This is a genomic window from Jiella endophytica (assembly GCF_004519335.1).
In the GTDB taxonomy this organism is placed as follows: Bacteria; Pseudomonadota; Alphaproteobacteria; order Rhizobiales; family Rhizobiaceae; genus Jiella; species Jiella endophytica.
The window spans coordinates 1-52,656 of record NZ_SOZD01000001.1 but is presented as its reverse complement, the minus strand read 5'-3'; the positions used below and the strand labels follow the sequence as shown (position 1 = coordinate 52,656).

The window sequence follows — 52,656 nt, the reverse complement described above, 5'->3', positions numbered from 1 at the left end:
CCTCAGCGCATGCTGGATGCGGTTGCCGAGCTGCGCGAGCACGCCTTCCGGAACGTCGAGGGGATTCTGGGTGACGAAATAGACGCCGACGCCCTTGGAGCGGATCAGCTTCACCACCTGCTCGACGCGCTCGACGAGGATCGAAGGCGCGCCGTCGAACAAAAGATGCGCCTCGTCGAAGAAGAAGACGAGCTTGGGCTTTTCCGGATCGCCGATCTCCGGCAGTTCCTCGAAGAGCTCCGACAGGAGCCAGAGCAGGAAGGTGGCATAGAGCCGCGGATTCATCATCAGCCGGTCGGCGGCCAGCACGTTGACGAAGCCGCGCCCGTCCCGGTCGGTGCGCATCAGATCGTCGATCTTCAGCGCCGGCTCGCCGAAGAAGCTCTCCGCCCCCTGCTGCTCGAGCACGAGCAGCGAGCGCTGGATCGCCCCGACCGAGGCCTTGGAGACGTTGCCGTAGAGCTTGGAGATCTCGGAGGACTGCTCGGCGACATGCGCCAGCATCGCCTGCAGGTCCTTCAGGTCGAGCAGCAGCAGGCCCTCGTCGTCGGCGATCTTGAAGGCGATGTTGAGAACGCCTTCCTGGGCCTCCGAAAGGCTCATCAGGCGGGACAGGAGCAGCGGGCCCATCTCGGAGATGGTGGCGCGGATCGGATGGCCCTTCTCGCCGAAGATGTCCCAGAACACCGCCGGATAGAGGTCGTTGTAATAGGGTTCGAGGCCGATCTCGGCGGCCCGCTTGACGAGGAAGTCCTTCGCCTCGCCCCGCTGCGACAGGCCGGAGAGATCGCCCTTGATGTCGGCGCAGAACACCGGCACGCCGGCGTCGGAAAACCCTTCGGCCAGAACCTGCAGCGTCACCGTCTTGCCGGTGCCGGTAGCGCCGGTGACGAGCCCGTGTCGGTTGGCGAGCTTCAGGTCGAGATATTCGCCCTGCCCGACGGTGCCGTCGTCGTTGCGGCTTGCGCCGAGGTAGATCCGGTCTGTTTCAGCCATGGTCGACCGCCTCCCGCGCGGCGCTGCGAAAGTATATTCTTACGGCGGCTTCGAACAAGCCGCGGCACGATGGCGCTGCCAGAGCGCTGTGCGTCCGAGTGGACGCATATAGGACGCAGCTAACTGATTGAATCGACGCATCGGGCCCTTCAGGAAATCGGTTCCGATTTTCGCGCCGATGCGAGCAAATCGACCGCTCCGATGTCCTTCGCCATGTGGTAAATTGCCCTTGGCTCGCGTAAGGTTGCCCCGAGTGGGGAAAAATCCGAATCCAGACGAGGCGCCAGCTCCGGACGACGGGGCTGCACAAGCTCGGGAAAATGCGGCGGTGAGCGTTCAGACGCGATCAGACGGGCAGCCCGCCGGGGGGGCGCGACGCCCACCCATGGCGGCGCTGCTGCCGCGCTGGCGCAGGCTCGTCCTGTCGCGGCTGTGGCGCCGGCCGACGCTGTTCGTCCATCTGGTGACCTTCGCGCTGATCGTCCTCGTCCCGGCGCTGCTGTTCAGCGCCTTCCTGATCATCCAGTTCTCCCAGCAGCAGCAGGAGATCGCGGCGGCGCAGGTCAACGACACCGCCGAGATCGTCTCCAACGCCATCGACCGCGAGATCTACGGCCTGTTGACCTCGGGACGGGTGCTGGCCGCCTCGCCGACGCTCCTCAACGACCGGCTGCAGCAGTTCCACGACCGGACGGCGGCGGCGCTGGCCGGCACCGCGACCACCGCCGAGCTGGTCGACCGCAACATGAACGTCCTCGTCGACACCCAGAGCGGATTTCCGCCGGTCGTCCCGCCCTTTCCCGAACGCTCCCTCGTTGATCGGGTCTTCGGCACCTTCCAGCCGACGGTCTCCGGCGTCAGCTTCCGCAAGTCGCGGGGAGAGTTCGTCTATCATGTGGCGATCCCGGTGAAGCAGGGCGCCAAGGTCAAATACGCGCTGATCCTGACCAAGGCGACGACCTCGTTCGAATCGGTGATCGCCGACCGCAACCTGCCGACCAAATGGTCGGCGATCATCAAGGATGCGCTCGGCAAGCGCGTTTTCGCCGCGGTGACCAGCGACGGGAGGATGCGGCCGCGCCAGAGCATCTCCTACGACAATCCGTCGATCGTCGAGACCGTCGGCAATGCCCGCATGGCGGCCGACCTGATCGAGGCCTCGACCGTGTCTTCGCTGTCCGGCTGGACGACGACGGTCGCGGTCCCCAGCGCCGTCATCGGCCGGCCGGTGATGCGCTCCTGGCTGCTTCTCGTCGCCGCGGGGGCGTTACTGCTCGCCTTCTGCGTCGCTCTCGGTATCACCGTCGGCCGCCGCCTCGCCGAGCCGATCTCCCAGCTCGCCAGACAGGCCGAACAGATCGGGCGCGGCGAGCCGGCGACGGTGATCTCCACCGACATCGCCGAGATCGGCCAGGTCTCGCGGGTGCTCGCCCAGGCTTCGCGCGAGCGCCGTGAGGCGGAGGAGCAGAACCGCTTCCTGATGCGCGAGATGAGCCACCGCGCCAAGAACCAGTATGCGCTGATCGCTGCCATCGCCCGCCGCGCCGCCAATGAGAGCTCCGACACGACGCAGTTTCTGGCAACGCTCTCCGAGGCCCTGAACTCGCTCGCCCGCTCGGCCGACCTCCTCTCCTCCGGCGGCTGGGAGAGCGTCTCGATGGCCGAACTCGTGAAGAACCAGCTGCAGGCCTTCGGATCGAACAGCGAGCAGATCGTCATCGAGGGACCGGAGCTGCCGCTGAACGCCACCGCCGCCCAGACGATCGGCCTCGCTCTCCACGAACTTGCGACCAATGCGGCGAAATACGGCGCCCTGTCGCGCCCGGAGGGGCATGTGACGATCACCTGGACGGCGGAGGAGACGGTCACGCTCTCCTGGCGCGAAAGCGGCGGCCCGCCGGTGACGCCGCCGCGCCATTCGGGCTTCGGCACGCTGGTCACCCAGAAGATGACGGCGCGCGGTCTCGGCGGCTCGGTGGCGATGGACTATGCCGCTACCGGTGTCGTCTGGACGCTCACCGTGCCGCGGGAATCGGTCAGGAGCTGCCCGGAAGCGAACGGCGTCGCGCGTGGAAGGTGATGGAGCGACAGCGATGGCAACCGTCATTCGGAAATTCGGCAGCGAAGCGGGCGTAATCATCCCGAAGGACGTTCTCGACGCCCTGCATCTGAAGGCAGGAGACGAGATCGAGATTATCAGTCACGCCGACGGCATGACCCTGGTGCCGAAACATGGATCCTTCGAAGAGCAGATGACTTCTGCGCGAAAGGCCATGGCCAAATACCGGGCTGCCCTGAAAGAGCTTTCGAAATGAGCTTTGCGTGGCTCAGTCGCGCCGCGATTGAGGCAATGCACGATGAGCAGATCGCCGAGCATGGCGGTCTGGCGGGATTGAGAGACGAAAACGCCCTCGAAGCCGCGCTTGCCCGCCCACAAAACAAGTTCGCCTACGGCGAGGCGGATATTTTCGAGCTTGCCGCAAGCCAACTGTTCGCGCTTGCCTGAAGCCATCCCTTCCATGACGGCAACAAGCGGACCGCGTTTCTTGCCTGCTATGTGTTTCTCGACATCAACGGGATCGAAATCGTGGCCAGCAACGCCGGCGTATACGAGTTGGTGATGGGTGTGGCTGCAGGCATCATCGAAGAGCCGGCGATCGGCGACTGGCTGAGACAGCATTCGAAAGTGAGCGGATGATCGAGACCTACAGCTTCGACGGGACGAAGGTCGTCCACGACACGGCCGGCCCGGGCGACCTGCCATCGAATGCGATCTGGGTGGATCTCGCATCGCCGACGCCGGACGAGGTCGCCGCCGTCGAGGCACTCTGCGCCATCGCCATCCCGACCCGCGAGGAGATGAGCGAAATCGAGGTGTCGAGCCGGCTCTATTCGGAGGACGGCGCCGACGTGATGACCGCGAGCGTCGTCCACGGCGTCCAGAACGGCGCGCCGGCCTTCGCCCCGGTGACCTTCATGCTCGCCCGCGGCCGGCTCGTCACCGTGCGCTACAGCGAGCCGAAGAGCTTCAAGATCTTCGTCGCGAAACTCTGCCGCGATCCGGCCGTGCTGCCGCCGCATCAGGAGAACGCCGAGCCGGGCGAGATCGCCCGCGCGGCCGGCAAGCCGCCGACGGCGGAGCAGCTTTTGGTCGGCCTTTTGGAGACGGTGGTCGACCGCGTCGCCGACCTTCTGGAGCTGATCTCCGCCGATCTCGACCGCATCGGCGACGACATCTTCTCCTCCTCGGCGAAGAAGAAGCCGACCGGCACGGCGGACTTCAAGAAGCTCTTGCAGCGGATCGGCGCGGCCGGCGACCTGACCTCGCGAGTCCGCGAGAGTCTCGCGACGCTCGACCGGCTCCTTCCCTTCCTGCAACTGGCCCTCGACCGCAAGAAGGGCAACGGCATGAAGGACGGCAAGGCGCGGGTGAAGGTGATGGCCCGCGACATCCATTCGCTCAACGATTTCGTCTCGTTTCTCTCCAACAAGACCACCTTCCTGCTCGACACGACGGTCGGCATGATCTCGATCGAGCAGAACGCCATCATCAAGATCTTCTCGGTCGCCGCCGTCGCCTTCCTACCGCCGACGCTGGTCGCCTCCGTCTACGGCATGAACTTCCAGAACATGCCGGAGCTCGGCTGGTCCTTCGGCTATCCTTACGCGCTGGCGCTGATGGTGATCTCGGCCGTCGTTCCCCTGGTCTATTTCCGCTACAAGAACTGGCTCTGAACGCCTTTGGCCGGCCTCGCCCGGCGGGGTGGCGAGGCATTCGTCTTCGTGAACGCAGCGGTCAGCCTCGCTGACGGGGCTTTTCACCGACCCCGACCGGGACCATGTCAGAAAGCCTGACCGTTCATCGGACACCGGAGCCACACAATGCCCGCCTTTTCCGTCCTCGACCTGTCGCCCGTCCCGGACGGCTTTACCGCAGCCGACGCCCTGAAGAACTCCGGCGAGCTCGCCCGCCATGCCGAGGAACTCGGCTACAAGCGGTTCTGGATGGCCGAGCACCACAACATGCCCGGCATCGCCAGTGCCGCGACGGCGGTGGCCCTCGCCTATGTCGCGGGCCTGACGAGGACGATCCGCGTCGGCGCCGGTGGCGTGATGCTGCCGAACCATGCGCCACTGGTCATCGCCGAGCAGTTCGGCACGCTGGCGACGCTCTATCCGGATCGGATCGATCTCGGCCTCGGCCGGGCGCCGGGAACCGACATGATGACCACAAGAGCGCTGCGGCGCAGCCTCGAATCCAGCGACAGCTTCCCTCAGGATGTCCTCGAACTGATGGTCTATTTCGAGCCGGCGGAAGACGGCCAGAAGCTTCGGGCGATCCCCGGCGAAGGCACCCGCGTTCCGGTGTTCATCCTTGGATCGAGCCTCTACGGCGCGCAGCTCGCCGCCCATCTCGGGCTTCCCTATGCCTTTGCCTCGCATTTCGCGCCGGCCGCGCTCGACCAGGCGGTCGAGGTCTATCGCGAGACCTACCGACCGTCGGAGCGCCATCCGCACCCCTATTTCGTCCTGGCGGCCAATGTCTTTGCCGCGGATACGGACGCCGAAGGCGCCTATCTCAAGAGCTCGATGGAACAGGCCTTCGTCAAGCTGCGCACCGGCCAGCCCGGCAAGCTGCCCCGGCCCGTCGAGGGCTATCTCGAGAACCTCGATCCGGCCGGGCGGTCGATGCTCGACCAGGCGCTGGCGGTGTCAGCCGTCGGTTCGCCGGAAAAGGTCCGGCGGGAGTTGCAGGCCCTCGTCGAGCACTATCAGCCGGACGAGATGATCCTCACCGGGCAGATCCACGACCACGCCGCGCGGCTGAAGTCCTTCGCCATCGCCGCCGAAGCGATGCGACGGGTCAACGAGGCGCGGCAGGCCGCCTGACGCGGCATCGCCGCCAAACGCCGGAAAAATCACGCGGATGCCGCAGGCGATCGCCGGCCGATGGCTTTTGCTCGCCGCCCGACTGCGCTACAGCCTCCTCCCCGAAGCATGAATGCGCTTGAAAGGGAGGAAGCATGATCACGCGCCGGCTCGTCTGCCTCTTTCCCGGTTTCGAGCCGATGCGCGCCGACGCCCATATCCGGCGCTTTCGCCGGGGCGCGGAAAGCGCGGCGGCGCTTTGGGACCTCGCCATCGCGGTCGAGGAGCCGGACAGCAGCAGCGGGCCGGACGGGCTGTTTCCGCGCCTGAAACTGCGGCTCGGCGGGGCAGCGGCGGGCAACCGGCCCTGGCGCACCGACACCGAGATCGTCTTCTTCGACTGGGGCGACCTGATCCTCGCCTATGCGGCGCGGCCGTTCTACCGGCGCTTTCTTACCGGCTATCTCGCCCTTGCCGACTTTCTCTTTTCCGGCACGGTGTTCCGCTATTTCCGTGTCAGCTGGCGCTATGGCCTCTTCTACCTCTTCCCGATCGCCATTCTCGTCGCCGCCCTGCTGTTCGGATCGTTCGCCGGGGTCTTGCTGGCCGGTCTCGCAGGAGGGCTCGGCAGCCTCGCCGCGACGCTCGTTGGCCTTACCGCGGGCCTTGCGGTCTTTGCCGGACTGATCTTCCTCGCCGCTCGCCGTCTGCACATCTTTACCGCCCTCGACGACTGGGCAATGGCGCGGGACATCTGCCGTGACCGCAACCCGGCGATCCGCAGCCGCATCCTGCTGCAGGCCGAACAACTGGCCGCGCACCTCGGCGAAGGGGCATCGGACAAGGGCACCGAACTCGTCGTCGCCGCCCACAGCCTTGGTGCGGTCATGGCCGTCCTCGCCCTCGACGAGGCGCTGCAGCGCCCCGCCCTCGCCGGACTGCAGCCGCATGTCCTCACCGTCGGCTCCAGCTTGATGAAGACAGCACTGCATCCGGCCGCGAGCGACGAACGGAGAGCCGTGCGGCGGCTTGTCACCGAGAGGCTCGTGCCCTGGACGGACTGCCAGGGCCTTTCCGACCCGATCAACTTCTACAAGTCGAACCCCGCCACCTCCCTCGGCATCGAGACGGGCCGGACGCCCCGTGTCGTCCGGGTGCATTTCCGCAAGCTGGTGAAGCCCGAGACCTACAAGCGCATCAAGCGCGACTTCTTCCGCCTGCACAGGCAGTTCGTCCTGCCGGTCGAGAGACGGGCGCCCTATTCCTTCCACATGCTTCTGACGGGACCGCATCCGATTGGCGACCTCGCCTATGAGGCGAGCATCGACCGGCCGCCGCTGAAGGCGCTTCCCGAACCGCCGAAGGATATCTCAGTCACCGCGCCGGCAGAGGGAAGCCCGGCATGAGCACGGTCCTCGTCGGCAAGATCTGCTGGGTGCTGTTGATCGTCGGCTGGTACGTCATCCGCTACCCGTTCGAGCGTCGCGCAAAACGCCGCCGCGTCGCGGCGACACGGCGCGGCCGGGCCGAGACGGTGCGCATGCTGATCTCGCTCTCAGGCCTCGGCATCATTCCCGGCATCTTCGTCGCGACCGGCTTGCCGCGCTTTGCGAGCTACGTCCCCTCGCCTTTCCAGACCGGCCTCGGCATGATCGCCCTGATCGTCGCGCTCGTCCTCTTCCGCCTCACCCACAAGGCGCTCGGCAGGATGTGGTCGGTCTCTCTCGACATCCGCGAGAAGCACGAACTCGTCACCAGTGGCATCTACCGGCACGTCCGCCACCCGATGTACTCCGCGTTCTGGACGATGGCTCTCGCACAGGCGCTGCTTCTGCCCAATCTCGTCGCCGGGCTGGCCGGGCTCGTCGGCTTCGGCACGCTGTTCTTCCTGCGCATCGGGCCGGAAGAGGCGATGATGGAAGAGACCTTCGGCGAAGCCTGGCGCGACTACCGCAGCCGCACGGCGCGGCTGATCCCCGGCATCTACTGAGGCAGCCTTGAGCCCACCCGTCGCCGTCGCCGCAACGGGCGTCATTTCCACCCTTGCCGTCGGCGGCGTCATCCTGCGGCCCTTCGGCTGGTCGGAATGGGTCTTCGCGACTGCCGGTGCGGCGCTCCTTGTGGCGCTGCAGCTGCTTTCGCCGGCAGACGCCCTGCAAGGCATCGCGGCCGGCACAGACGTCTACCTCTTTCTCGCCGGGATGATGCTGCTGGCCGAAATCGCCCGGCGCGAGGGCCTGTTCGACTATCTCGCCGCCCGCGCGGCAGGAGCGGCAAAAGGCTCGCCGCAGAGGCTCTTCGCGCTGGTCTATCTGGTCGGAACGGCGGTGACGGTGTTCCTCTCCAACGACGCGACGGCGGTCGTCCTGACGCCCGCGGTCATCGCTGTTGCCCGCGCTGCCAAGGTGAAGGATCCGATCCCCTATCTCCTCGCCTGCGCCTTCGTCGCCAACGCCGCCTCCTTCGTCCTGCCGATCTCCAATCCTGCGAACATCGTCGTCTTCGGCGAGGCGATCCCGCCGCTCGGCGCGTGGCTCGCCCGTTTCGCCCTGCCCTCGCTCGCGGCGATCCTCGCCACCTATGGCGCGCTGTTCCTGATCACGCGGAAATCTCTCGGCACTGCGATCGTGCAGCCGGCCGCAACGCCGCGGCTTTCGCGCGGCGGGCGGATCGCCGCGATCGGGCTGATCCTGGCGGTCGCTGCGCTACTGACCGCCTCGGCGCTCGGCACCGAACTCGGCCTGCCGACGGCGATGGCGGGCGCCGCTACGCTCGCCTTCGTGACGCTCGCCGAAAGGCGCAGCCCGTTTCCCGCGCTTTCGGGCGTCTCCTGGTCGACCCTCGTCCTCGTCGCAGGGCTTTTCGTCATCGTCCGGGCACTCGATGGGATCGGACTCGAAGCCGCGCTCGTTGCGGCTCTGCAGGCCACCGTTCAGGAGACGGGGGCGCTCGCCGCGCCGGTCGTCGGAGGTGTCGTCGCGGTGCTGACCAACCTTACCAACAACCTGCCGCTCGGCCTCGTTTCCGGCGGCGTCGTGGCGGCGGCCGATGCGCCGCCGCATGTGACCGACGCGATCCTGATCGGCATCGACCTCGGCCCGAACATTTCGGTCACCGGCTCGCTGGCGACGATCCTGTGGCTCATCGCCCTGCGGCGCGAGGGCATCGCCTACGGCGCGCTGCCGTTTCTCAAGGTCGGCATCATTGTCACGCTGCCGGCGCTGGCGCTGGCCTTGCTCGCGACGATGCTGTGAGGCTCAGCCCTTCGGCCGGCGCTCCTTGCGCGGTTTGCCCTGTGGCGCTCCGGCCGGTGACGAGGTCCCGGCGCTTCCTGGCTTGGCACCCTTGCGGTGTGCCGGCTTCTTGCCGCGCGGCTGGTCGAAATTCTCCGGCCTGCCGCCGCCCGCAAACGGCTTGCCGCCCTTTCCGCCCGGTTTCCCCCCCGGCTTTCCCTTGCCGAACTTGCCACGCGGCGGCGCGTCGCCGGCCGGCCCGTCGGCAAGGCTGATGGTGATGTCGTCGCCGTCGCTGACCTCGGCAGTGCTCGCGAACTTCTTCGCAACGCTCTCGGCGATTTCGAACTTCGTCTCGCGATCGTAGATCTTGATCGCCCCGATCTCCTGGCGGGTGATCTTGCCGCGCCGGCAGATCAGCGGCAGCAGCCACTTCGGATCGGCATTGTTGCGCCGGCCGACATCCATGTGGAACCAGACCACCGGGCCGCCGCGCACATGCTCCCTCGCCGCCCGCTCGCCCTCGCCGCCCTTCCGGCCCTTGCCGGCGAAGTCCTTGCCGGCCTTCGGGTCCGGCCCGAAGCCCGGGTCGAAGACGTCCTCGGGCGCCGGCAGCCGGGCGCGGTAAAGCCGCGCCAGCGCCGCCGCGAGATCCTCGGCGCTGCGGTTTTCCAGAAGTCGCCGCGCCACGGCGAGATCCTCGTCTCCGGCCGGCTCGGTGAGAAGCGGATCCGACAGGAGCCGATCCTCGTCGAGCCGGCGGATCGTCTCGGCCGACGGCGCTCCGGACCAGACGGCGCGAAGATTGGCTTCGGCAAGCAGACGCTCGGCCTTGCGGCGCCGGGAGATTGGCACCAGCAGCGCCGAGACGCCCTTCCTGCCCGCCCGGCCGGTGCGGCCCGACCGGTGCTGCAGGGTTTCGGCGTCGCTCGGCAGTTCCGCATGGATGACGAGGCCGAGGCTCGGCAGGTCGATGCCCCGCGCCGCGACGTCGGTCGCGACGCACACCCGCGCCCGGCCGTCGCGCAGCGCCTGCATCGCCTGGTTCCGTTCCGCCTGGCCGAGCTCGCCGGACAGCGTCACGGCGGCAAAGCCCCGCTCGATCAGGCCGGAGGAGAGATGGCGGACCGACTCGCGGGTGTTGCAGAAGACGATGGCGCTCGGCGACTCGGCCTCGCGCAGGACGTTGACGATGGCGTGCTCGACCTCGTTCGGCGCGATGCGGATCGCCCGGTATTCGATGTCGGCATGGCCGGCCGTGCCCTTGGCGACCTCGATGCGCAGGGCGCCGCGCTGATACTGGCGCGCCATCGCCATGATGGTCTTCGGCAATGTGGCGGAGAACAGCAGCGTACGCCGTTCCGCCGGCGTCGCCTCGAGCAGGAACTCCAGATCCTCGCGGAAACCGAGATTGAGCATCTCGTCGGCCTCGTCGAGAACCAGCGCCTTCAGCGCGCCGATCTTCAGCGCCCCGCGCTCCAGGTGATCGCGCAGCCGTCCCGGCGTTCCGACGACGATGTGGGCGCCGCGGTCGAGCCTGCGGCGCTCGGCGCGGGGGTCCATCCCGCCGACACAGGTGACGATCTCGGCCCCGGTCTGGGCGTAGAGCCAGGAAAGCTCGCTCGTCACCTGGATCGCCAGTTCGCGGGTCGGCGCGACGATCAGCGCCGCCGGCATGGCCTCAGGCGCAAACCTTTCGCTTTCACCGAGCAGCGTCGTCGCGATCGCGAGCCCGTAGGCGATGGTCTTGCCCGAGCCGGTCTGGGCCGAAACCAGCAGGTCGCGGCTCTCCGTGCCTTCCTCCAGGACCGCGTCCTGAACAGGCGTCGGCTCCTCGTAGCCACGCTCTAAGAGAGCCCGGACGAGCGGGGCGATGGTCGTGCGAAACGGCATGAATATCCTCGGAAAGGGCGGCGAGCCAGTGCGGCTACCCTCTCATCGGGATGCCCGCCCGCCGCTCCTATGCCACAGCGGGGCGCCAGCTTCAAATTGCATCGCATCACGGCAGCAGCCGGCCACGGTACGGCCGGCGGCGCCCTCTCGCCCCGATGGCGCCCTGCCGAAAAGAAATGCGTCCTGCGGCCGCAGGACGATGGCTCAAACAGCCTTCGAATAGCGCGCCTCGGCGCTGAAGAGATGAGCGTCGAACCAGGAGGCGACGACGCGTGTGAGCGAGCGCGCCTCCGGCTTGATGACGAAGCGGCGACCGGAAATGCGGGTCATGCCGTGCGTATCGCTCGCGGCCAGTCGCTGCGCATCGCGGACATAGGGCGCGGCGGCAAGGCCGAAACGCGCCGTGAGATCGTCGAAGCCGATCGCAAAGTCGCACATCAGCCGCTCGATCATCGCGCCGCGGATGCGGTCGTCGAGGGTCAGCCGATAGCCGCGGGCGGCCGGCACCTCGCCGCGATCGACCTGGTCGCGGTAGAGCCCGGTCGGCACGGTGTTCTGGATATAGCCGCCGGGAAAACTCGATATCGCCGAGGCGCCGAAGCCGATCAGCGTTTCGTGCGGATCGGCGGTATAGCCCTGAAAATTCCGGTGCAGCCCGCCGGAGCGGGCTGCCTTGGCGAGGGGATCGCCGTGCCGGGCGAAATGGTCGATGCCGATCGCCTCGTATCCCGCGAGACGGAAGCTGCTCGACGCGCGCTCGGCATCGGCCAGCCGCGCCTTGCGGCACGGCAGGTCCTCCTCGCGGATCATCGTCTGGTGCTTCCTGGCGTGCGGCACATGGGCATAGCCGAACAGCGCCACGCGCTCCGGCTGCAGCGCGATCACCTGATCGACCGTCGCGTCCAGCCGTTCCGGCGTCTGCAGCGGCAGGCCGTAGAGCACGTCGACATTGACGGAGACGAGCCCGGACGAGCGCAGCTCGGCGATGACGTCGCGGGTCTGCTCGAAGCTCTGCGGCCGGTTGATCGCCGCCTGCACGGCGGGATCGAAGTCCTGGACGCCGATCGAGGCTCTGGTCATTTCGAGTTGCCTGAGGCCGGCCAGGGTCTCGGCGGTGACGTCGGACGGGTCGATCTCGACGCTGATCTCGGCGCCGGACACAAAGTCGAACGCCTCGTGCAGCGCCTCGGAAATCCGCGCCAGATCCTCCCCCGTCAGGAAGCTTGGCGAACCGCCGCCGAGATGCAGCGCGCCGAGCCGCGGCGCAAAGCCCAGGCTGCGGCGGAAGGCGGCGATCTCAAGAACCAGCGAACCGACATAGGCGGCGACGGGGTCGTAGCGGCGGGTCTGCTTGGTGTGGCAGCCGCAGAACCAGCAGAGCCGGTCGCAGAACGGAATGTGCAGATAGACCGAAGCCGGCATCTGCGGATCGAGGCCGCCTTGAAGTTCGGCGGCGAGCGACCCGGCGCTGTCAGCGGCAAAATGCGGCGCCGTCGGGTAGCTCGTATAACGGGGCACCTCCGCCCCGTATCGCGCGAGGACGGCGTCGTGGTCGATCGTCGCGGCGTTGATGGCGGTCATGGTCTCACCCGATCTCTCCGAGAAGCGGAAGGAGATGCTCCTCCTCGAAGGCGATGTGCCGGCGCAGCCCCTCGAAGAAACCGCGCAGCATGTAGCCGAGGGCCTCGGCGACCGGATCGGCCGAGATCGACAGCGGGCCGCTCACGATCGTTCCGAAGACTCCGACCCGCGGCACCGAGGCCGCGCAGCGGGGCGCCAGCGGCCCGGGCCTTGCGGCGGCGGCCTTGACGTAGTCGATGAGCTTTTCGGCCAGCTCCTCGGCGAAGCTCTCGTCCTCCCAGTGCTCGAAATGCAGCCGTTCGAGCGTCGCCGCGAGCTGCGGCCGGTTCCTGAAGCTGCGGTCGAGCAGCGGAAAGATCGTCGTCTCCTCGAAGGCGTGGGCACGCCGCACGATCGATCCGATCGAGCGGGCGACATGCAGCGTATGCTGGTGGTCGAGATTGTCCGGCAGGGCGTCGGCAATTGCCTCGAGCGAATCGCAGAGCCGGCGCTGGACGGCGAGCTCCCGGCGAAGCTCGGCCAGGACTGCCGGCTGCATGACGGCTTTGATACGGCCGAGAGCCGCGCCGAGGCGCTCGGCGCGCTCCACCGCAGCCGACGCGCCGCGCTCCACCGCCACGGGCAGAGGCAGCATGACGACGACGTGTTCGCCTTTGTCGTCCATGGCTCGACGTCGGGAAGAACGCGGCGACGGGAATCTCGGCTCAAACATCGCGGAACGGCTCCGATAGCGAGGATGCGTACCGTCATTTGTCGCCACGCCGGCGACCGGACGCCTTGACCTATGTCAAAGCGCCTCGCCCGACGAACTGGCAGTTGAACCCTCGTCCAGGGCGCGTCCGGCACAGCCGCGGGGCGCCGGGGCCCGACCGACGGAGGGTGGCAAATCCATGAAATATACGACCGAGACGATGCTCGTCGGTCTGGCCGCGTTTCTGGCGCTTCTTGGCGCCGGCTTTGCCGCCGACGAGCCATTCCGCCAGCACGCCTATGTGCTGTTCATCGTGCTGGCGCTGGCGACGATCGTCCTGATGCGCCGGATCGACTTTTCCGGCGACAAGATGATCCCGCTGAGGGCCGACGGCAGCGGCAAGGCCGCTGCCGGTGCCACCGCGGCGAGCGAGGGCACCACCGTCGCCTATCTGGACGAGGTGGTGCGCTACGGCGTCGTCGCCACGGTGTTCTGGGCCGTCGTCGGCCTGCTCGTTGGCGTCGTCATCGCCTCGCAGCTCGCCTGGCCGGACCTCAACATCCAGCCCTGGTTCAATTTCGGCCGGCTGCGGCCGCTGCACACCTCGGCGGTGATCTTCGCCTTCGGCGGCAACGCCCTTCTCGCCACCTCCTTCCATGTCGTGCAGCGCACCTGCCGGGCGCGGCTGTGGGGCGGCAACCTCGCCTGGTTCGTCTTCTGGGGCTACCAGCTGTTCATCGTCATGGCGGCGACCGGCTATCTCCTCGGCATCACCGAGGGGCGGGAATATGCCGAGCCGGAATGGTATGTCGACCTGTGGCTGACCGTCGTCTGGGTCGCCTATCTGGCGGTCTTCCTCGGTACGCTGGTGAAGCGCCGCGAACCGCACATCTACGTCGCCAACTGGTTCTATCTGAGCTTCATCGTGACCATCGCGATGCTGCACGTGGTCAACAACCTGTCGATGCCGGTGTCGTTTCTCGGCGCCAAGAGCTACTCGGCCTTCTCCGGTGTCCAGGATGCGCTGACCCAGTGGTGGTACGGCCATAACGCCGTCGGCTTCTTCCTGACCGCCGGCTTCCTCGGCATGATGTACTACTTCATCCCGAAGCAGGCGAACCGGCCGGTCTATTCCTACCGGCTGTCGATCATCCACTTCTGGGCGCTGATCTTCCTCTACATCTGGGCCGGCCCGCACCACCTCCACTACACCGCCCTGCCCGACTGGGCGCAGACCCTCGGCATGGTGTTCTCGATCATGCTGTGGATGCCCTCCTGGGGCGGCATGATCAACGGCCTGATGACGCTCTCCGGCGCCTGGGACAAGCTCAGGACCGATCCGGTGCTGCGGATGATGGTGATGTCGGTCGCCTTCTACGGCATGTCGACCTTCGAGGGTCCGATGATGTCGATCAAGTCGGTGAATTCGCTCAGCCACTACACCGACTGGACCATCGGCCACGTCCATTCCGGCGCGCTCGGCTGGGTCGGCATGATCTCCTTCGGGGCGGTCTACCACCTGACGCCGAAGCTCTGGCAGCGCGAGCGGCTCTACTCGCTGCGCCTCGTCAACTGGCACTTCTGGCTCGCGACGCTCGGCATCGTCGTCTACGCCGCGGTCATGTGGGTGTCGGGCATCATGCAGGGCCTGATGTGGCGGGAATACGGGGAGGACGGCTACCTCGTCTACTCCTTCGCCGAGACCGTCGCGGCCATGCATCCCTACTATGTGATGCGCATGCTGGGCGGGGTGATGTACCTCGCGGGCGCTCTGATCATGGCCTTCAACGTCTACAAGACCATCCGCGGCGAAATCCGCCGGGAGGTGCCGATGGGCAGCGCCCTGCAGCCGGCGGAGTGAGGATCGACCGATGACCCAATCCAGCAACTCCAATCCCGCCCTCGACGGCGCGCGGCCCGAATTGAAGGCCGACCCCGTCGCCCGCGGCATCCTCGCCCATCACGGCAAGATCGAGCGCAACGTCACATTGCTCCTCGTCCTGTCGTTCCTGGTGGTGACGATCGGCGGCATCGTCGAGATCGCCCCGCTCTTCTACCTGCAGAACACCATCGAGAAGGTGGAGGGGATGCGGCCCTACTCGCCGCTCGAGCTCGCCGGGCGCAACATCTACATCCGCGAAGGCTGCTACAACTGCCACAGCCAGATGATCCGCCCGTTCCGGGACGAGACCGAGCGCTACGGCCACTATTCGCTGGCGGCGGAATCGATGTTCGATCATCCGTTCCAGTGGGGCTCCAAGCGCACCGGCCCGGATCTCGCCAGGGTCGGCGGCCGCTACTCCGACGAATGGCAGGTGCAGCACCTGATCGAGCCGCGCTCTGTCGTGCCGGAATCGATCATGCCGTCCTACGGCTTCCTGATGCAGGCAGATCTCGACATGAAGGATCCGGCCGGCCACCTCGCGGCCAATCGCGACGTCGGCGTGCCCTACAGCGACGAGATGGTCGAGAACGCCGCCGCCGATCTGAGGGCGCAGGTCGATCCGGACGGCGACACTTCGGGGCTGCTCGCCCGCTATCCGAAGGCGGTGGTCGCCGATTTCGACGGCAATCCCCAGCGCCTGACCGAGATGGACGCCCTCGTCGCCTATCTGCAGATGCTCGGCACGCTGGTCGATTTCTCGGCCTACGAGCCGCAGGAAAACCAGCGCTAGGAGGCGACGCAGATGGACTTCGACTATCACGCCATGCGCGCATTCGCCGATTCCTGGGGGCTGCTTGCGATGGCCCTCTTCTTCCTCGGCGTAGTCGGCTTCGTGCTGCGCCCCGGCGCCCGCCAGGCGGCCGACGATGCCGCCGCCATCCCCCTCAAGGAGGACTGACCCATGGCCGAGACCAGGGACGTCGATCAGATCACCGGTGTCGAGACCACGGGCCACTCCTGGGACGGCATCAAGGAACTCAACAACCCGCTGCCGCGCTGGTGGCTGTGGACCTTCTACGGCTGTATCGCCTTCGCGCTGGTCTACACGGTGCTCTATCCGGCCTGGCCGATGATCAACTCGGCGACCGGCGGGCTTCTCGGCTGGTCGAGCCGCGGCCAGCTGGAGGCGTCGATCGAGGAGGCCAAGGCCGCGAATGCCGGCAAGCTGGATGAGATCGCTTCGCTCGGCGTCGAGGAAATCGCCGCGAACCCGGAGCTTCGGCCGACGGCCATTGCCGCCGGCAAGGCAGCCTTCAAGGTCAACTGCGTCCAGTGCCATGGCTCCGGCGCGGAAGGCGGGCCCGGCTACCCCAACCTCAACGACGATTCATGGCTGTGGGGCGGTTCGCTCGACGCCATCCACACGACGCTGGAACACGGCATCCGCTACGCCACCGACGACGACACGCGGATCTCGGAAATGCCGGCCTTCGGACGGGACGGCGTCCTCGACCGGACGCAGATCGGCGACGTCGCGGAATACGTCCTTTCGCTCGGCGGCAGGAGCGGCGACGAGGCGGCGGTCGAGAAGGGACAGGCGATCTTTGCCGACAACTGCGCGGCCTGCCACGGCGAGAAGGGCGAAGGCATGCACGAGATCGGCGCGCCGCGGCTCAACGATGCGATCTGGCTCTATGGCAGCTCGAAGGCCGACATCGTCGCCCAAGTCACCGCACCGCGCCACGGGGTGATGCCGGCCTGGGGCGAGCGGTTGGGCGAGACGACGGTGAAGGAGCTGACGGTCTACGTGCACAGCCTGGGCGGTGGCGAGTAGCGGCGCATCCGCGACGGCTCTCGCCTAGTCTCGCGAGAGCCGCGCTACCCCTTCAGGCGGCTTCGCGTGGGTCCTTTTGCCGAAGCAGCGCCAGCACGCTCTCCGGATCGCGCTCGATCAGGAACAGATAGGCGCGCACGCCCCCGATGGGGCGCGCTCGGCCCTGTTCCCATTCACGAATCTGATTGATTGTGAAGCCGAACGCCGATGCGAAATCGTCTTGGCTCATCGCAAGACGCATACGCAGGTTTCGAACGTCGATATCATCGGGGACGTAAAGCCTCGCCGGGTTCATCTCTCCCTTCGAAATCGCGATCGCCTCGCCGAGACCCTCTGCGATCTTGTCGAAAGCCTTCTTGCTCATCTCACCCCACCTGTCTTACGGGACCGTTCGCCATAATCATCTACCAACGCCGCGGATAGCGACTTGAGCGCGTTCCGCTCTTTTGCCGTCAGATTGGCCCGCTCGCCTTTCGAGAAGACGGTAATGAGGAAGACGGGCATGTCGTCACCAGAATAAAAGGTGATCGTCCGGTAGCCGCCGCTCTTGCCTTTGCCACGCCCCGCAACGCGCAGTTTGCGGCATCCGCCCGTACCCTGCATTTCAACCCCGGCGTCGGGATTTGCCGACAGGAAGACGACGAGCCTCTCGATCTCGGCTTCGCTCATTCCTGCGTCGCGTGCGGCCCGGTCAAATGCAGGAGTCTGGCAAACCGTATGCATCCGGTCCATGACTGCGTAAGTTGCATAGCCTGTCAAGGACGAACGACTCTCTGCCCTGGCTGCGGTGCCACACCCGCCGAGATCAGTCTGAGGCTTCGGACGGTAGAGCCACGACGGAGAGTGGGCATCGCTCCACTTGACCTCGATCAAGGACGACCGCTCCCCTGCGGTCTAGGAGCTCGGCTGTCGCCCGTATCAACGGGTACAATGCCGAGACCCATTCATGCTTAATCGCCCGGACAGCCCTGACATCCACCGCATCGACGTCGTGCCCGTCAATGCGCCGGTGCGCCAGCAGACCCAGCCACTCTATGCCAAGCGCGAGAAGATCCACCCCAAGCGCGCCGAGGGAAGCTTCCGCCGGCTGAAATGGATCATCATGGCGGTCACCCTCGGCATCTATTACGTCACCCCCTGGCTGCGCTGGGACCGCGGCCCCTTCGCGCCGGACCAGGCGGTGCTCGTCGATCTCGCGCATCGACGCTTCTACTTCTTCTTCATCGAGATCTGGCCGCAGGAGTTCATCTTCGTCGCCGGGCTTCTCGTCATGGCCGGGGTCGGGCTGTTTCTGGTGACGTCCGTGGTCGGCCGCGCCTGGTGCGGCTACACCTGCCCGCAGACCGTCTGGACCGATCTCTTTCTGGTGGTCGAGCGTTTCTTCGAAGGCGACCGCAACGCCCGGATCAGGCTCGACAAGGCGCCCTGGAGCTTCGACAAGATCCGCAAGCGCGTCATGAAACATGCGACATGGATCGTCATTGCAGTGGCGACCGGCGGCGCCTGGATCTTCTATTTCGCCGACGCGCCAACCCTTCTGCAGGACTTTCTCGAGGGCGATGCGCCCTTCGTCGCCTATTCGACCGTCGGCATCCTCACCGCTACAACCTACGTCTTCGGCGGTTTCATGCGCGAGCAGGTGTGCATCTATATGTGCCCTTGGCCGCGCATTCAGGCGGCGATGCTCGACGAGGACTCCCTCGTCGTCACCTATAACGACTGGCGCGGCGAGCCGCGCAGCCGTGGCGCGAGGCGAGCCAAGGCGGCAGGGATTGCGGCGGGCGACTGTGTCGACTGCAACGCCTGCGTCGCCGTCTGCCCGATGGGCATCGACATCCGCGACGGCCAGCAGATGGCCTGCATCACCTGCGCGCTCTGCATCGACGCCTGCGACGGTGTGATGGACAAGATCGGCCGCGAGCGCGGCCTGATCTCCTATGCGACGCTGAAGGACTACGACGCCAATATGGCGCTCGCGACGAACCCGGTCACCGGCGCGATCGAGCCGGGCCGGGTGCGCGATACCGAAGGCCGCTTCGTCACCGCCCTGAAGCATTTCGACTGGCGCGTCTTCCTGCGGCCACGCACGCTGATCTATGCCGGCCTCTGGACGGCGATCGGCATCGGCCTCCTGGTCGCGCTGATGTCCCGCGAGCGGCTGGAGCTCAACGTCCAGCGCGACCGTAATCCGGTCTTCGTCACGCTCAGCGACGGCTCGATCCGCAACGGCTATACCGTCAAGCTCCTCAACATGATCCCCGAGCCGCGCGAATTCCGCCTGTCGCTCGAAGGACTGCCGGGCGCGACGATGTTTTCCGAGGATCTCGACCAGCCGGACGGCCGCAGCTTCGCGGTCAAGGTCGATCCCGACCGGCTGCGGACGCTGAAATTCTTCGTCGTTCAGCCCGCCGGCGAGATCAAACCGGGGACGACCGACTTCCGCTTCGTCCTCGACGACATGAGCAGTTCCGAACGCGCCGTCTACGACGCCGCCTTCGAGGCCCCGGAGAAAGCCAGATGAGCGCAGAAGGCCGCGCCACCCGCGAATTCACCGGCCGGCACATGGCAATCATCATGGTGGCGTTCTTCGGAACGGTGATCTCGGTGAACGTCACCATGGCCTGGTACGCCGAGACGACGTGGAGCGGGCTTGTCGTCTCGAACAGCTACGTCGCCAGCCAGACCTTCGATACCGACACCGCGGTCCGCGAGCGTGAAATCGCCCGCGGCTGGAGGGTGGACACGAGCTATCTCGACGGACGCTTCCGCCTGCATTTGCGCGACGCCGCCGGCCGGCCGATTGAGGGGGCGGCCGTGACGGTGACGATTGGCCATCCGGTCAACGCCAATTTCGATCGTACATTCACCCTGTCCCCGGCAGGCGGCGCCTATGAAGGGGCAACTGCGCTGACCGCCGGGCGGTGGGAGGCGCGAGTGACGATCGACAAGGACGGGCTCGCGCCCTGGCACCGCGCCGTCCGCTTCAGCGTGCGTTAGGGGAGCCTGAGATGAGCTGCTGCAGCCCGGCGCTTGATCTGGCGGAGGCCGAGGAGCGCGTCGTCGCGGCGGACCTGCGCGGCGAAGAACTGCGCCATGCCGGCCGCGTCGGCAGGGACGGCAGCGTCACCTATGTCTTCGCCGTCCCTGACGTCCACTGTGGCGCCTGCATCGCCGCGATCGAGGACGCGCTGAAGCCGCTAGCCGGCGTCGACTCGGTACGGGTCAATCTGACGCTTCGCCGGGTGACGGTGGTGCTCTCGACGACCGACGTCCCGCCCCTCCCCATCGCCGAGACGCTCGCCCGCCTCGGCTATCCGGCAACGCCCGTCGATCTCGGCGACCTCGACGAGCTGGCGCGCGGCAGGCAGTCGGCAAAGCTGCTGACGGCGCTCGGGATCGCCGGCTTTGCCGCGGCCAATGTCATGCTCCTCTCGGTTTCGGTCTGGGCCGGCGCCGACGATGCGACGCGCGACCTCTTCCACCTGATCTCCGCGCTGATCGCCATTCCGGCGGTCGCCTTTTCGGGCCAGGTGTTCTTCCGCTCGGCCTTCGGTGCCCTGAGGGCCGGCCGGCTGAACATGGACGTGCCGATCTCCCTCGCCCTTCTTCTCGCCCTCGGCATGAGCATTGTCGAGAGCCTTTCGGGCGGCGCCGAGGCCTATTTCGACGCGGTGGTGACGCTGACCTTCTTCCTGCTGGTCGGGCGTTATCTCGACGAGCTGATGCGCGAGCGCGCGAGAAGCGCCGTCCTCGGCATCGCGCGTCTCGCCGCCAAGGGCGCCACCCGCATCGTCGACGGGGCGCCGGTGCATGTGCCGATCGACGAGGTCGAGCCCGGCATGCGGCTCCGCGTCTCCGCCGGCGAGCGGATGCCCGTCGATGCGCGCATCGTTGCGGGAGAAAGCACCCTCGACCGCTCCCTCGTCACCGGCGAGAGCGAGCCGTTGGACGCCTCTGCCGGGATGCGGGTCGAGGCAGGCGTCCTGAACCTCTCCGGGCCTCTCGACGTCGAGGCGCTGAGCAATGCGAAGGAAAGCTTCCTCGCCGAGATCATGGCGATGATGGAGGCGGCAGAAGTAGGACGCGGCGCCTATGTGCGGGTTGCCGACCGGATGGCGCGGCTCTACGCCCCCGCGGTCCATCTCGCTGCCGCAGTGACCTTCCTCGCCTGGCTCTTCCTCTCGGGCGGCGACTGGTACCACGCCATCACCATCGCGATCGCCGTCCTTATCGTCACCTGCCCCTGCGCCCTCGGGCTCGCAGTGCCGGTCGTCCATGTCGTCGGGGCATCGCGGCTCTTCTCCGCCGGGATCCTGATGAAGGACGGCTCGGCGCTGGAGCGGCTCGCCGAGATCGACACGGTGGTGTTCGACAAGACCGGCACCCTGACCACCGGCACGCCGGCGCTCGCCCGGACGGATGCCGACGAAGAGGCGCGCGGCGCGGCGCGGGCCCTTGCGGCACGGTCGAGCCATCCCGCCGCCCGGGCGATCCATGCCGGGCTTTCGGCCGGCACCGAACCGGCAATCGAGGCTGTGCGGGAAATTCCCGGCGTCGGCGTCGAGGCGCTGGTCGGCGGCCGGCGGACAAGGCTTGGCCGACCCGCCTGGGTCGCGGAGATCGCCGCCGGGGACCGGACGACCGGAGATGCCGGCGGCGTCGCCTTCGCCTTCGAGAATGGCCCCGCCACGATATTCGAGCTTCACGAGACGCTGCGCGAGGGTGCGGTGGAGGCGGCTTCGGGCCTCGCGGCGGCGGGCCTGCCGGTCGAGCTTCTGTCGGGTGATGCCGAGGGGCCCGTCGCCCGGGTTGCGGCGGCCCTGTCGATCGGGCGGCACCGCTCGGGCTGCCGGCCCGAGGAGAAGATCGCCCGCATCCGCGAGCTGCAGGCGAAACATCACCGGGTGCTGATGATCGGCGACGGGCTGAACGACGCGCCGAGCCTTGCGGCAGGCGACGTGTCGATGGCCCCGGCTTCCGCCTGCGACGCCGGCCGGCTGGCGGCGGACTTCGTCTTTACCCGCGACAGCCTCACCGCGGTTCCCTTCGCGCTCGCCGTGGCAAGACGGGCGAAGCGCCTGGTGCAGACCAACTTCGCCCTGGCGATTGTCTACAACCTCGTCGCCGTGCCGCTGGCGATGGCGGGGTTCGTCACGCCGCTGGTCGCCGCCATCGCCATGTCGGCGTCCTCGATCCTCGTCGTCGCCAACAGCCTGCGCCTCGCGCGCGGATCGCTCGGCGGGACCGCGCCGGCGTCGGCCGCGACGCAGACGGAGAGCGCCCGTCGCCCGCAGCATCTGGAGGCGACCGCTTGAGCGCCCTCCTCTTCCTCATACCGGCCGCGCTGTTTCTCGGGCTGCTCGGCCTCCTGGCCTTCCTCTGGTCGCTGAAGAGCGGCCAGTATGACGACATCGACGGTGCCGCCTGGCGGGTGCTTGAGGATGAGGAGGACGGGCCGAAACGGTCATCGGAGCTCTGATCTCGCATGGCAGCGGCGCCCCTCGCCCTTCGAGGCTCGCTCCGCTCGCACCTCATGATGAGGGGCGACTGTGGCGCGGTGCGCCTTTCAACCGACGCGGCTCCGACGGTGATCTGCTGCTTTGATGCGATGCGCTATCCAGCCAAAACGATCAGGAGGAAGCGCCCATATGCGACAATCGAGGAACGCAAGGCGTCTCCAAAGTCCCTAATCCTGAGGTGCGAGCCGAGCGACGCGAGGTGAGCCTCGAAGGGCGAGGGACGGCAGGCTCCATTGAAACCGTCAGATCTGCCCAATGTCGATGGCCAGCAAAGAGACTGCAGCGATTGGCGGAGCGCCCCTCGCCCTTCGAGGCTCGCTGCGCTCGCGCCTCAGGATGAGGTGCGGCTATGGCGCGGTGCGCCTTTCAACCGACGCGGCTCCGACGGTGATCTGCTGTTTTGAGATGCGCTATCCAGCCAAAACGATCAGGAGGAAGCCTCCATCTGCGACAATCGAGGAAACGCAAGGCCTATCCAAAGTCCCTCATCCTGAGGTGCGAGCCGCGCGAAGCGAGGCGAGCCTCGAAGGGCGAGGGACGTCGAGCATCGCCTTTATCCCGGCAGTCGCCACAATCGAACCAACCCGGCGCGGTCCCCTCACCCCGCGATGTCGACAACGCCGGCCTCGCCGTCCTCCGCGCCGAAGGCCAGCAGCCGGCCCTTGCCGTCCCAGGCCATGGTGCGGACCGGCGAGGCGCCGCCGCGGCGGATCAGCGCTTCCTTCGAATCGGCAAAGCGCACGGCGAGGATCATGCCGTCTGCATAACCGATCGCCAGCATGTCCTCGGCCGGGTGGCAGGCGACGGCAGTGACCATCGAATCGCCTCTCGTGCCGAGTTCCAGCGGCGCCTTGCCCATCGGTCCCTCCTTGCCGGAGAACGGCCAGAGGATCGCCGCAGGGGCGCCCGAGGTGGCGAGAAACCTGCCCTTGGCGGACCACGACCAGTCCTTCACCTTGGACGGATAGCCGGTCATGCGCATGTGCTTGCCGTCCTCGACCCGCCAGCCATGAAGGGCGTTTTCCTGCATGGCGGTGACGAGGAAGCGGCCGTCCGGGGAGAAGGTCGCGTCGAGATGGGCGCCCTTCCAGCCGAGCATCGTCGGCACGGCATCGGTCGCCGGGAAGAACAGCGACGCCCCGTCGTAGTGGGCCGTCGCGATGCGCAGCCCCTTCGGCGAAAAGGCGAGACCCTCGACGGTGCGCGGATGAGGCAGTTCCTTCAGCGGCGACTTCGCCGCGAGGACATAGGCGCTGCGGCCGGACGCAAAGCCGACCGCACCGTTCGGCCCGCCTGCGACGGCAGAAATCCACTTGCGGCCGATGCTCGCCAGCTCCTCGGCGCTCTCGCCGTCGGCGGTCGCGACGACGCGGCCGTCCTCGCCGCCGCTGAGGAGCCGCCGGCCGAAACCGTCATAGACGGCCGACAGCAGCCCGCCTTCATGCAGCGTCAGGGCCTTCTCGCCGCCGGCCGGCAGGCGCAGCGTGCCGTCGGCCAGCGCGAAGGCCGGCCGATCGTTCAAGAAGCATGCGGTTTCGACGAAATCGGAAAATTCGTAGGCGGCAATCGAAGGCATCAGGCGGGGGCCTTCGCCTTCGCGGCACAGGCGGCGAACCCCGCCTCGAGTTCTTCGGCGTCGAGGTTGCGGCCGATAAAGACCAGGCGGCTGAGTTTTGCCTCGCCGGCCCGCCAGGGCCGCTGGTGGTCGCCCTCGATGATCATGTGGACGCCCTGAACGACATAGCGGTCCGGATCGTCGTCGAAGGCGATGATGCCCTTCAGCCGCAGGATGTTCGGACCCTGCTCCTGGGTCAGCGCCTGGATCCAGGGGAAGAACTTCTTCGGATCGAGCGGGCCGCCCCTCAGGGAAATCGAGGTCACCGTCACGTCATGGATCGGCGAGGCGCCGTGCGCATGATCATGGTCATGATGGTGATGCCCGTGGTCGTGATGATGGCCATGGTGGTCATGATCGTGGTCGCAGTCCGGCCCGCAGACATGATCGTCATGGGCATGGGCCGCCTCTTCCAGAAAGTCCGGATCGTCGTCGAGAACGCGCTTGAGGTCGAAGGCGCTCTGGCCGAGCACCTTCTTCAGGTCGACGCCGGCCCGCTCCGTGCGGTGGATGACGGCATGCGGATTGATCGCCCGAACCGTCGCCTCGACGGCGGCGAGTTCATCGGCGCTGACGAGGTCGGTCTTGTTGAGGAGCACGACATCGGCGAAGGCAATCTGGTCCTCGGCCTCGCGGCTGTCCTTCAGCCGCAGCGGCAGGTGCTTGGCGTCGACCAGCGCGACGACGGCGTCGAGCTGGGTCTTCGCCCGAACGTCCTCGTCCATGAAGAAGGTCTGCGCGACCGGCACGGGATCGGCAAGGCCGGTGGTCTCGACGACGATCGCGTCGAAGCGGCCCTTGCGACGCGTCAGCCCCTCGACGACGCGCACGAGATCGCCGCGCACCGTGCAGCAGACACAGCCATTGTTCATCTCGTAGATCTCCTCGTCGCTCTCGACGATGAGGTCGTTGTCGATGCCGATCTCGCCGAACTCGTTGACGATGACGGCATATTTGCGCCCGTGGTCCTCCGAGAGAATGCGGTTGAGCAGCGTCGTCTTGCCGGAGCCGAGATAGCCCGTGAGAACGGTGACGGGAATCGGCGCGGCTTGCGTCTCGGACATCGATGTCTCCTCGTTGAAGCCGTGAAGGTCATGGCGTTGCCCGGATATAATCCCGCAAAATCGAGATTGCACGGGGGACATTGTTCCCGGCGGCGCGCGGCTTGGCCGACACGGCGCCATTCGCAGGCGGTGGCGGACTTGCCATCCTGCCCGCCTCGCCTTCCTATGACGCCGACCGATCGGGGCCTTCCCCGATTCTGCGCATCGCGAAAGAGGAACGGCGGCGATGGACGAGAGCGACGAACAGCCGAGGGGCGAACTCACCGTTCGCATTCCGGCGATGCCGGCGGACGCCAATGCCAATGGCGACATCTTCGGCGGCTGGGTCGTCTCGCAGATGGACCTTGCTGCCGGTATCCGCGCCGCCGAACGGGCCCGCGGCCGAGTCGCGACGGTGGCGATCAACGCCCTCGTCTTCAAGAAACCGGTGAAGATCGGCGACACGCTCTGCGTCTACACGATGATCGAAAAGGTCGGCCGAACCTCGATTACCCTCGCCATCGAGGCCTGGACCCAGCGGCGCACGTCCCGCGTCGAGGCGAAGGTGACTGAGGGCACCTTCGTGATGGTGGCCATCGACGACGACGGCCGCCCCGCGGCGATCCCGTCCGAGACGCTCGACTGATCCGACGGTGAACGAGCCAGCCACAGCGGCCGGCCCGAAGCGTCTTCCGATCGCCGCCCTCGCGGCCGGCGAGACGATCGTCTGGGCCGCCTTCTACTACACATTCCCGGCGCTCATCTCGCGCTGGGAAAGCGACGAGGGCTGGGAGAAGACGCTGCTGACGGCGGCCTTCGCCGGCACCATCCTGCTTTCGGCGATCCTCGCGCCGCTGGCCGGGCGGCTGATCGACCGCGGCCTCGGACCGCAGCTGATGACCGGCGCGGCGGCCTTCGGCGCCGGGCTGCTCTTCGCGGTGTCCTTCACCACCAGCCTGCCCCTCTTCTGCCTCTTCTGGCTCGCCCTCGGCATTCCCGTCGCCGGAGCGCTCTACGAGCCGTGCTTCGCCGTCCTTACCCGGGCGCTCGGCCGCCGCGCCAAGCCGGCGATCACCGCGGTGACGCTGGTCGCGGGCTTTGCCGGCACGGTGGCCTTCCCGCTGACCCACTGGATCGCCGAGATCGGCGGCTGGCGCCTCGCCTGCCAGACGATGGGGGGACTGGCGCTGTTCGTCGGCCTGCCGCTCCTGTGGTTCGGGACCTCGCGCCTCGGGGCGGTCGAGGAAGAGCGGGCCGAAATGCCGCCGCCAGCCGCGGCCCCGGCTACGGCCACGACCGCGACCACGACCACGACCACGACCACGACCACGACAAGTGTTGCCGCGCCAGAGCCGGCGGCAAGACCGCAGGCGCAGGCCTGGACACCAGCCCACCGACGGCGGTTCTGGCGGCTGACGGCGGGCTTTGCGATCATCGGCGGCGCCCACGGGCTGATGCTCAATCACCTGCTGCCGATCCTGGAAAGTGCCCATATCGACGAAGGGCTCGCCGTCACCGCGGCGGCGGGGATCGGGCCGATGCAGGTGGTCGGCCGTCTCGGTATGCTCGGTGTCGAGCGGCTGGTCTCGAACCGCATCGTCACCCTGGCGAGCTGCATCGCCGTGACCGTCGGCTCGCTCTGCCTCCTCGGCACGTTTGCTGTCCCCGTCCTCGTCGTCGGCTTCGTCGTCCTCCATGGGAGCGGCTACGGCACGGTCAGCATCATGCGGCCGGTCATGCTGCGCGAGGCGCTCGGCGGAACGAATTTCGGCGCGATCAGCGGCCGCATGGCCCGTGTCTACACCGGCGCGACGGCGCTCTCGCCGTTTCTCGGCTCTCTCCTGTGGCTGATCGGCGGCTACGGCCTTGCACTCGGCCTCGTCGCCGGGGCATGTCTCGTCGCGGTCGTCAACTTCGCGACGCTCTCGAACGAGCCGGTCAGCCTCGTCGACTGACGCGCCAGAAACCACCGCTCACCCTCTCATCACCGGAGAATCTCCGCCTCATGCTGCAAACGCTGGTCCGCGACTATTCCTGGATCCATCTCGGTATCGGCCTCACCGGCAATTTCTGCTTCGTCGTCGGCTCGGTGCTGTTCTTCAAGATGTTCGATGCCTATTACACGCTCGGCGTCTGGCTGTTTCTCGTCGGGTCGTTCGGGATGTTTCTCGGCTCCCTCGGCGAAGTGGCGAAATCGCTCTACGAGAGGCGGGAGAAGCGCGGCGCCGGATCGTGAGACCGTGAGGCGGGCGCCAGCGCCCCCCGTGCCTGCCGGCATCTCCCCCGCAAGGGGGGAGATCACGCAGCGGATGGCTCGCCGCTCAATCGACACCCCTTGCGCAAGCTCGGAGGCCGACGACGAGGCGCGAGTCTCGGTGCGAGATCGATCTCCCCCTTGCGGAGGCGATGCCCGGCAGGGCAGAGGGGAGTAAGCTAGCGACCAGTGCCGGCGAACAGATCGCAGTCATCACCCAAGAGCTGACATGGGCACGCTTCTCGGCTTTGCCGCCATCCTGATGTGGGCGCTGCTGGCGCTGCTCACCGCGCTCAGCGGCGACGTCCCGCCCTTCCAGCTCGCGGCGATGAGCTTCGCCATCGCCAGCCTCATCGGTCTCGTCATGCTGAAGCTTCGCGGCGTCGGCCTCGGGGTCTTCCGGCAGCGCCCGGCGGTCTGGATCGTCGGGGTCGCCGGGCTGTTCGGCTATCACGCGCTCTATTTCGCCGCGCTGAGGAATGCCCCGGCGGCGGAAGCGAGCCTGATCGCCTATCTCTGGCCGCTGCTCATCGTTCTCGGCTCCGCCTCGCTGCCAGGCGAGCGGCTGCGCTGGTTCCACGCCCTCGGCGCGATCCTCGGCCTCTGCGGCGCAGCGCTGATCGTCACGCGGGGCGGCGGCGTCTCGCTCGACCCGAGATACGCGGTGGGCTACGGCCTCGCCATTCTCTGCGCCCTCACCTGGTCGAGCTATTCGCTTCTCTCGCGCCGCTTCGGCGACGTTCCGAGCGACGTCGTCACCGGCTTCTGCCTCGCCACTGCGGTGCTGTCGCTTTTCGCCCATCTCGCCTTCGAGACGACGGTCTGGCCAAGCTCTTCAACGGAATGGCTCGCCGTCCTGATGCTCGGCCTCCTCCCGGTCGGCGGCGCCTTTTATGTCTGGGACTACGGCGTCAAGCACGGCGACATCCAGCTGATCGGCGCGGCAAGCTATGCCGCGCCGCTCTTGTCGACGCTGGTGCTGGTGGCGGCCGGCGAGGCGGAGATGCGCTTCGAGATCGCCGCCGCCGCCGTTCTCATCACTCTCGGCGCAGGGCTCGCCGCCCTGCCGCTGTTCCGCAGGCTGTCGCGCCGGGCGGCATGACCGCCGCCCCGAGACAGGGCCGGGCTCAATTGCCGCCGGGTTTGCGCGGCGTCGGCCGCCAGTCCTTCGGGGCCATTTCGAAACCGGCAAAGTCGAAGGCCGGTGCCACCGTGCAGCCGACGAGGGTGTATTCGCCGAGCGAGGTGGCGGTCTGCCAGCAGCCGGCCGGCACGACGAATTGCGGCCGCTCCCCGGCCTCGATGTCGGGACCGAGGCGATGGGCGGAGGCATCGTGGCCGTTTTCGGAGATGGTTATCACCAGCGGCGCGCCGCCATACCAGTGCCAGACCTCGGCGGCGTCGTTGACCCGGTGCCACTCGGACGTCTCGCCGGCTTCGAGCAGATAGTAGATGGCGGTGGAGCAGGACCGGCCGCCCTTGTCGGTACGCTCGTCCCGGAAGGTCTCGCGATACCAGCCGCCCTCGGGGTGCGGCTTCATTTCGAGACTCCTGACGATCTTGAGCGCGGCTGAACTCATCAGTACTGATCCCTCTTCTTTCTGATCGCTGCGAAGACGTCCACCGGCGCGGCGCCTTCCATCCCCATCGCGGCCATGAGGCCCGGATCGTCGGCCCTCAGGAACGGATTGGTCTTCTTCTCCCGCTCGAGCAGCACGGGCAAGGTCGCCCGGCCGCCTCGCCGCAGATCGTCCACCTCCTTCGCCCGCTCCCTCAAGGTGAGGTTCTCCGGGTCGACGGAGAGCGCGCATTTGGCATTCGTCGCCGTATATTCGTGGCCGCAATAGAGCATCGTCGTCCCCGGCAGCACCCGTAGCCGCTGCATCGAGCCCCACATCATCTCCGGATCGCCCTCGAACAGCCGGCCGCAGCCGAGCGAGAAAAGCGCGTCACCGGCAAACAGCGCCTGCGCCTCCGGCAGATAGTAGGAGACTTCGCCGAGCGTGTGGCCCGGCGTCGAGATCACCTCGACGGTCACGCCGCCGACGTCGATCGTCTCGCCGCCCGAGACCGCACGATCGATGCCGGGGATCTTCATCCGCTCCTCTTCCGGGCCGACGATCTCGGCGTGGAAACGGGCCTTCAGCGCCTCGTTGCCCGCGACATGGTCGCCATGGTGGTGGGTGGTCAGGATGTGGGTCAGCGTCCAGCCGGCCTTTTCCAGCTCGGCGAGGATCGGCCCCTCCTCCGGCGCGTCGATGGAAATTGTCGTGCCGGTCTCCTTCTCATGCAGGAGGACGCCGAAATTGTCGGTCCGGCACATGAACTGTCTGATCTCGAAGGATGCCATGATTCCCTCCGGCTGGGCGTTGCGGGCGCATGTCGGCCCCGCCTGTCGGCGGGGCGTCCGGGTGGCCGCGGCTTCGACGTCGTCGCCGGGCGGCGACAAGACCGCTCGTCCGCGGATCACCGCATCGAGCGCCGAAATTGATATGCGACGGTTTCGAGCCAGCCGACCTTGGTCTTATATGGGAAGCAGCGCCCGAGCTGAAACCTTTGGAGACGACGCCCTGTCGACCAATGCCGACATCATCGATCTGTGCAATTTCTACGCCTCGCCTCTCGGCGTGGCGGCGACCCGCTCCATTTCGGTCGCGCTGATCCCGATCTGGCGGCCGATCTCGGAAGAGCGGCTGCTCGGGCTCGGCTATGCGACGCCCTATCTGGCGCGCTTCGGCACCGACTGCGAGCGCTCGCTCGCCTTCATGCCGGCGGCGCAGGGCGCCGAGCGCTGGCCGCTCGCCGCACCGCTGAGGACCGCGCTCGTCGGTATCGAGGACCTGCCGCTCGGCGACGCCTCGATCGACCGCATCCTGATGGTCCATGCGCTGGAATTCGCCGAAAGCCCCGAGGCGCTGCTCGCCGAGGCCTGGCGGGTGCTGGCGCCGGGCGGCAGCCTCGTCGTCGTCGTGCCGCACCGGCGCGGCATCTGGGCAAGGTTCGAGCACACGCCCTTCGGCTCCGGCCGGCCATGGTCGCGGGGTCAGCTGACCCGGCTCCTGCGATCGGTGAGCTTCACGCCGCATGGCTGGAGCGAGGCGCTGCTGTTTCCGCCCTTCGAGCGCCGCTCGCTGGTCGGCTTCGCGCCGGCGCTGGAGCGGATCGGCCGCAAGTTCTGGCCGCTCTTTGCCGGCGTCGTGGTGATCGAGGCGGTCAAGCAGGTCTATCGTGGCATTCCCGTCGCGTCCGCCGCCAAGGAGCGCAAGGTGATGAAGCCGGTGCTGGTGCCGGCCGGCGCCGGCGTCGGGGCAAGGATGGTCAAGCCGGAAGCCTGAGGGCGGCATCGCGCTGAAGACCAACGCGACGCCTCGGTATCCGCCATTTCGCGGCTCGCCCGTTCAGTCGAGACTGACCGCGGTGATTTCGGCCTGATGCGCGCCGGCGCGAAACGTGTCGCCCTCTTCCTTGCCGATCATCTGCCGTGCGATCGGCGAGAGATAGGAAATCAGCCCTTCGGTCGGGTCAGCCTCGTCGATGCCGACGATCCGGTAGCTCAACACCTTGCCGTCGTCCCGGCGGATCTCGACGCGGTGGCCGAACTGCACGACCTCGGTGTCGTCTTCCGGGATCGTCAGCTGCGCGGTCGAGCGCCGGGCCCGCCAGTAGCGCATGTCCCGGTTGACATGCGCCATGGCGATCTTGTCGCCCTTTTCCCGCGCCTCCTCCAGCGCCGCCTCGCCCTTGACGATCTCGGCGTCGAGTTGAGCGAGGCCGCGCTCGGTGACGAAATTCGGATCCGTCCCGAGATCGCGCTCCGGCAGGCCCTCGACCTGATCCTCGTTCGGCTCCTTGACGAATGCGACGCTCATCGATGCTCTCTCGTTACGCTGGCTGGCGGAATGACTCCCGCAATCAGTGGTATATAGGGCGGCCTGGTCGCATTTCAGTCATGCCGCATGTTACAAAGAGGCGTTAGAACTGCACTTCCGGGAATTTTCGTCGAAGGCACCTACGAGTTGATGGCAGGGATCCTGCCGATTCTGCACGGTTTTTGAAAGCCGACCAATCTGGCCGAACCGATTGAGGTGCGCCTTCGACCTCAACGTCGCGTCTGGGATAGTGCGCAAAGACGTACGCGATGGAGTAGGTGCTATCTCGCCAGTACATCCGAGCCTGAATCAGCATGGGTCCGTAATAGGCGAAACGGGCTCGAAACTGCGGATCATCCTCGACGTGGCAGACAGCTATCTTCGGAAAATAGGGACCGGCCGACCACTCGACGCGGACCGGGAAATCCCTGCCTTGCTTTTCCTGCGCTTCGATCCAAACTCGCGCTTCGAACCCCTGCCCCGGATGGAAAGTTGGGAATACCTCAATCGCGGGAAAATTGCGTCGACAATTGCCGATTGCCTCGGCGCGCAACGCTTCGAAGGGCTGGTCCTCGTCACCGCGCGGCCGGAAGTAGGCCCGATCCTTACCGCTGGGCGAGGGTCGACTGATAACGCGGTCGTCCACCGCCAGCCTACGCCAATGCCACTCCGGCGCCGGCAGGTCTTGATTTCGCGAGTCCTTTAGAACCAAGCCACGCGTCTCGATATGGATTCGGGCTTGCCGGGCCGGCCCGTGCCATCTCAGACTGATTAAGTTATACGTGTTCTTCGCACCGTCCGTCTGAGGCAGCTCTGTGCTCCCGGCGCTACCCCCTGCGACCACCACGATCGGGCGCACGCGTTCTGTTGCCCAGGCGAGTTCGGCATCGAAGAGGAATATGTATGGCACGTGCTTGTGCCCGTGCAGCACGAGCTGAAATTCCTCGTCCCGCAACAGGTTCAAGAGCATGTCGCCGTAGCCGACCGCGTCATTACCTCGCCTGGCCTCGGCCAAGCCGGGCAGTAACACCGGATGGTGGTGGAGCAGTGCAATCCGGATAGCGCTGCCCTGCTCCGCCTCACCAAGCTCGTGCAGGCCTGCGCGTAAATTGGCGATAGAACTATGGTCCACCTCCCCCCGTCTCTCCCCCGGCTCACCCCTTTGCACGTAGGCCGATGAATTGATCTCGGCGACGATCAATCCCTGGTCAGACTGGTCAATGACGCGAGAGAGCAGGTGCGGCTTCTCTTCGTTGAAGTACATTGGGGCCGGAGGGGGCGCGTGGCCGCCACCAAGCGCAGTTGCGCTCTCCTCTTTGTGCAGTGCGTCCAGGTGGCCACGATAAAACCGGCAGTAGCTATGCCAGCGGTCAACGTAGTGCTCCTCGCTGTATCGAACGTCGTGGTTGCCTGGAACCATGAAGATGTCGCGCGACTGTATCCGCCAGTTGAACACCGTAGCGCCATGCAATGCGGAGAGAAATCTTCGGGCCTGGTCGTATTCCGTCTCAGCTCCCGTCTCAGTGAAGTCGCCGGTCAGGACAAAAATGACACGAACCGGTGCGTTGGCCGGGCTTGCGAAGGCGTTCGGGTCCGCCAATCCCTCCGCGCTTGATTGGCGGATCAGGCTCCCGAGGTCTTTCAGTATCGACTCTTCGAGTTTTGGGAACCCCTCCCGCGGGCCACGTTGGCCATTGTCACCGGGCGGCGGGTCGAACCTGTGCTTCTCGCCGAAATGCATGTCCGACACGTGGACGATGATGAGTTGCTGCCAATCCACCGAGGCGCCGCGTTTTGGGTCCATCATTTTACGACCCTCCACCCCAATGCAGCGAAGGGGCCAGAGGGTGGCACATGATACAGCCCCCGTCCGTCGAGTTGCGCCCGGATAAGGGAACCACTAATCGAACGGCTATTGCCGGGCCAAATCTGCATATCAACGTCGGGTCCACCCTCCGGTTTAGTTTGCGGCCACGACATTAGTCTGACCACCGCCGGACCGGCGTTCATCACAACAACGGTTGCACTATCCCGACCTTCATGAATGATAGGATCATAGGACGGATCGACATAGGTAACTCCATCGAACATCGAAAGCCCTTTCGAATTGCCGGCTGTAATTAAGGACAGCATTCGTATGACGATACACGACCGAGGATTTCTCGCATGCAGAAGCGCAATTGAAAGATGCACACATTTGCTTCTACAACGCTAGTGCATTCGCATCAGATTTTTGGCGAGCTGCAAACCTTTCGTTTGCGAAGAAACTTTCCACTCTCTGGCCCGATCGAGATTTAGATGCAAAACTAAGTCGCTGCACAACTGATAATCCGCGCCTCCCAGCGCTTTCTCGCCCGTCCGGGATTTTCTTTGCCGGCCGGAGCCGCTAGCAAGCGTTCGTGGCACCCGGCAGGAGAATCCGACGCATGAAAACCCGCGCAGCCGTCGCCTTCGAGGCGAAGAAACCCCTCGAAATCGTCGAACTCGACCTGGAAGGCCCGAAGCAGGGCGAGGTCCTCGTCGAGATCATGGCGACCGGCATCTGCCACACCGACGCCTACACGCTGGACGGTCTCGATTCGGAAGGTCTCTTCCCCTCGATCCTCGGCCATGAGGGCGCCGGCATCGTGCGCGAGGTCGGCGCCGGCGTCACCTCCGTGAAGCCCGGCGATCACGTCATTCCGCTCTACACGCCGGAATGCCGGCAGTGTAAGTCCTGCCTCTCCGGCAAGACCAATCTCTGCACGGCGATCCGCGCCACCCAGGGCAAGGGGCTGATGCCGGACGGCACGACCCGGTTTTCCTACAAGGGCCAGCCGATCTACCACTATATGGGCTGCTCGACCTTCTCGAACTTCACCGTCCTGCCAGAGATCGCCGTCGCCAAGATCCGCGAGGACGCACCCTTCAAGACGAGCTGCTACTGCGGCTGCGGCGTCACCACCGGCGTCGGCGCCGTCGTCAACACGGCGAAGGTCGAGCCGGGCGCCAACGTCGTCGTCTTCGGCCTCGGCGGCATCGGCCTCAACGTCATCCAGGGCGCCAAGCTTGTGGGTGCCGACAAGATCATCGGCGTCGATCTCAACGACGACAAGAAGGCCTGGGGCGAGCGCTTCGGCATGACGCACTTCGTCAATCCGAAGAGCGTCGATGGCGACATCGTCGCCCATCTCGTCGAACTCACCGGCGGCGGCGCCGACTACACCTTCGACTGCACCGGCAACACCACCGTCATGCGCCAGGCGCTCGAAGCCTGCCACAGAGGCTGGGGCGTCTCGGTGGTCATCGGCGTGGCGGAAGCCGGCAAGGAGATCTCCACCCGGCCGTTCCAGCTGGTCACCGGCCGGGTCTGGAAGGGCTCGGCCTTCGGCGGCGCCAGAGGCCGCACCGATACGCCGAAGATCGTCGATTGGTACATGGACGGCAAGATCCAGATCGACCCGATGATCACCCACACCCTCAGCCTGGAAGAGATCAACAAGGGCTTCGACCTGATGCATGAGGGCAAGTCGATCCGCTCGGTGGTCGTCTACTGAGGCTGCCCATGGCCGAAGGCGAGTGGCGCTGGACCACGTTCGATGCACTGAGCGGGCGGGAGGTCCACGATCTTCTCAAGCTGCGCATGGACGTGTTCGTCGTCGAACAGGCCTGCGCCTTCGCCGAGATCGACGGCCGTGATCCGGAGGCGCTGCATCTGCGGCGCTTCGTCGGCGGCGACCTCGCCGGCTGCCTCAGGCTGTTTGCGCCGCAGGCGCTGGAGCATCGCGCGAGGATCGGCCGGATCGCCACGGCGGCGGCCCATCGCGACACCGGGCTCGGCCACGCCATGATGGAGGAAGCGCTGCGCTTTTGCGCGGAGCGCTTCCCCGGCGCGCAAGTGGACCTCTCCGCCCAGGCGCATCTTGAGGGCTTCTATCGCCGTCACGGCTTTCTTCCGGTCTCGAAGATCTATCTGGAAGACGATATCCCGCATCTCGACATGCGCCGCCCGGCCGAGCCGCCGAAAGATCACCCCTGACATCCCGCCGGTCCCGTGGCATCGCCGCGGCCGGCGGCACCGGTATCCACGGAGGAGAACAAATGTCTCTCGAAACCCTATCGACCAACCGCGCCCATGGCGGCGTCCAGGGCGTCTACAGACACGCTTCCCAGCAGACAGGCACGGACATGACCTTTTCGGTCTATGTGCCGCCCCATGCCGAAGGCGCGAAGCTGCCGGTGGTCTGGTACCTCTCCGGCCTCACCTGCACCCATGCCAACGTCACGGAAAAGGGTGAGTTCAGGAAGGCCTGCGCCGAACTCGGGCTGATCTTCGTCGCGCCGGACACCTCGCCCCGCGGCGAAGGCGTGCCGGACGATGCCGAGGGGGCCTATGACTTCGGCCTCGGCGCCGGCTTCTATGTCGACGCCACCGAGGAGCCCTTCGCCAAAAACTACCGCATGTGGTCCTATGTCACCGAGGAACTGCCCGCCCTTGTCGCCGAGAATTTCCCGGCCGACATGAGCCGCCAGTCGATCCTCGGCCATTCGATGGGCGGCCACGGTGCGCTGACCATCGGCCTGACCTTCCCCGAGCGTTACAAGGCCGTCTCTGCCTTCGCGCCGATCGTCGCGCCCGGCGTCGTTCCCTGGGGCGAGAAGGCCCTGCCCGGCTATCTCGGTGACGACAAGGCCGCCTGGCGAAAGCACGACGCGGTGGCACTGATCGAGGACGGCGCCCGGGTGGACGCCCTCCTCGTCGATCAGGGCACCGCCGACAACTTCCTCGACGGCCAGTTGAAGCCGAAACTCCTCCAACAGGCCTGCCGCGCCGCCGGGATCGACCTGACCCTGAGGATGCAGGAAGGCTACGACCACAGCTACTATTTCATCTCGAGCTTCATGGCCGATCACCTCGCCTGGCACGCCAAGCGGCTCGGCTAAAGCCAACCAATTGCGGGCGAAGCGGGAGCGGACCTCCTCGCTTCGCTCGGCCGCTCTGCCGTGTCGACGCGAGGAGCGTGGCGCATTCGCCACTGTCGGTCGCAATCGGGCCGGTCGGCGCCGCGAAACCATTGCCGGCATTCATGAAAGCGGTGGCAATTGCCGGCGACATTGCCTAACGATTCCGGCAGGTGTCGTGGCGGGGAGTGTCAGCTTGCGGCTTGGAATCAAGCGTCTGACGCATGTCGACCTGCCGCAGAAGGCCGCGCATCTCCTTCCGGTCGTCGCGACGCAGATCCTATTCGCCATCGTCTGCAGCGGCGTCTCCATCGGCCTGCGCTTCTTCGCCGACCTGTTCCTGCCGGGCGCCGGCCCCTTCGCTCTGACGATCCCCGCCGTACTGGTCGCGACGCTGTTCGGCCGCTGGCTCTGCGGGGCGATCACCGAGACGATCTCTTCCCTCTATGCCTGGTATTTCGTCCTGCCGATCCAGGGCAGCTTCCAGTTCATCGCCGCCGCCGACGGGCCGCGGGTGATCGCCAACATGCTCGCCGGCTATTTCGTCGTCGCGCTGGCGGAGCTGTTCCGGCGCGCCGTCCGCAACGCCCTCGCCGACCGGGACGCGCTGCTCCTCGAACTGCAGCACCGGGTGAAGAACAATTTCGCCTCCATCGCCTCGGTACTGCGGCTGCAGGTCTCCGCGACGGACAGCGACGACGCCAAGCAGGAGCTGAACGCTGCGCTGGGGCGGGTGGAAAGCTTCGCCCAGGCCTATGAATTCCTCTATCACGACGCCGACTATACCGGCGCCGTCGACATGCGCGTCTATCTCGAAGGACTGTGCAAGGCGCTGGCCTCGTCGATCGGCTCGGCCCGCAACGTGCAGATCCTCTGCGATACCGAAGCGGTCGACATGCCGCGCGACCGGGCGATACTGGTCGGCCTTCTGGTCAACGAAGTCGTCAACAACAGCATCAAGCACGCCTTCGAGCCGGAAGGCGGCGGCGAGATCCGCGTCCGCTTCCGCAGGCAGGACGGCGCCTATCATCTGGTCGTCAGCGACAATGGCCGGGGCATGACCGGCGAGGGCCGGCCCGGCTCGCTCGGCATGCGCCTGATCCGCGGCCTCACCGCACAGGCGAACGGCACGCTCGAAACCAAAAGCGGCGCCGATGGCACCCGCCAGGAATTCACCTTCCTGCCATAGAGTGTCGTCGCCGCTCGCCGAGCGCGCATCGCTTAGCAGCGATCCATGGGCGCGAGCGCAGCGGCCGACACTTACCGCCTCAGCACGAACACCGCCTGCTGGCCGAAGAGGTTCCAGAACCACCAGGGCATCTTCATGCCCATCTTCTGGCCGGTCGCATTGATGGCGATCGCCGTCTCGACCGTCGCGCCAAGTTCGTCGGCGAGCGCCACGAAGTCGCGGATGGTGCAGAAATGGATGTTCGGCGTCTCGTACCAGGCATGGGCGAGGTTCCGCGTCACCGGCATGCGGCCGCGCAGGCCGACGGCATAGCGGATCGTCCAGTGGCCGAAATTCGGAAAGGAGACGATCGCCCGCTGGCCGATCCGTAGCAGCTCGGAGAGCACGACCTTGGGATTGTGGGTCGCCTGGATGGTCTGCGAGAGGATGACATAGTCGAAGGCGTCGTCCGGATAGTGGACGAGGTCGCGGTCGGCATCGCCCTGGATCACCGAAAGGCCGCGGGCGACGCATTCGTTGACGCCGGCCTGGCTGAGCTCGACGCCGCGCCCGTCCACCTGCCTGCGTGTCTGCATCAGCTGCAGGAGCGCGCCGTCGCCGCAGCCGATATCGAGGACACGCGAATGCGGCGCGACGAGATCGGCGATCACCTCGAGGTCGAGGCGGATGCCTGCCGGCGTCGCGGTCACCGTCTCGCTCGTCGCCGTCGGCCCGTGGGCGCGCGTATCGGCCGACAGCGTCACGAGGAAAGCCCCCTCGCCCGCGCCGCCGACGAGACGAAGCCGTCGATGGCGGCGAAGAAGTTCGGCTCCTCGAGAAGGAAAGCGTCGTGGCCGCGGTCGGTCTCGATCTCGACGAAGGAGACGGAGGCGGCGGCGGCGTTGAGGGCGTGCACGACGGCGCGGTTCTCCTCGGTCGGAAACAGCCAGTCGGAGGAGAATGAGACAAGGCAGAAGCGTGTTTGGGCGTTCTGGAAGGCTTTCGCCAGCGAGCCGCCATAGTCCGCGGCGATGTCGAAATAGTCCATCGCCCGCGTCATGTAGAGATAGGAGTTGGCGTCGAACCGGTCGACGAAGGTCATGCCCTGGTGGCGCAGATAGCTCTCGATCTGGAAGTCGGCGTCGAAGCCGAAGCCGAAGGCCTCGCGATCCTGCAGATTGCGGCCGAACTTGCGCTGCAGCGCCATTTCCGAGAGATAGGTGACATGCGCCGTCATCCTGGCGACGGCAAGGCCCTTCACCGGCCGCTTGCCATGGGCGAAATAGCGCCCGCCCTGCCAGTCGGGATCGGCCATCACCGCCTGGCGGCCGACCTCGTGGAAGGCGATGTTCTGGGCCGAGTGGCGCGCACCGGTGGCGATCGGCAGCGCCGCGAAGACCTTGTCCGGATAGCTGACGGTCCACTGCAGCACCTGCATGCCGCCCATCGACCCGCCGATCACCGCGAACAGCGTGTCGATGCCGAGCCGCTCGACCAGCATCGCCTGCGCCCGCACCATGTCGCGGATGGTGATCACCGGCAGGGAAAGGCCATAGGGCTCGCCCGTCTCCGGATTGATCGAGGCCGGCCCGGTCGAGCCGAGGCAGCCACCGATGACGTTGGAACAGATGACGAAATACTTGTCGGTGTCGATCGGCTTGCCGGGGCCGATGATCGACGACCACCAGCCGGGCCTGCCGGTCACCGGCGAGCGGCTGGCGGCGTAGTGATCGCCGGTCAGCGCGTGGCAGACGAGAATGGCGTTGGTGCGCTCGGCGTTGAGTTCGCCATAGGTGTTGTAGGCGATCTGCAGCGGCGACAGGTCGATGCCGGCGTCGAGATGCAGCGGCTCGTCCTTGCCGAACACCGCCACCGGGCTCGAAGGATCCAGCGCCTCGCGGTTGCCGGCGTCGCTTGTCGCGGCGGCCCGCACGGTGTCGGCATTGATCGGCGCGGTCACGGTGGTGGTTTCGCCCCTCATCTCGATCCGTCCTCGCGAAGCGGGACGACGGTGCGGGAAAGGCTGGCCTCGGCGTTTCGGCCGGAACCTTCAAGGCCCCGGCCGCCGAAGCGTTGGGGTCAGCCCTTCAGGACCTCTTCGATGCTCCCCGTCACATCGTCGATCGGCGCCATGCCGTCGATGGAGCGGAGCGTCCGCTTGCAATAGTAGTAGCCGACCAGCGGCGAGGTTTCCTTGTAGTAGGTCCGCAGCCGCGAGCGCATGGTCTCGGCGTTGTCGTCCGGGCGACGCTTGAACTCCGTGGAGCCGCAGGTGTCGCAGACGCCTTCCGCCTTCGGCAGCTTGTCCTCGTCGTGATAGACCGTGCCGCAATTGGCGCAGGAGAACCGCCCCGAGACCCGTTTCACCAGGATGTCGTCGTCGACCTTCAGCTCGATGACGTGGTCGAGATGCTGCCCGCGCTTTTCGAGCAGCGCCTCGAGCGCATCGGCCTGTTTCAGCGTGCGCGGATAGCCGTCGAGGATGAAGCCTTCCGAGCAGTCCTCCTCGGCGATCCGGTCGGCGACGATGGCGTTGACCACTTCGTCCGGCACGAGATTGCCGGCATCCATGATGGCCTTCGCCTTCAGGCCGACTTCGGTTTCGGCAGCAACGGCCGCCCGCAGCATGTCTCCCGTCGAAAGCTGCGGGATGTCGTGTCGCGTCACCAGACGCTGCGCCTGCGTACCCTTCCCCGCACCTGGCGGACCCAGCAATATCAGCTTCATCTTGCTCCGCGTCTCCCCCCTCTGAGCTTCGCCTTCTTGACGAGGCCTTCGTACTGATGGGCCAGCAGGTGACCCTGGATCTGCGCCACGGTGTCCATCGTCACGGAAACGACGATGAGCAGCGAGGTTCCACCGAGATAGAACGGGACGCCCGCAGCCGAAATCAGAAACTCGGGCAAAAGACAGATCAAGACAAGATAAATCGCGCCGATGACCGTGATGCGGGTGAGGACATAATCGATATATTCCGCCGTCCGTTCACCCGGCCGGATGCCCGGAATGAAGCCGCCATGCTTCTTCAGATTGTCGGCCGTATCGGTCGGGTTGAAGACCACCGCGGTGTAGAAGAAGGCGAAGAACGCGATCAGGCCCGCATAGAACAGCATATAGAGCGGCTGGCCGTGGCCAAGCGACGCGACGATCGCCGTCGCCCAGTCCGGCAGCTGCGAGGTGTCGGCGAAATTCGCCACCGTCACCGGCAGGAGCAGAAGCGAGGAGGCGAAGATCGGCGGGATGACGCCGGCGGTGTTGAGCTTCAACGGCAGGTGCGAGGTGTCGCCCTGGAACATCCGGTTGCCGACCTGTCGCTTCGGATACTGGATCAGGAGTCGCCGCTGGGCGCGCTCGACGAAGACGATGAAGGCGATGCAGGCCACAGCGACGACGATGACGAGCAGGATGACCGCCGTCGACAGCGCGCCGGTGCGGCCGAGTTCCAGAAGGTTGGCGACGGCCGCCGGCAGATGCGCGACGATGCCGGCGAAGATGATCAGCGAGATGCCGTTGCCGATGCCGCGCGAGGTGATCTGCTCGCCGAGCCACATCAGGAACATGGTGCCACCGACGAGGGTGATCACCGCCGAGACGCGGAAAAACCAGCCCGGATCGACGACGATGCCCGCCTGCGTCTCGAGGCCGGCAGCGATGCCGTAGGCCTGGAAGGTCGCAAGCAGCACCGTGCCGTAGCGGGTGTACTGGTTGATGACCTTGCGGCCCTGCTCGCCTTCCTTCTTGAGGTTTTCGAGCGAGGGAACGACCGACGTCATCAGCTGGATGATGATCGAGGCGGAGATGTAGGGCATGATTCCGAGGGCGAAGATCGCCATGCGGCCAACGGCGCCGCCGGAAAACATGTTGAACAGGCCGAGAATGCCGGTCGACTGCTGCTGGAACGCGCGGGCGAGCGCGGCCGGGTCGATGCCGGGCATCGGAATGTAGGTGCCGAGGCGGTAGACGAGGAGAGCGCCGAGGGTGAACCAGATGCGCTTCTTCAGGTCCTCGGCCTTGGAAAAGGCCGAAAAGTTCAGGTTCGCGGCAAGTTGTTCCGCAGCCGATGCCATGACGAGGAGCTCCCCGGGTTGTCCCGCATTCGGCCGAGAAGCGCATCAGGCGCCCGACCGGACTCGGGCTTGAGACGGACCCTTTGCCGAGACCCGTCAGATAGTCGGGAGAGCTTTGCCACGCAAGCGCCCAATTCCTCCCTGACGGGAACGGCGCGTTCAGCGGGGGCCCTGCCCTGTTTTGCGGCGGCCATGGGTTGGCCACCGCCGTCTCGGAGCGGCAGGCGTTCAGGGCCGATCACCGGCCCGCTCCGATCATGTCGAAGGCGTGATCAACGGGAGGGCCGAACCGGCCCTATCCGTTCACGACGTCCCGAAGCCTCAAGCCTCGGCGGTCTCTTCCGACTTCCGGACGACCGTGGCGGTCACCGAACCGCCAGCCTTCTCGACCTTCTCGACCGCTGACTTTGAAGCGCCGGCGACAGTGAGGGTGAGCTTGGCGGTCAACTCGCCATCGCCGAGGAGGCGAACGCCGTCCTTCGGGCGACGGACAACGCCGGCAGCGACCAACGCGGCCACGTCGACCGGCGCCGAGGCGTCCAGCTTGCCGGCGTCGATCGCCTGCTGCAGGCGCCCAACCGAGACGGTGTTGAACTTCTTGGCGAAGATGTTGACGAAGCCGCGCTTCGGCAGGCGCCGGTAGAGCGGCATCTGACCGCCCTCGAAGGCGTTGACGGCAACGCCCGACCGGGACTTCTGGCCCTTGACGCCGCGCCCGCCGGTCTTGCCCTTGCCCGAACCGATGCCGCGGCCCACCCGCTTGCGCGAGTGGGTGGCGCCGTCCAGATCGGAAAGCTCGTTGAGTTTCATGTCTTTTCTCCTTGGCCGCGCCGGGAGCCGCTAAGGGCCCCACGCGGGCGACCTGGCAAAAGGGTTGAGCGGTCCGCGTCAGGCGCTTGACCGCGACGGCGAAAGCTCAGGCCTCGTCGACGACGCGAACGAGGTGCTGGACCTTGGCGATCATGCCGCGCACCGCGGGAGTGTCCTCCAGGGTGCGGCGACGATTCATCTTGTTGAGGCCGAGGCCGACCAGCGTCTGACGCTGATCCCTCGGACGGCGGATCGGGCTGCCGATCTGCTCGACGGTCACCGTCTTGCCGGCGGGAGTGTTCTTGGCCATGCTCAGGCTCCTTCAAACGATGGCACGAAGGCCGGCCAGATCATTCCGCCGCGGCGGCTTCATCGGCGCCGGCGGATGCCGCGCCGTGGGTGTGCTGGCGACGGGCCTGCAGCGTCGAATACTTGATGCCGCGACGGGCAGCCACGTCCTTCGGATGGGTGGCGTTCTTCAGCCCGTCGAAGGTGGCGCGAACCATGTTGTAGGGGTTCGACGAGCCGAGCGACTTGGCGACGACGTCATGCATGCCGACCGCCTCGAAGACGGCGCGCATCGGGCCGCCGGCGATGATGCCGGTACCGGCCTCGGCGGTGCGCAGGATGACCTTGCCGGCGCCGTGGCGGCCGGAGACGTCGTGGTGCAGCGTGCGGCCGTCGCGCAGCGGCACGAAGATCAGGTCGCGCTTGGCAGCTTCCGTCGCCTTGCGGATCGCCTCGGGCACTTCGCGGGCCTTGCCGTGGCCGAAGCCGACGCGGCCCTTGAGGTCGCCGACGACGACGAGAGCGGCGAAGCCGAAGCGGCGGCCGCCCTTCACGACTTTCGCGACGCGGTTGATGTGGACGAGCTTGTCGACGAAACCGTCGTCGTGATCGTCACGGCGATCATTGCGATCGTTACGAGGCGCCATATCCTAGTCCTTGTTCTTTTCCGGAGGCGTCCATGGGAACGGCCGTATCGTGGCGGCCGGGCGAAACGGCGGCGCTCTCACGCCGTCGGAATGTCGTCCTGCCCGATCAGAAGTTCAGGCCGGCCTCGCGGGCCGAATCGGCCAAGGCCTTGACCCGGCCGTGATAGATGAAGGCGCCGCGATCGAAAACCACGTCGGTGACGCCGGCTTCCTTGGCACGTTCGGCGACGAGCTTGCCGACGGCGGTGGCCGCGGCCACATCGGCGCCGGTCTTCAGATCCTTGCGCAGGGTCGGCTCGAGCGTCGAGGCGGAGGCCAGCGTGCGGCCCGCCTCGTCGTCGATGACCTGGGCGTAGATGTTCTTCGACGAGCGGTGCACCGACAGACGCGGGCGGCCGTTCGCGACCTTCTTGAGCGAGCGGCGGATCCGCGAAGCACGGCGCCGCAGCGATTCCTTAGGAGTAGCCATGACGGGACCTTACTTCTTCTTGCCTTCCTTGCGGACGATCTTCTCGGCCGCGTACTTCACGCCCTTGCCCTTGTAGGGCTCGGGTCCGCGATACTCGCGGATCTCCGCGGCGACCTGGCCGACGCGCTGCTTGTCGATGCCGGTCACGACGATCTCGGTCGGCTTCGGCACGGCGATCGAGATGCCCTCGGGCGTCTGGTAGACGACCTCGTGGGAAAAGCCGAGCGACAGCTGCAGGTTCTTGCCCTGCATGGCGGCACGATAGCCGACGCCGTTGATCTCGAGCTTCTTCTCGAAACCGGTCTTCACGCCGGCGAAGATGTTCTCGATCATCGTGCGGGACATGCCCCACTTGGAGCGGGCAACCTTCGACTGATCGCGCGGGTCGACCTTGACCGCCCCGTCTTCCATCTTCACCAGCACTTCGTCATTGACGACGAAGGCAAGCTCGCCCTTCGGGCCCTTGGCCTTGACGGTCTGGCCGTCCACCGAGGCGGTGACGCCATCGGGAATGGCCACCGGCTTCTTTCCAATACGGGACATCTTCGAAACCCTGTCCGTTTCGTGCACGGCTGCCATCTGCCCTTTGAGAGGCGACATACCATGCGTTGCTCAAAATGCCGACGGGCGACCGGCGAACCTTCAGGGTTCGCGAGCGCCCGTCCTATGGCACGATTTTCGCCGCGTCAGAAGACCCGGCAGAGAATCTCGCCGCCGACGTTCTGTTCGCGCGCGGCGTGATCGGCCATCACGCCCTTCGGCGTCGACAGAACCGAAATGCCGAGGCCGTTGGCGACCTGCGGGATCGTCCTCGCCGAAACGTAGACGCGGCGGCCGGGCTTGGAGACGCGGCCGATCTCGCGGATCACCGGCTGGCCCTCGTGGTACTTCAGCTCGATCTCGAATTCGGACTTGCCGTTTTCGAATTCGGTCTGGGTGTAGCCGCGGATGTATCCCTCGTCCTTGAGGACGTCGAGAACACGGCCGCGCAGCTTCGAGGCCGGGGTCGAGACCGAGGACTTGTTGCGCAGGACCGCGTTGCGGATGCGCGTCAGCATGTCGCCAAGCGGATCAGACAAAGACATGACGAAGCCTCCTTACCAGCTCGACTTGACGATGCCGGGGATCTGGCCGTTGTTGCCGAGTTCCCGGAGTGCGATACGGCTCATCTTGAGCTTGCGATAATAGGCGCGCGGCCGACCGGTCACTTCGCAGCGATTGCGGATGCGGACCTTCGAACCGTTGCGCGGCAGCTCGGCGAGCTGCAACTGCGCCTTGAAACGCTCCTCCATGGAAGCGTCGGCATTCTTGGTGATCGCCTTCAGAGCAGCCCGCTTGGCGGCGAATTTCGCCACCATCTTCTGGCGGTGCTTGTTCTGTTCGATCATGCCCTTCTTGGCCATTTTGTCGTCCTTTGCTCGTCTGCCGTTACTAGCGTCAGTTGGCTCGGAAGGGGAAGTTGAACGCCTTGAGAAGGGCGCGCGCTTCCTCGTCCGACTTGGCCGTCGTACAAACGATGATGTCCATGCCCCACATCTGATCAACCTTGTCGTAGTTGATCTCGGGGAACACGATGTGCTCCTTGATGCCCATGGCGAAGTTGCCACGGCCGTCAAAGCTCTTGGGGTTGAGGCCCCGGAAGTCTCGCACGCGTGGCAGAGCGATCTGGATCAGCCGATCCAGGAACTCGTACATCTTCTCGCGGCGCAGCGTCACCTTGCAGCCGATCGGCATGCCCTCGCGGACCTTGAAACCGGCGATCGACTTGCCGGCGCGGGTGATCACCGGCTTCTGACCGGCGATCCTGGCGAGGTCCTCGGCGGCGACCGAAGGCTTCTTGGAGTCGCCGGTGGCTTCACCGACGCCCATGTTGATGACGATCTTGTCGAGGCGCGGAACCTGCATGCCGTTCTCGTAGGAGAACTGGTCCTGCAGGGCCTTGCGGATGTCCTCGCGATAGACGCGCTTGAGGCGAGGCTCGTAGGTGGCGGCTTCAGCCATTGATCTCTTCCCCCGAACGCTTGGCGACGCGCACCTTGGTGCCGTCCTCGAGAGTCTTGAAGCCGATCCGGGTCGCCTTGCCGTCCTTCGGGTCGGCGACCGCCAGGTTCGACAGGTGAATCGGTGCTTCCTTGGTGATGATGCCGGCTTCCTGCGAAGCGGTCTGGCGCTGATGGCGCTTGACCATGTTGACGCCGCGCACCAAAGCGCGATCGTCCTTCGGCATCATCTTGATGACTTCACCCGACCGGCCCTTGTCCTTGCCGGCGAGCACGACGACGGTGTCGCCTTTGCGGATCTTCTGCATCGTCCGCTCTCCTCTTAAAGAACTTCGGGGGCGAGCGACACGATCTTCATGTGGTTCTTGCCGCGAAGCTCGCGGGGAACCGGGCCGAAGATACGCGTGCCGATCGGCTCTTTCTTGTTGTCGATGAGAACCGCAGCGTTCTTGTCGAAGCGGATCACCGAACCGTCGGCGCGGCGGATGTCCTTGGCGGTACGAACCACCACGGCCTTCATCACGTCGCCCTTCTTCACACGGCCGCGCGGGATCGCCTCCTTGACGGACACGACGATGACGTCGCCGACCGAGGCGTATTTCCGCTTCGAGCCGCCCAGCACCTTGATGCACATGACACGACGGGCGCCAGAATTGTCGGCGACGTCGAGGTTTGTTTGCATCTGAATCATGTCAGACCGCCTTCAAAAGCTTGCCGCCGGACGCGTCCCATGTCTGGGCGGGCCGGCGCATTCGTTCAACTTGCTGCTTGCGTCGTCGACGCGCTGGAAACGACGATCCAGCTCTTGTCCTTCGAGATCGGCCGCGACTCCTCGATCGAGACGATGTCGCCGACCTTGTGCGCGTTGCTCTCGTCGTGCGCCTTGTACTTCTTCGACCGGCGCACGGTCTTCTTCAGGAGCGGATGGGCGAAACGGCGTTCCACCAGCACCACCACCGTCTTGTCGTTCTTGTCGGAGACCACCGTCCCCTGCAGGATGCGTTTCGGCATATTCTGGTCCTTTAGGCCTTGGCGGTGTCCGCCTTGGCGCGTGCGATCGTCTTGATCCGGGCGATGTCGCGACGGACCTGGCGCACGCGCGCAGTGTTCTCGAGTTGACCCGTGGCCCGCTGGAAACGCAGGTTGAACTGCTCTTTCTTCAGCTTGGCGAGCTCGTCGGTGAGTTCGTCCTGGGTCATCGATCTGACGTCGGAAGCTTTCACGTCAAACTCTCCTTATTCCGCGATGCGCTGAATGAAGCGCGTGCGCACCGGAAGCTTGGCGGCACCGAGCCGCAGCGCCTCACGGGCGATATCCTCGGGCACGCCGTCGATCTCGAACATCACGCGGCCGGGGTGAACCCGGGCCGCCCAATAGTCGACCGAGCCCTTGCCCTTACCCATGCGGACTTCCGTCGGCTTCGACGTCACCGGAAGATCCGGGAAGATCCGGATCCACACCCGGCCCTGACGCTTCATCTGACGGGTGATCGCGCGGCGGGCCGCCTCGATCTGGCGGGCGGTGACCCGCTCCGGCTCCACGGCCTTCAGGCCATAGGCGCCGAAATTGAGAGCCGTTCCACCCTTGGCGGTACCGTGAATGCGTCCCTTGAACGCTTTCCGGTACTTCGTACGCTTTGGCTGCAGCATCCATCCAACTCCGAATTCTTATGGGCGCTCAGGCGTGCTCGCGGCGACGGCCGCCACTGCCCTGGCTGTCACCCTCGACCTGACGGCGCTCGGCGGCCATCGGGTCGTGCTCGAGGATCTCGCCCTTGAAGATCCAGACCTTGACGCCGCAGATGCCGTAGGCGGTCTTCGCCTCGGCAGTCCCGTAGTCGATGTCGGCGCGCAGCGTGTGCAGCGGCACCCGGCCCTCGCGGTACCATTCGGTACGGGCGATCTCGGCGCCGCCGAGACGGCCGCCGCAATTGATGCGGATGCCCTCGGCGCCGAGGCGCATCGCCGACTGGACGGCCCGCTTCATCGCCCGGCGGAAGGCCACGCGGCGCTCCAGCTGCTGGGCGATCGACTGGGCGACCAGCGTCGCGTCGATCTCGGGCTTGCGCACCTCGACGATGTTGATGTGCGTCTCGGCCTTGGTCATCGAGGAAAGCTTCTTGCGGAGCTTCTCGATGTCGGCGCCCTTCTTGCCGATGACGATGCCCGGACGCGCCGAGTGGATCGTGATGCGGCACTTCTTGTGCGGACGCTCGATGACGATCTTGGAGACCGCCGCCTGCTTCAGCTCGTCCATCAGATAGCGACGGATCTCCAGGTCCTCGTGGAGGAGCTGGCCGTACTCACCCTTGTTCGCGAACCAGCGCGAATCCCAGGTGCGGTTGATGCCGAGCCGAAGACCGGTCGGATTGATTTTCTGACCCATCTTATGCGGCCTCCTCGATTTCCTCGACCTCGCGCACGACGATCGTCAGATGCGCGAAGGGCTTCTCGACACGGCTCGCGCGGCCGCGGCCGCGGGCGTGGAAGCGCTTCATGGTGATCGACTTGCCGACATAGGCCTCGGCGACGACGAGGGCGTCGACGTCGAGGTCGTGGTTGTTCTCGGCGTTCGCGATGGCGCTTTCCAGCGTCTTCTTGACCGTCTCGGCGATCCGCTTGCGCGAGAAGGTCAGATCGGCGAGAGCCCGGTCGACCTTCTTGCCGCGGATCAGCTGAGCCACGAGATTGAGTTTCTGCGGGCTGACGCGGATCGAGCGGGCAACCGCCTTCGCCTCGTTATCCGCAAGCCGACGCTCGGCTTTCGCCTTGCCCATGGTTTACTTCCTCTTCGCCTTCTTGTCGGCGCCGTGGCCGTAATAGGTGCGGGTCGGTGCGAACTCGCCGAACTTGTGTCCGATCATGTCCTCGTTGACCGAGACCGGAATGTGCTTGGAGCCGTTGTAGACGCCGAAGGTCAGACCGACGAACTGCGGCAGGATGGTCGACCGCCGGGTCCAGATCTTGATGACGTCGTTGCGACCGCTCGAACGGGCCTTGTCGGCCTTCTTGAGAAGAAAGCCATCGACGAACGGGCCCTTCCAGACAGAACGTGCCATTGAAAGTTTCCCTTACTTCTTGCGCTGATGGCGCGAGCGCATGATGAACTTGTCGGTCGACTTGTTCTGGCGCGTGCGCTTGCCCTTGGTCGGCTTGCCCCACGGGGTGACCGGATGGCGGCCGCCCGAGGTGCGGCCTTCACCACCGCCGTGCGGATGGTCGACCGGGTTCATCGCGACGCCGCGAACATGCGGCCGCTTGCCGAGCCAGCGCGTCCGGCCGGCCTTGCCGAGATTGATGTTGCCGTGATCGGGGTTCGACACGGCACCGACCGTCGCGAAACACGACGACGGCACGAGACGCTGCTCGCCCGAGTTGAGGCGCAGGATCGCCATGCCCTGGTCGCGGCCGACGAGCTGTGCGTAGGCCCCGGCGGAGCGTGCGATCTGGCCACCCTTCTCCGGCTTCATCTCCACATTGTGGATGATGGTGCCGACCGGGATCGCCGAAAGCGGCATCGCGTTGCCCGGCTTCACGTCGACGCCCGACAGGCCGGCGATCACCGTGTCGCCGGCGGCGAGACGCTGCGGCGCCAGGATGTAGGCGAGCTCGCCGTCCTCATAGCGGATCAGCGCGATGAAGGCGGTGCGGTTCGGATCGTATTCGAGCCGCTCCACCGTGCCCGCGACATCCAGCTTGCGACGCTTGAAGTCGACGACGCGATAGGTCCGCTTGTGGCCGCCGCCCTGATAGCGGGCGGTAACGCGGCCGGTGTTGTTGCGCCCGCCCTTCTGGGACAGACCCTCGGTCAGGTGCTTGACCGGCTTGCCCTTGTGCAGGCCCGAACGGTCGACGATGACCAGCTGGCGCTGGCTCGGCGTGTTCGGCTTGAAATTCTTCAGTGCCATCTGCCTATTCCTCCGGTCCCGCTCAGAGTCCGGTCGAGACGTCGATCGACTGGCCCTCGGCCAGGGTCACGACGGCTTTCTTCTGGTCGCTCTGACGGCCGATCCGGCCCTTGAAGCGCTTGACCTTGCCCTTGCGGACGAGGGTGTTCACGGCGGTGACCTTGACGCCGAAGAGGCTCTCGACCGCCGCCTTGATCTGCGGCTTGGTCGCCGTGCCCGGCACGTTGAAGACCACCTGGTTCGCTTCCGAAAGAAGCGTCGACTTCTCGGTGATCACCGGCGAGGTGATCACGTCGTAATGGCGCAGATCGATCATTTGAACCGCTCCTCGAGAGCCTCGACTGCGGCCTTCGACAGGACCAGCGTCTGCCGGCGCAGGATGTCGTAAACATTGATGCCCTGCACCGGCAGGACGTCGATGTGCGGAATGTTGCGGGCCGAGCGCGAGAAGTTCTCGTCGAGCTCAGAGCCGCCGATGATCAGCGCATTGGCAAGACCGAGATCGGCAAAACGCTTCACCGTCGCCTTGGTCTTGGCGTCGGCCGCCTTCAGCTCGTCGACGACGACGATGCCGCCGGACTTCGCCTTGGCCGACAAGGCATGCTTCAGCGCCAGCGCCCGGAACTTCTTCGGAAGCTCGTGCGAGTGGTCACGCGAGACCGGGCCATGGGCCTTGCCGCCGCCGCGGAACTGCGGCGCGCGCGCCGAGCCGTGACGGGCCCGGCCGGTGCCCTTCTGCCGGTACAGCTTGGCGCCGGTGCGGGCGATCTCGGCGCGGCCGAGCGACTGGTGCGTGCCCTGCTGACGCTTGGCGAGCTGCCAGCGAACCATCCGCTGCAGGATGTCCTCGCGCGGGTCGAGACCGAAGATCTCGTCCGCCAGCGTCACCTTGCCGGCATCCTTGCCGTCGAGGCTCTTGATCGTGATGTCCATTACTCAGCCCCCTCGGCTTCGCTCGCTTCGGCCGGAGCCGCATCGTTCGCAGCCTGGCGCAGCGCAGCCGGCTTCGGCGCGTTGTCCGGCAGCGAAGCCTTCACCGCGTCGCGGACCTCGATCCAGCCGCCCTTCGAACCCGGCACGGCGCCGCGAACGAGGATCAGGCCCTTCTCGGGGTCGGTGCGAACGATCTCGAGGTTCTGGGTGGTCACCCGAACCTGGCCCATGTGGCCGGCCATCTTCTTGTTCTTGAAGACCTTGCCGGGATCCTGGCGCTGACCGGTCGAACCGTGCGAACGGTGCGACACGGACACGCCGTGGGTGGCCCGCAGGCCGCCGAAATTGTGCCGCTTCATCGCACCGGCAAAGCCCTTGCCGATCGAGGTCCCGGTCACGTCGACGATCTGGCCGGGGACGAAATGATCGGCGGTGATCTCGGCACCGATGTCGATCATGTTGTCTTCCGAGACGCGGAACTCGACGAGCTTGCGCTTGGGCTCGACGGAGGCCTGGGCGAACACGCCGCGCATGGCCTTCGACGTATTCTTCACCTTGGCGAGACCGGCGCCGAGCTGAACGGCGGTGTAGCCGTTCTTCTCGCGGGTCCGCTGGGCGACGACCTGAAGGTTTTCGACCTTCAGGACGGTGACCGGAACATGCTCGCCGGCGTCGTTGTAGACGCGGGTCATGCCGACCTTCTGTGCAATCACACCTGAACGCATGGGGCGTTATCCTTCCCGTGCTCTGATCAGAGCTTGATCTCGACGTCGACGCCGGCGGCGAGGTCGAGCTTCATCAGCGCATCGACCGTCTGCGGCGTCGGATCGACAATGTCGAGAAGCCGCTTGTGGGTGCGCATTTCGAACTGCTCGCGCGACTTCTTGTCGATGTGCGGCGAGCGGTTGACGGTGAACTTCTCGATGCGCGTCGGCAGCGGGATCGGTCCGCGCACATTCGCGCCCGTGCGCTTGGCCGTCGAGACGATCTCGCGCGTCGAAGCGTCGAGGACCCGGTGGTCGAACGCCTTCAGACGGATGCGGATATTCTGGCCGTTCATGTTCTATTGTCCTCTGTCGGAAGCGACCGGCAAGCCAGCCCTTTTCCGAGCGCTTGTCATTCTTCTCATCAGCCAAATCGAGCGCGGGAAGCTTCTCCCGCCCGCCCCTTCAAGGAAGGGACGAAACGGCCGGCGCTTGCGGCCCGCAAGGGGCCCCGGCGCGCCGGCCGAAGACGCGTTTCCTACTCGACGATCGCGGCGACGATGCCGGCGCCGACGGTGCGGCCACCTTCACGGATCGCGAAGCGCAGGCGCTCTTCCATCGCGATCGGCACGATCAGCGTGACGTCCATCGTCACGTTGTCGCCCGGCATCACCATCTCGGTGCCCTCGGGCAGCGTGCAGACGCCGGTCACGTCCGTCGTGCGGAAGTAGAACTGCGGCCGGTAGTTGGTGAAGAACGGCGTGTGGCGGCCGCCCTCCTCCTTGGTCAGGATGTAGGCCTCGGCCTTGAACTTGGTGTGCGGCTTCACCGAACCCGGCTTGCACAGCACCTGGCCGCGCTCGACGCCGTCGCGGTCGACGCCGCGGATCAGAGCGCCAATGTTGTCGCCGGCCTGGCCCTGGTCGAGCAGCTTGCGGAACATCTCGACGCCGGTCACCGTCGTCTTCTTGGTGTCGCGGATGCCGACGATCTCGACTTCCTCGCCCACCTTGACGATGCCGCGCTCGACGCGGCCGGTCACCACCGTGCCACGGCCGGAGATCGAGAAGACGTCCTCGATCGGCATCAGGAACGGCTGGTCGATCGGACGCTCGGGCGTCGGGATGTAGGCGTCGACTTCCTTCATCAGCGCCCGCACCGCGTCCTCGCCGATCTCCTTGTTGCTATCTTCGAGGGCGGCCAGCGCCGAGCCCTTGATGATCGGGATGTCGTCGCCCGGGAACTCGTAGGACGACAGAAGCTCGCGAACCTCGAGCTCGACCAGCTCGAGCAGTTCCTCGTCGTCGACCTGGTCGACCTTGTTGAGGAACACGACGATCGCCGGAACGCCGACCTGGCGGGCGAGCAGGATGTGCTCTCTCGTCTGCGGCATCGGGCCGTCGGCCGCCGAGCAGACCAGGATCGCGCCGTCCATCTGCG

General features: G+C 66.2%; 63 protein-coding genes and 1 pseudogene (1 of these 64 only partly in view). 26 read left to right on the top strand and 38 right to left on the bottom strand.

The window, feature by feature from the left end; all coding sequences use genetic code 11:
• Positions 1 to 996: the 5' portion of a helicase HerA-like domain-containing protein gene (locus tag E3C22_RS00315; RefSeq protein ID WP_134759117.1), read on the bottom strand. It extends 750 nt beyond the left edge of the window; 996 of the gene's 1,746 nt are visible here — the first part of the coding sequence; the start codon lies at positions 994 to 996; its stop codon lies off the left edge, out of view.
• 385 nt (positions 997 to 1,381) lie between these two features.
• Between E3C22_RS00315 and E3C22_RS00310 the strand changes: the two genes are divergently transcribed.
• The 9 genes and pseudogenes from E3C22_RS00310 to E3C22_RS00275 all read left to right on the top strand — a co-directional run bounded on the left by E3C22_RS00310 (position 1,382) and on the right by E3C22_RS00275 (position 9,119).
• Entirely contained in the window at positions 1,382 to 3,076 is a 1,695-nt protein-coding gene (locus E3C22_RS00310; protein WP_167591574.1) for a sensor histidine kinase, read from the top strand.
• 13 nt (positions 3,077 to 3,089) lie between these two features.
• Positions 3,090 to 3,311, top strand: a complete 222-nt coding sequence (locus E3C22_RS00305) for an AbrB/MazE/SpoVT family DNA-binding domain-containing protein (RefSeq protein WP_134759113.1) — start codon at positions 3,090 to 3,092, stop codon at positions 3,309 to 3,311.
• The gene (locus E3C22_RS24945) at positions 3,308 to 3,502 is read left to right on the top strand and encodes a Fic family protein (RefSeq protein ID WP_425364944.1); all 195 of its coding nucleotides are present in this window, start codon (positions 3,308 to 3,310) and stop codon (positions 3,500 to 3,502) included. Before E3C22_RS00305 ends, E3C22_RS24945 begins: the two co-directional genes overlap by 4 nt.
• A 3-nt stretch (positions 3,503 to 3,505) precedes the next feature.
• Positions 3,506 to 3,694 (top strand): annotated as a pseudogene (locus E3C22_RS24940) (type II toxin-antitoxin system death-on-curing family toxin); the annotation flags it as partial.
• The gene (locus tag E3C22_RS00295; RefSeq protein ID WP_134759111.1) at positions 3,691 to 4,731 is read left to right on the top strand and encodes a magnesium transporter CorA family protein; all 1,041 of its coding nucleotides are present in this window, start codon (positions 3,691 to 3,693) and stop codon (positions 4,729 to 4,731) included. The pseudogene E3C22_RS24940 and the gene E3C22_RS00295, both read left to right, overlap by 4 nt.
• A 147-nt stretch (positions 4,732 to 4,878) precedes the next feature.
• On the top strand, positions 4,879 to 5,886 hold the full coding sequence (locus E3C22_RS00290) for an LLM class flavin-dependent oxidoreductase (protein WP_134759109.1): 1,008 nt from the start codon (positions 4,879 to 4,881) through the stop codon (positions 5,884 to 5,886).
• 134 nt (positions 5,887 to 6,020) lie between these two features.
• Positions 6,021 to 7,271: a hypothetical protein gene (locus tag E3C22_RS00285; protein ID WP_134759107.1), complete on the top strand. Its 1,251-nt coding sequence runs from the start codon at positions 6,021 to 6,023 to the stop codon at positions 7,269 to 7,271.
• Positions 7,268 to 7,855 carry a protein-S-isoprenylcysteine O-methyltransferase gene (locus E3C22_RS00280; RefSeq protein WP_134759106.1) on the top strand — a complete coding sequence of 196 codons (588 nt, stop codon included), beginning with the start codon at positions 7,268 to 7,270 and terminating at the stop codon, positions 7,853 to 7,855. The genes E3C22_RS00285 and E3C22_RS00280 overlap by 4 nt, the downstream gene beginning before the upstream one ends.
• 7 nt (positions 7,856 to 7,862) lie before the next feature.
• Entirely contained in the window at positions 7,863 to 9,119 is a 1,257-nt protein-coding gene (locus tag E3C22_RS00275; RefSeq protein ID WP_134759103.1) for an arsenic transporter, read from the top strand.
• A gap of 3 nt (positions 9,120 to 9,122) precedes the next feature.
• On the opposite strand, the gene E3C22_RS00270 is transcribed toward E3C22_RS00275, so the two are convergent.
• The 3 genes from E3C22_RS00270 to E3C22_RS00260 all read right to left on the bottom strand — a co-directional run bounded on the left by E3C22_RS00270 (position 9,123) and on the right by E3C22_RS00260 (position 13,236).
• Positions 9,123 to 10,991 (bottom strand): DEAD/DEAH box helicase, encoded by a 1,869-nt coding sequence (locus tag E3C22_RS00270; protein WP_134759101.1) that lies wholly within the window; start codon positions 10,989 to 10,991, stop codon positions 9,123 to 9,125.
• A gap of 204 nt (positions 10,992 to 11,195) precedes the next feature.
• Entirely contained in the window at positions 11,196 to 12,572 is a 1,377-nt protein-coding gene (hemN, locus tag E3C22_RS00265) for an oxygen-independent coproporphyrinogen III oxidase (RefSeq protein ID WP_134759099.1), read from the bottom strand.
• A 4-nt stretch (positions 12,573 to 12,576) separates the two neighbouring features.
• Positions 12,577 to 13,236 carry a hemerythrin domain-containing protein gene (locus tag E3C22_RS00260; RefSeq protein WP_134759098.1) on the bottom strand — a complete coding sequence of 220 codons (660 nt, stop codon included), beginning with the start codon at positions 13,234 to 13,236 and terminating at the stop codon, positions 12,577 to 12,579.
• A gap of 226 nt (positions 13,237 to 13,462) precedes the next feature.
• On the opposite strand from E3C22_RS00260, the gene ccoN reads away from it, so the two are divergent.
• Genes ccoN through ccoP form a run of 4 tightly spaced genes read left to right on the top strand, consistent with a single transcriptional unit; the run spans position 13,463 to position 16,982 of the window.
• The gene (ccoN, locus tag E3C22_RS00255; protein WP_134759096.1) at positions 13,463 to 15,124 is read left to right on the top strand and encodes a cytochrome-c oxidase, cbb3-type subunit I; all 1,662 of its coding nucleotides are present in this window, start codon (positions 13,463 to 13,465) and stop codon (positions 15,122 to 15,124) included.
• A gap of 10 nt (positions 15,125 to 15,134) precedes the next feature.
• Positions 15,135 to 15,938 carry a cytochrome-c oxidase, cbb3-type subunit II gene (gene ccoO / locus E3C22_RS00250; RefSeq protein ID WP_134759094.1) on the top strand — a complete coding sequence of 268 codons (804 nt, stop codon included), beginning with the start codon at positions 15,135 to 15,137 and terminating at the stop codon, positions 15,936 to 15,938.
• Positions 15,939 to 15,950: 12 nt separating this feature from the next.
• On the top strand, positions 15,951 to 16,106 hold the full coding sequence (locus tag E3C22_RS00245) for a cbb3-type cytochrome c oxidase subunit 3 (RefSeq protein ID WP_134759092.1): 156 nt from the start codon (positions 15,951 to 15,953) through the stop codon (positions 16,104 to 16,106).
• 3 nt (positions 16,107 to 16,109) lie between these two features.
• Positions 16,110 to 16,982: a cytochrome-c oxidase, cbb3-type subunit III gene (gene ccoP / locus E3C22_RS00240; protein ID WP_134759090.1), complete on the top strand. Its 873-nt coding sequence runs from the start codon at positions 16,110 to 16,112 to the stop codon at positions 16,980 to 16,982.
• Between the two features lie 52 nt (positions 16,983 to 17,034).
• On the opposite strand, the gene E3C22_RS00235 is transcribed toward ccoP, so the two are convergent.
• Positions 17,035 to 17,346, bottom strand: a complete 312-nt coding sequence (locus E3C22_RS00235; protein ID WP_134759088.1) for a helix-turn-helix domain-containing protein — start codon at positions 17,344 to 17,346, stop codon at positions 17,035 to 17,037.
• Positions 17,343 to 17,705, bottom strand: coding sequence for a type II toxin-antitoxin system RelE/ParE family toxin (locus E3C22_RS00230; protein ID WP_134760829.1), 363 nt, complete (start codon positions 17,703 to 17,705; stop codon positions 17,343 to 17,345). Before E3C22_RS00230 ends, E3C22_RS00235 begins: the two co-directional genes overlap by 4 nt.
• Positions 17,706 to 17,928: 223 nt before the next feature.
• Here E3C22_RS00230 and ccoG point away from each other — a divergent pair, with 223 nt between their 5' ends.
• From ccoG to ccoS, 4 genes are read left to right on the top strand one after another with little or no spacing between them, the layout of a single operon-like run.
• Positions 17,929 to 19,503 carry a cytochrome c oxidase accessory protein CcoG gene (ccoG, locus tag E3C22_RS00225; protein WP_134759086.1) on the top strand — a complete coding sequence of 525 codons (1,575 nt, stop codon included), beginning with the start codon at positions 17,929 to 17,931 and terminating at the stop codon, positions 19,501 to 19,503.
• Complete coding sequence (locus tag E3C22_RS00220; protein WP_134759084.1) at positions 19,500 to 19,979, top strand: FixH family protein; 480 nt, start codon at positions 19,500 to 19,502, stop codon at positions 19,977 to 19,979. The genes ccoG and E3C22_RS00220 overlap by 4 nt, the downstream gene beginning before the upstream one ends.
• A gap of 11 nt (positions 19,980 to 19,990) precedes the next feature.
• Complete coding sequence (locus E3C22_RS00215; protein ID WP_134759082.1) at positions 19,991 to 22,297, top strand: heavy metal translocating P-type ATPase; 2,307 nt, start codon at positions 19,991 to 19,993, stop codon at positions 22,295 to 22,297.
• Positions 22,294 to 22,461, top strand: a complete 168-nt coding sequence (gene ccoS, locus E3C22_RS00210) for a cbb3-type cytochrome oxidase assembly protein CcoS (RefSeq protein WP_134759080.1) — start codon at positions 22,294 to 22,296, stop codon at positions 22,459 to 22,461. The genes E3C22_RS00215 and ccoS overlap by 4 nt, the downstream gene beginning before the upstream one ends.
• A gap of 638 nt (positions 22,462 to 23,099) precedes the next feature.
• On the opposite strand, the gene E3C22_RS00205 is transcribed toward ccoS, so the two are convergent.
• Together E3C22_RS00205 and E3C22_RS00200 are read right to left on the bottom strand one after the other, a co-directional pair.
• Positions 23,100 to 24,077: a WD40 repeat domain-containing protein gene (locus E3C22_RS00205; protein WP_134759077.1), complete on the bottom strand. Its 978-nt coding sequence runs from the start codon at positions 24,075 to 24,077 to the stop codon at positions 23,100 to 23,102.
• Positions 24,077 to 25,180 (bottom strand): CobW family GTP-binding protein, encoded by a 1,104-nt coding sequence (locus tag E3C22_RS00200; RefSeq protein WP_134759075.1) that lies wholly within the window; start codon positions 25,178 to 25,180, stop codon positions 24,077 to 24,079. Before E3C22_RS00200 ends, E3C22_RS00205 begins: the two co-directional genes overlap by 1 nt.
• Before the next feature lie 226 nt (positions 25,181 to 25,406).
• Here E3C22_RS00200 and E3C22_RS00195 point away from each other — a divergent pair, with 226 nt between their 5' ends.
• The 4 genes from E3C22_RS00195 to yddG all read left to right on the top strand — a co-directional run bounded on the left by E3C22_RS00195 (position 25,407) and on the right by yddG (position 28,515).
• Positions 25,407 to 25,805, top strand: a complete 399-nt coding sequence (locus tag E3C22_RS00195) for an acyl-CoA thioesterase (protein WP_134759073.1) — start codon at positions 25,407 to 25,409, stop codon at positions 25,803 to 25,805.
• Between the two features lie 7 nt (positions 25,806 to 25,812).
• A complete protein-coding gene (locus tag E3C22_RS00190; RefSeq protein WP_134759071.1) occupies positions 25,813 to 27,114 on the top strand; it encodes an MFS transporter in 1,302 nt (433 codons plus the stop codon).
• A 50-nt stretch (positions 27,115 to 27,164) separates the two neighbouring features.
• Positions 27,165 to 27,395 (top strand): YrhK family protein, encoded by a 231-nt coding sequence (locus E3C22_RS00185; RefSeq protein WP_134759069.1) that lies wholly within the window; start codon positions 27,165 to 27,167, stop codon positions 27,393 to 27,395.
• 247 nt (positions 27,396 to 27,642) lie between these two features.
• Positions 27,643 to 28,515, top strand: a complete 873-nt coding sequence (gene yddG, locus E3C22_RS00180) for an aromatic amino acid exporter YddG (protein WP_134759067.1) — start codon at positions 27,643 to 27,645, stop codon at positions 28,513 to 28,515.
• Positions 28,516 to 28,540: 25 nt separating this feature from the next.
• Here the strand turns inward: yddG and E3C22_RS00175 are convergent, their stop codons facing one another.
• Together E3C22_RS00175 and gloB are read right to left on the bottom strand one after the other, a co-directional pair.
• Complete coding sequence (locus E3C22_RS00175; RefSeq protein ID WP_134759065.1) at positions 28,541 to 28,993, bottom strand: cupin domain-containing protein; 453 nt, start codon at positions 28,991 to 28,993, stop codon at positions 28,541 to 28,543.
• Entirely contained in the window at positions 28,993 to 29,763 is a 771-nt protein-coding gene (gloB, locus tag E3C22_RS00170; RefSeq protein WP_134759063.1) for a hydroxyacylglutathione hydrolase, read from the bottom strand. Before gloB ends, E3C22_RS00175 begins: the two co-directional genes overlap by 1 nt.
• Positions 29,764 to 29,941: 178 nt before the next feature.
• Between gloB and E3C22_RS00165 the strand changes: the two genes are divergently transcribed.
• Positions 29,942 to 30,748 (top strand): class I SAM-dependent methyltransferase, encoded by an 807-nt coding sequence (locus E3C22_RS00165; RefSeq protein WP_134759061.1) that lies wholly within the window; start codon positions 29,942 to 29,944, stop codon positions 30,746 to 30,748.
• Positions 30,749 to 30,811: 63 nt separating this feature from the next.
• Here the strand turns inward: E3C22_RS00165 and E3C22_RS00160 are convergent, their stop codons facing one another.
• Positions 30,812 to 31,282, bottom strand: coding sequence for a GreA/GreB family elongation factor (locus tag E3C22_RS00160; RefSeq protein ID WP_134759059.1), 471 nt, complete (start codon positions 31,280 to 31,282; stop codon positions 30,812 to 30,814).
• A 103-nt stretch (positions 31,283 to 31,385) separates the two neighbouring features.
• Entirely contained in the window at positions 31,386 to 33,089 is a 1,704-nt protein-coding gene (locus E3C22_RS00155; RefSeq protein ID WP_134759057.1) for a metallophosphoesterase family protein, read from the bottom strand.
• 619 nt (positions 33,090 to 33,708) lie between these two features.
• Here E3C22_RS00155 and E3C22_RS00150 point away from each other — a divergent pair.
• From E3C22_RS00150 to E3C22_RS00135, 4 genes are all read left to right on the top strand, one after another.
• Positions 33,709 to 34,818 carry an S-(hydroxymethyl)glutathione dehydrogenase/class III alcohol dehydrogenase gene (locus E3C22_RS00150; protein WP_134759055.1) on the top strand — a complete coding sequence of 370 codons (1,110 nt, stop codon included), beginning with the start codon at positions 33,709 to 33,711 and terminating at the stop codon, positions 34,816 to 34,818.
• 8 nt (positions 34,819 to 34,826) lie between these two features.
• A complete protein-coding gene (locus E3C22_RS00145) occupies positions 34,827 to 35,300 on the top strand; it encodes a GNAT family N-acetyltransferase (RefSeq protein WP_134759052.1) in 474 nt (157 codons plus the stop codon).
• A gap of 62 nt (positions 35,301 to 35,362) precedes the next feature.
• A complete protein-coding gene (fghA, locus tag E3C22_RS00140; RefSeq protein ID WP_134759050.1) occupies positions 35,363 to 36,205 on the top strand; it encodes an S-formylglutathione hydrolase in 843 nt (280 codons plus the stop codon).
• A 214-nt stretch (positions 36,206 to 36,419) separates the two neighbouring features.
• Positions 36,420 to 37,412, top strand: a complete 993-nt coding sequence (locus tag E3C22_RS00135) for a sensor histidine kinase (protein WP_134759048.1) — start codon at positions 36,420 to 36,422, stop codon at positions 37,410 to 37,412.
• A gap of 71 nt (positions 37,413 to 37,483) precedes the next feature.
• Here the strand turns inward: E3C22_RS00135 and metW are convergent, their stop codons facing one another.
• From metW to tuf, 26 genes are all read right to left on the bottom strand, one after another.
• A complete protein-coding gene (metW, locus tag E3C22_RS00130; protein ID WP_167591638.1) occupies positions 37,484 to 38,101 on the bottom strand; it encodes a methionine biosynthesis protein MetW in 618 nt (205 codons plus the stop codon).
• Between the two features lie 50 nt (positions 38,102 to 38,151).
• Positions 38,152 to 39,372 (bottom strand): homoserine O-acetyltransferase MetX, encoded by a 1,221-nt coding sequence (gene metX, locus E3C22_RS00125; RefSeq protein ID WP_134759046.1) that lies wholly within the window; start codon positions 39,370 to 39,372, stop codon positions 38,152 to 38,154.
• A 98-nt stretch (positions 39,373 to 39,470) separates the two neighbouring features.
• Positions 39,471 to 40,118, bottom strand: a complete 648-nt coding sequence (locus E3C22_RS00120) for an adenylate kinase (protein ID WP_134759044.1) — start codon at positions 40,116 to 40,118, stop codon at positions 39,471 to 39,473.
• On the bottom strand, positions 40,115 to 41,458 hold the full coding sequence (gene secY, locus E3C22_RS00115; protein WP_134759042.1) for a preprotein translocase subunit SecY: 1,344 nt from the start codon (positions 41,456 to 41,458) through the stop codon (positions 40,115 to 40,117). Before secY ends, E3C22_RS00120 begins: the two co-directional genes overlap by 4 nt.
• 321 nt (positions 41,459 to 41,779) lie before the next feature.
• Positions 41,780 to 42,268 (bottom strand): 50S ribosomal protein L15, encoded by a 489-nt coding sequence (rplO, locus tag E3C22_RS00110; protein ID WP_134759040.1) that lies wholly within the window; start codon positions 42,266 to 42,268, stop codon positions 41,780 to 41,782.
• A 106-nt stretch (positions 42,269 to 42,374) separates the two neighbouring features.
• On the bottom strand, positions 42,375 to 42,578 hold the full coding sequence (gene rpmD, locus E3C22_RS00105; RefSeq protein WP_134759038.1) for a 50S ribosomal protein L30: 204 nt from the start codon (positions 42,576 to 42,578) through the stop codon (positions 42,375 to 42,377).
• 40 nt (positions 42,579 to 42,618) lie between these two features.
• Positions 42,619 to 43,203: a 30S ribosomal protein S5 gene (gene rpsE, locus E3C22_RS00100; RefSeq protein ID WP_134759036.1), complete on the bottom strand. Its 585-nt coding sequence runs from the start codon at positions 43,201 to 43,203 to the stop codon at positions 42,619 to 42,621.
• Positions 43,204 to 43,309: 106 nt separating this feature from the next.
• Positions 43,310 to 43,672 carry a 50S ribosomal protein L18 gene (gene rplR, locus E3C22_RS00095; RefSeq protein WP_134759034.1) on the bottom strand — a complete coding sequence of 121 codons (363 nt, stop codon included), beginning with the start codon at positions 43,670 to 43,672 and terminating at the stop codon, positions 43,310 to 43,312.
• A gap of 9 nt (positions 43,673 to 43,681) precedes the next feature.
• Positions 43,682 to 44,215, bottom strand: a complete 534-nt coding sequence (gene rplF, locus E3C22_RS00090) for a 50S ribosomal protein L6 (protein WP_134759032.1) — start codon at positions 44,213 to 44,215, stop codon at positions 43,682 to 43,684.
• A 143-nt stretch (positions 44,216 to 44,358) separates the two neighbouring features.
• The gene (gene rpsH / locus E3C22_RS00085; protein ID WP_134759030.1) at positions 44,359 to 44,757 is read right to left on the bottom strand and encodes a 30S ribosomal protein S8; all 399 of its coding nucleotides are present in this window, start codon (positions 44,755 to 44,757) and stop codon (positions 44,359 to 44,361) included.
• A gap of 12 nt (positions 44,758 to 44,769) precedes the next feature.
• Positions 44,770 to 45,075, bottom strand: a complete 306-nt coding sequence (gene rpsN / locus E3C22_RS00080) for a 30S ribosomal protein S14 (RefSeq protein ID WP_134759028.1) — start codon at positions 45,073 to 45,075, stop codon at positions 44,770 to 44,772.
• Between the two features lie 34 nt (positions 45,076 to 45,109).
• Positions 45,110 to 45,673 (bottom strand): 50S ribosomal protein L5, encoded by a 564-nt coding sequence (gene rplE, locus E3C22_RS00075; RefSeq protein WP_134759026.1) that lies wholly within the window; start codon positions 45,671 to 45,673, stop codon positions 45,110 to 45,112.
• Complete coding sequence (rplX, locus tag E3C22_RS00070; protein WP_134759024.1) at positions 45,666 to 45,980, bottom strand: 50S ribosomal protein L24; 315 nt, start codon at positions 45,978 to 45,980, stop codon at positions 45,666 to 45,668. The genes rplE and rplX overlap by 8 nt, the downstream gene beginning before the upstream one ends.
• A gap of 14 nt (positions 45,981 to 45,994) precedes the next feature.
• Entirely contained in the window at positions 45,995 to 46,363 is a 369-nt protein-coding gene (gene rplN, locus E3C22_RS00065) for a 50S ribosomal protein L14 (RefSeq protein ID WP_134759022.1), read from the bottom strand.
• A 65-nt stretch (positions 46,364 to 46,428) separates the two neighbouring features.
• Positions 46,429 to 46,683 carry a 30S ribosomal protein S17 gene (gene rpsQ / locus E3C22_RS00060; protein ID WP_134759020.1) on the bottom strand — a complete coding sequence of 85 codons (255 nt, stop codon included), beginning with the start codon at positions 46,681 to 46,683 and terminating at the stop codon, positions 46,429 to 46,431.
• An 11-nt stretch (positions 46,684 to 46,694) separates the two neighbouring features.
• Entirely contained in the window at positions 46,695 to 46,895 is a 201-nt protein-coding gene (rpmC, locus tag E3C22_RS00055) for a 50S ribosomal protein L29 (protein WP_134759018.1), read from the bottom strand.
• 12 nt (positions 46,896 to 46,907) lie between these two features.
• Positions 46,908 to 47,321, bottom strand: coding sequence for a 50S ribosomal protein L16 (gene rplP, locus E3C22_RS00050; RefSeq protein ID WP_134759016.1), 414 nt, complete (start codon positions 47,319 to 47,321; stop codon positions 46,908 to 46,910).
• 28 nt (positions 47,322 to 47,349) lie between these two features.
• A complete protein-coding gene (gene rpsC / locus E3C22_RS00045; RefSeq protein WP_134759014.1) occupies positions 47,350 to 48,057 on the bottom strand; it encodes a 30S ribosomal protein S3 in 708 nt (235 codons plus the stop codon).
• A gap of 1 nt (position 48,058) precedes the next feature.
• Positions 48,059 to 48,448, bottom strand: coding sequence for a 50S ribosomal protein L22 (gene rplV, locus E3C22_RS00040; RefSeq protein WP_134759012.1), 390 nt, complete (start codon positions 48,446 to 48,448; stop codon positions 48,059 to 48,061).
• 3 nt (positions 48,449 to 48,451) lie between these two features.
• Entirely contained in the window at positions 48,452 to 48,730 is a 279-nt protein-coding gene (gene rpsS / locus E3C22_RS00035) for a 30S ribosomal protein S19 (protein WP_134759010.1), read from the bottom strand.
• 12 nt (positions 48,731 to 48,742) lie between these two features.
• Entirely contained in the window at positions 48,743 to 49,579 is an 837-nt protein-coding gene (rplB, locus tag E3C22_RS00030; protein WP_134759008.1) for a 50S ribosomal protein L2, read from the bottom strand.
• 22 nt (positions 49,580 to 49,601) lie between these two features.
• Complete coding sequence (locus E3C22_RS00025) at positions 49,602 to 49,895, bottom strand: 50S ribosomal protein L23 (RefSeq protein ID WP_134759006.1); 294 nt, start codon at positions 49,893 to 49,895, stop codon at positions 49,602 to 49,604.
• On the bottom strand, positions 49,892 to 50,512 hold the full coding sequence (gene rplD / locus E3C22_RS00020) for a 50S ribosomal protein L4 (protein ID WP_134759004.1): 621 nt from the start codon (positions 50,510 to 50,512) through the stop codon (positions 49,892 to 49,894). The genes E3C22_RS00025 and rplD overlap by 4 nt, the downstream gene beginning before the upstream one ends.
• Positions 50,512 to 51,237, bottom strand: coding sequence for a 50S ribosomal protein L3 (gene rplC, locus E3C22_RS00015; RefSeq protein WP_134759002.1), 726 nt, complete (start codon positions 51,235 to 51,237; stop codon positions 50,512 to 50,514). The genes rplD and rplC overlap by 1 nt, the downstream gene beginning before the upstream one ends.
• A gap of 26 nt (positions 51,238 to 51,263) precedes the next feature.
• Complete coding sequence (gene rpsJ, locus E3C22_RS00010; protein ID WP_007066362.1) at positions 51,264 to 51,572, bottom strand: 30S ribosomal protein S10; 309 nt, start codon at positions 51,570 to 51,572, stop codon at positions 51,264 to 51,266.
• 182 nt (positions 51,573 to 51,754) lie between these two features.
• On the bottom strand, positions 51,755 to 52,656 hold a 902-nt coding region (tuf, locus tag E3C22_RS00005), incomplete at its 5' end, for an elongation factor Tu (RefSeq protein WP_134759000.1).

Bases quoted from the DNA above. Each gene is read 5' to 3' on its own strand.
- rplN (WP_134759022.1), bottom strand. From the start codon at position 46,363: ATGATTCAGATGCAAACAAACCTCGACGTCGCCGACAATTCTGGCGCC.
- metX (WP_134759046.1), bottom strand. From the start codon at position 39,372: ATGAGGGGCGAAACCACCACCGTGACCGCGCCGATCAATGCCGACACC.
- rpsN (WP_134759028.1), bottom strand. From the start codon at position 45,075: ATGGCCAAGAAGGGCATGATCGAACAGAACAAGCACCGCCAGAAGATG.
- rplP (WP_134759016.1), bottom strand. From the start codon at position 47,321: ATGCTGCAGCCAAAGCGTACGAAGTACCGGAAAGCGTTCAAGGGACGC.
- E3C22_RS00245 (WP_134759092.1), top strand. From the start codon at position 15,951: ATGGACTTCGACTATCACGCCATGCGCGCATTCGCCGATTCCTGGGGG.
- E3C22_RS00120 (WP_134759044.1), bottom strand. From the start codon at position 40,118: ATGAAGCTGATATTGCTGGGTCCGCCAGGTGCGGGGAAGGGTACGCAG.
- E3C22_RS00185 (WP_134759069.1), top strand. From the start codon at position 27,165: ATGCTGCAAACGCTGGTCCGCGACTATTCCTGGATCCATCTCGGTATC.
- E3C22_RS00145 (WP_134759052.1), top strand. From the start codon at position 34,827: ATGGCCGAAGGCGAGTGGCGCTGGACCACGTTCGATGCACTGAGCGGG.
- rplE (WP_134759026.1), bottom strand. From the start codon at position 45,673: ATGGCTGAAGCCGCCACCTACGAGCCTCGCCTCAAGCGCGTCTATCGC.
- E3C22_RS00150 (WP_134759055.1), top strand. From the start codon at position 33,709: ATGAAAACCCGCGCAGCCGTCGCCTTCGAGGCGAAGAAACCCCTCGAA.
- E3C22_RS00155 (WP_134759057.1), bottom strand. From the start codon at position 33,089: ATGATGGACCCAAAACGCGGCGCCTCGGTGGATTGGCAGCAACTCATC.
- rpsQ (WP_134759020.1), bottom strand. From the start codon at position 46,683: ATGCCGAAACGCATCCTGCAGGGGACGGTGGTCTCCGACAAGAACGAC.
- E3C22_RS00215 (WP_134759082.1), top strand. From the start codon at position 19,991: ATGAGCTGCTGCAGCCCGGCGCTTGATCTGGCGGAGGCCGAGGAGCGC.
- E3C22_RS00260 (WP_134759098.1), bottom strand. From the start codon at position 13,236: ATGGACGACAAAGGCGAACACGTCGTCGTCATGCTGCCTCTGCCCGTG.
- E3C22_RS00285 (WP_134759107.1), top strand. From the start codon at position 6,021: ATGATCACGCGCCGGCTCGTCTGCCTCTTTCCCGGTTTCGAGCCGATG.
- rplV (WP_134759012.1), bottom strand. From the start codon at position 48,448: ATGGGCAAGGCGAAAGCCGAGCGTCGGCTTGCGGATAACGAGGCGAAG.
- secY (WP_134759042.1), bottom strand. From the start codon at position 41,458: ATGGCATCGGCTGCGGAACAACTTGCCGCGAACCTGAACTTTTCGGCC.
- rpsH (WP_134759030.1), bottom strand. From the start codon at position 44,757: ATGTCTTTGTCTGATCCGCTTGGCGACATGCTGACGCGCATCCGCAAC.
- rplD (WP_134759004.1), bottom strand. From the start codon at position 50,512: ATGGACATCACGATCAAGAGCCTCGACGGCAAGGATGCCGGCAAGGTG.
- ccoP (WP_134759090.1), top strand. From the start codon at position 16,110: ATGGCCGAGACCAGGGACGTCGATCAGATCACCGGTGTCGAGACCACG.
- rpmD (WP_134759038.1), bottom strand. From the start codon at position 42,578: ATGGCCAAGAACACTCCCGCCGGCAAGACGGTGACCGTCGAGCAGATC.
- E3C22_RS00230 (WP_134760829.1), bottom strand. From the start codon at position 17,705: ATGCATACGGTTTGCCAGACTCCTGCATTTGACCGGGCCGCACGCGAC.
- rplC (WP_134759002.1), bottom strand. From the start codon at position 51,237: ATGCGTTCAGGTGTGATTGCACAGAAGGTCGGCATGACCCGCGTCTAC.
- ccoG (WP_134759086.1), top strand. From the start codon at position 17,929: ATGCTTAATCGCCCGGACAGCCCTGACATCCACCGCATCGACGTCGTG.
- yddG (WP_134759067.1), top strand. From the start codon at position 27,643: ATGGGCACGCTTCTCGGCTTTGCCGCCATCCTGATGTGGGCGCTGCTG.
- rpsS (WP_134759010.1), bottom strand. From the start codon at position 48,730: ATGGCACGTTCTGTCTGGAAGGGCCCGTTCGTCGATGGCTTTCTTCTC.
- rplF (WP_134759032.1), bottom strand. From the start codon at position 44,215: ATGTCCCGTATTGGAAAGAAGCCGGTGGCCATTCCCGATGGCGTCACC.
- E3C22_RS00025 (WP_134759006.1), bottom strand. From the start codon at position 49,895: ATGATCGATCTGCGCCATTACGACGTGATCACCTCGCCGGTGATCACC.
- E3C22_RS00290 (WP_134759109.1), top strand. From the start codon at position 4,879: ATGCCCGCCTTTTCCGTCCTCGACCTGTCGCCCGTCCCGGACGGCTTT.
- E3C22_RS00280 (WP_134759106.1), top strand. From the start codon at position 7,268: ATGAGCACGGTCCTCGTCGGCAAGATCTGCTGGGTGCTGTTGATCGTC.
- rplX (WP_134759024.1), bottom strand. From the start codon at position 45,980: ATGCAGAAGATCCGCAAAGGCGACACCGTCGTCGTGCTCGCCGGCAAG.
- rpsE (WP_134759036.1), bottom strand. From the start codon at position 43,203: ATGGCGCCTCGTAACGATCGCAATGATCGCCGTGACGATCACGACGAC.
- E3C22_RS00205 (WP_134759077.1), bottom strand. From the start codon at position 24,077: ATGCCTTCGATTGCCGCCTACGAATTTTCCGATTTCGTCGAAACCGCA.
- E3C22_RS00160 (WP_134759059.1), bottom strand. From the start codon at position 31,282: ATGAGCGTCGCATTCGTCAAGGAGCCGAACGAGGATCAGGTCGAGGGC.
- E3C22_RS00200 (WP_134759075.1), bottom strand. From the start codon at position 25,180: ATGTCCGAGACGCAAGCCGCGCCGATTCCCGTCACCGTTCTCACGGGC.
- fghA (WP_134759050.1), top strand. From the start codon at position 35,363: ATGTCTCTCGAAACCCTATCGACCAACCGCGCCCATGGCGGCGTCCAG.
- E3C22_RS00175 (WP_134759065.1), bottom strand. From the start codon at position 28,993: ATGAGTTCAGCCGCGCTCAAGATCGTCAGGAGTCTCGAAATGAAGCCG.
- E3C22_RS24945 (WP_425364944.1), top strand. From the start codon at position 3,308: ATGAGCTTTGCGTGGCTCAGTCGCGCCGCGATTGAGGCAATGCACGAT.
- E3C22_RS00165 (WP_134759061.1), top strand. From the start codon at position 29,942: ATGGGAAGCAGCGCCCGAGCTGAAACCTTTGGAGACGACGCCCTGTCG.
- rpsC (WP_134759014.1), bottom strand. From the start codon at position 48,057: ATGGGTCAGAAAATCAATCCGACCGGTCTTCGGCTCGGCATCAACCGC.
- rpsJ (WP_007066362.1), bottom strand. From the start codon at position 51,572: ATGAACGGCCAGAATATCCGCATCCGTCTGAAGGCGTTCGACCACCGG.
- E3C22_RS00305 (WP_134759113.1), top strand. From the start codon at position 3,090: ATGGCAACCGTCATTCGGAAATTCGGCAGCGAAGCGGGCGTAATCATC.
- E3C22_RS00235 (WP_134759088.1), bottom strand. From the start codon at position 17,346: ATGAGCAAGAAGGCTTTCGACAAGATCGCAGAGGGTCTCGGCGAGGCG.
- rplR (WP_134759034.1), bottom strand. From the start codon at position 43,672: ATGGCTACTCCTAAGGAATCGCTGCGGCGCCGTGCTTCGCGGATCCGC.
- E3C22_RS00295 (WP_134759111.1), top strand. From the start codon at position 3,691: ATGATCGAGACCTACAGCTTCGACGGGACGAAGGTCGTCCACGACACG.
- ccoO (WP_134759094.1), top strand. From the start codon at position 15,135: ATGACCCAATCCAGCAACTCCAATCCCGCCCTCGACGGCGCGCGGCCC.
- ccoN (WP_134759096.1), top strand. From the start codon at position 13,463: ATGAAATATACGACCGAGACGATGCTCGTCGGTCTGGCCGCGTTTCTG.
- E3C22_RS00220 (WP_134759084.1), top strand. From the start codon at position 19,500: ATGAGCGCAGAAGGCCGCGCCACCCGCGAATTCACCGGCCGGCACATG.
- rplO (WP_134759040.1), bottom strand. From the start codon at position 42,268: ATGAAACTCAACGAGCTTTCCGATCTGGACGGCGCCACCCACTCGCGC.
- E3C22_RS00310 (WP_167591574.1), top strand. From the start codon at position 1,382: ATGGCGGCGCTGCTGCCGCGCTGGCGCAGGCTCGTCCTGTCGCGGCTG.
- rplB (WP_134759008.1), bottom strand. From the start codon at position 49,579: ATGGCACTGAAGAATTTCAAGCCGAACACGCCGAGCCAGCGCCAGCTG.
- gloB (WP_134759063.1), bottom strand. From the start codon at position 29,763: ATGGCATCCTTCGAGATCAGACAGTTCATGTGCCGGACCGACAATTTC.
- hemN (WP_134759099.1), bottom strand. From the start codon at position 12,572: ATGACCGCCATCAACGCCGCGACGATCGACCACGACGCCGTCCTCGCG.
- E3C22_RS00270 (WP_134759101.1), bottom strand. From the start codon at position 10,991: ATGCCGTTTCGCACGACCATCGCCCCGCTCGTCCGGGCTCTCTTAGAG.
- E3C22_RS00195 (WP_134759073.1), top strand. From the start codon at position 25,407: ATGGACGAGAGCGACGAACAGCCGAGGGGCGAACTCACCGTTCGCATT.